General features: G+C 72.8%; 49 protein-coding genes and 2 tRNA genes (2 of these 51 cut by a window edge). 16 read left to right on the forward strand and 35 right to left on the reverse strand.

The window, feature by feature from the left end:
• Window positions 1-301: the beginning of an NAD(P)/FAD-dependent oxidoreductase gene (locus tag LXM90_RS14300; protein ID WP_042669638.1), read on the reverse strand. 971 nt of this gene lie to the left of the window's left edge; the window shows 301 of its 1,272 coding nt (coding positions 1-301); it begins with the start codon at window positions 299-301; its stop codon lies beyond the left edge, outside the window.
• A complete protein-coding gene (locus tag LXM90_RS14305) occupies window positions 301-546 on the reverse strand; it encodes a ferredoxin (protein WP_020095273.1) in 246 nt (81 codons plus the stop codon). Before LXM90_RS14305 ends, LXM90_RS14300 begins: the two co-directional genes overlap by 1 nt.
• 282 nt (window positions 547-828) lie before the next feature.
• On the opposite strand from LXM90_RS14305, the gene LXM90_RS14310 reads away from it, so the two are divergent.
• A complete protein-coding gene (locus LXM90_RS14310; RefSeq protein WP_091926024.1) occupies window positions 829-1,443 on the forward strand; it encodes a hypothetical protein in 615 nt (204 codons plus the stop codon).
• On the opposite strand, the gene LXM90_RS14315 is transcribed toward LXM90_RS14310, so the two are convergent.
• From LXM90_RS14315 to LXM90_RS14355, 9 genes are all read right to left on the reverse strand, one after another.
• Window positions 1,410-3,182 carry a class I adenylate-forming enzyme family protein gene (locus tag LXM90_RS14315; RefSeq protein ID WP_234082910.1) on the reverse strand — a complete coding sequence of 591 codons (1,773 nt, stop codon included), beginning with the start codon at window positions 3,180-3,182 and terminating at the stop codon, window positions 1,410-1,412. The genes LXM90_RS14310 and LXM90_RS14315 overlap by 34 nt on opposite strands.
• Window positions 3,179-3,949, reverse strand: a complete 771-nt coding sequence (locus LXM90_RS14320; protein ID WP_234082911.1) for an SDR family NAD(P)-dependent oxidoreductase — start codon at window positions 3,947-3,949, stop codon at window positions 3,179-3,181. Before LXM90_RS14320 ends, LXM90_RS14315 begins: the two co-directional genes overlap by 4 nt.
• Window positions 3,950-4,097: 148 nt before the next feature.
• Complete coding sequence (locus tag LXM90_RS14325) at window positions 4,098-4,874, reverse strand: SDR family NAD(P)-dependent oxidoreductase (protein ID WP_234082914.1); 777 nt, start codon at window positions 4,872-4,874, stop codon at window positions 4,098-4,100.
• A gap of 2 nt (window positions 4,875-4,876) precedes the next feature.
• Complete coding sequence (locus LXM90_RS14330) at window positions 4,877-5,935, reverse strand: phosphotransferase family protein (protein ID WP_234082915.1); 1,059 nt, start codon at window positions 5,933-5,935, stop codon at window positions 4,877-4,879.
• The gene (locus tag LXM90_RS14335; protein ID WP_234082916.1) at window positions 5,932-7,173 is read right to left on the reverse strand and encodes an acyl-CoA dehydrogenase family protein; all 1,242 of its coding nucleotides are present in this window, start codon (window positions 7,171-7,173) and stop codon (window positions 5,932-5,934) included. The genes LXM90_RS14330 and LXM90_RS14335 overlap by 4 nt, the downstream gene beginning before the upstream one ends.
• A 297-nt stretch (window positions 7,174-7,470) precedes the next feature.
• Window positions 7,471-8,976: an ATP-binding cassette domain-containing protein gene (locus LXM90_RS14340; RefSeq protein ID WP_103985872.1), complete on the reverse strand. Its 1,506-nt coding sequence runs from the start codon at window positions 8,974-8,976 to the stop codon at window positions 7,471-7,473.
• The gene (locus LXM90_RS14345) at window positions 8,973-9,893 is read right to left on the reverse strand and encodes a branched-chain amino acid ABC transporter permease (RefSeq protein WP_020095280.1); all 921 of its coding nucleotides are present in this window, start codon (window positions 9,891-9,893) and stop codon (window positions 8,973-8,975) included. The genes LXM90_RS14340 and LXM90_RS14345 overlap by 4 nt, the downstream gene beginning before the upstream one ends.
• Before the next feature lie 205 nt (window positions 9,894-10,098).
• Window positions 10,099-10,974, reverse strand: coding sequence for a branched-chain amino acid ABC transporter permease (locus tag LXM90_RS14350; RefSeq protein WP_020095281.1), 876 nt, complete (start codon window positions 10,972-10,974; stop codon window positions 10,099-10,101).
• Window positions 10,975-10,992: 18 nt separating this feature from the next.
• Window positions 10,993-12,252, reverse strand: coding sequence for an ABC transporter substrate-binding protein (locus LXM90_RS14355; protein ID WP_042674494.1), 1,260 nt, complete (start codon window positions 12,250-12,252; stop codon window positions 10,993-10,995).
• 325 nt (window positions 12,253-12,577) lie between these two features.
• Between LXM90_RS14355 and LXM90_RS14360 the strand changes: the two genes are divergently transcribed.
• Window positions 12,578-13,603, forward strand: a complete 1,026-nt coding sequence (locus tag LXM90_RS14360; protein WP_042674492.1) for a cyclase family protein — start codon at window positions 12,578-12,580, stop codon at window positions 13,601-13,603.
• A 43-nt stretch (window positions 13,604-13,646) separates the two neighbouring features.
• Here LXM90_RS14360 and LXM90_RS14365 read toward each other — a convergent pair whose 3' ends face one another.
• The 6 genes from LXM90_RS14365 to LXM90_RS14390 all read right to left on the reverse strand — a co-directional run bounded on the left by LXM90_RS14365 (window position 13,647) and on the right by LXM90_RS14390 (window position 19,657).
• On the reverse strand, window positions 13,647-15,632 hold the full coding sequence (locus LXM90_RS14365; RefSeq protein ID WP_020096436.1) for an SDR family NAD(P)-dependent oxidoreductase: 1,986 nt from the start codon (window positions 15,630-15,632) through the stop codon (window positions 13,647-13,649).
• Between the two features lie 141 nt (window positions 15,633-15,773).
• Window positions 15,774-16,625, reverse strand: a complete 852-nt coding sequence (locus LXM90_RS14370; RefSeq protein ID WP_103985871.1) for a DUF1206 domain-containing protein — start codon at window positions 16,623-16,625, stop codon at window positions 15,774-15,776.
• Between the two features lie 120 nt (window positions 16,626-16,745).
• Window positions 16,746-17,087, reverse strand: a complete 342-nt coding sequence (locus LXM90_RS14375; RefSeq protein WP_020096438.1) for a hypothetical protein — start codon at window positions 17,085-17,087, stop codon at window positions 16,746-16,748.
• A gap of 47 nt (window positions 17,088-17,134) precedes the next feature.
• Window positions 17,135-17,698, reverse strand: a complete 564-nt coding sequence (locus tag LXM90_RS14380; RefSeq protein ID WP_103985870.1) for a Uma2 family endonuclease — start codon at window positions 17,696-17,698, stop codon at window positions 17,135-17,137.
• Window positions 17,699-17,870: 172 nt separating this feature from the next.
• Entirely contained in the window at window positions 17,871-19,100 is a 1,230-nt protein-coding gene (locus LXM90_RS14385) for a M23 family metallopeptidase (protein ID WP_042674489.1), read from the reverse strand.
• Between the two features lie 89 nt (window positions 19,101-19,189).
• Entirely contained in the window at window positions 19,190-19,657 is a 468-nt protein-coding gene (locus LXM90_RS14390; protein ID WP_012318789.1) for a peroxiredoxin, read from the reverse strand.
• 183 nt (window positions 19,658-19,840) lie between these two features.
• Here LXM90_RS14390 and LXM90_RS14395 point away from each other — a divergent pair, with 183 nt between their 5' ends.
• Entirely contained in the window at window positions 19,841-23,290 is a 3,450-nt protein-coding gene (locus LXM90_RS14395; protein WP_419149835.1) for a DUF3971 domain-containing protein, read from the forward strand.
• A gap of 34 nt (window positions 23,291-23,324) precedes the next feature.
• Here LXM90_RS14395 and LXM90_RS14400 read toward each other — a convergent pair whose 3' ends face one another.
• From LXM90_RS14400 to LXM90_RS14410, 3 genes are all read right to left on the reverse strand, one after another.
• Window positions 23,325-24,929: a TROVE domain-containing protein gene (locus LXM90_RS14400; protein ID WP_234080745.1), complete on the reverse strand. Its 1,605-nt coding sequence runs from the start codon at window positions 24,927-24,929 to the stop codon at window positions 23,325-23,327.
• A gap of 224 nt (window positions 24,930-25,153) precedes the next feature.
• Window positions 25,154-25,285, reverse strand: a tRNA-OTHER gene (locus LXM90_RS14405).
• A tRNA-OTHER gene (locus tag LXM90_RS14410) sits at window positions 25,286-25,352 on the reverse strand.
• A gap of 603 nt (window positions 25,353-25,955) precedes the next feature.
• On the opposite strand from LXM90_RS14410, the gene LXM90_RS14415 reads away from it, so the two are divergent.
• A complete protein-coding gene (locus tag LXM90_RS14415; RefSeq protein ID WP_020096444.1) occupies window positions 25,956-26,249 on the forward strand; it encodes a helix-turn-helix domain-containing protein in 294 nt (97 codons plus the stop codon).
• Window positions 26,250-26,274: 25 nt separating this feature from the next.
• Here the strand turns inward: LXM90_RS14415 and LXM90_RS14420 are convergent, their stop codons facing one another.
• The 7 genes from LXM90_RS14420 to ileS form a co-directional block, all read right to left on the reverse strand.
• Window positions 26,275-27,048 carry a ferredoxin--NADP reductase gene (locus tag LXM90_RS14420; protein ID WP_042670077.1) on the reverse strand — a complete coding sequence of 258 codons (774 nt, stop codon included), beginning with the start codon at window positions 27,046-27,048 and terminating at the stop codon, window positions 26,275-26,277.
• Window positions 27,049-27,364: 316 nt separating this feature from the next.
• Entirely contained in the window at window positions 27,365-28,315 is a 951-nt protein-coding gene (locus LXM90_RS14425) for a ring-cleaving dioxygenase (protein WP_020093172.1), read from the reverse strand.
• 232 nt (window positions 28,316-28,547) lie between these two features.
• On the reverse strand, window positions 28,548-29,843 hold the full coding sequence (locus tag LXM90_RS14430; protein WP_020093173.1) for a M16 family metallopeptidase: 1,296 nt from the start codon (window positions 29,841-29,843) through the stop codon (window positions 28,548-28,550).
• Between the two features lie 107 nt (window positions 29,844-29,950).
• Window positions 29,951-31,360: a M16 family metallopeptidase gene (locus LXM90_RS14435; protein WP_020093174.1), complete on the reverse strand. Its 1,410-nt coding sequence runs from the start codon at window positions 31,358-31,360 to the stop codon at window positions 29,951-29,953.
• Between the two features lie 159 nt (window positions 31,361-31,519).
• The gene (locus LXM90_RS14440) at window positions 31,520-32,185 is read right to left on the reverse strand and encodes a hypothetical protein (RefSeq protein WP_020093175.1); all 666 of its coding nucleotides are present in this window, start codon (window positions 32,183-32,185) and stop codon (window positions 31,520-31,522) included.
• A gap of 160 nt (window positions 32,186-32,345) precedes the next feature.
• A complete protein-coding gene (gene lspA, locus LXM90_RS14445; RefSeq protein ID WP_020093176.1) occupies window positions 32,346-32,861 on the reverse strand; it encodes a signal peptidase II in 516 nt (171 codons plus the stop codon).
• Window positions 32,862-32,946: 85 nt separating this feature from the next.
• Window positions 32,947-35,913, reverse strand: a complete 2,967-nt coding sequence (ileS, locus tag LXM90_RS14450; RefSeq protein ID WP_020093177.1) for an isoleucine--tRNA ligase — start codon at window positions 35,911-35,913, stop codon at window positions 32,947-32,949.
• A gap of 336 nt (window positions 35,914-36,249) precedes the next feature.
• Here ileS and LXM90_RS14455 point away from each other — a divergent pair, with 336 nt between their 5' ends.
• A complete protein-coding gene (locus LXM90_RS14455) occupies window positions 36,250-36,519 on the forward strand; it encodes a hypothetical protein (RefSeq protein WP_012318778.1) in 270 nt (89 codons plus the stop codon).
• 32 nt (window positions 36,520-36,551) lie between these two features.
• On the opposite strand, the gene LXM90_RS14460 is transcribed toward LXM90_RS14455, so the two are convergent.
• From LXM90_RS14460 to LXM90_RS14475, 4 genes are all read right to left on the reverse strand, one after another.
• Complete coding sequence (locus tag LXM90_RS14460) at window positions 36,552-37,505, reverse strand: DMT family transporter (protein WP_020093178.1); 954 nt, start codon at window positions 37,503-37,505, stop codon at window positions 36,552-36,554.
• Between the two features lie 114 nt (window positions 37,506-37,619).
• Window positions 37,620-38,000 (reverse strand): hypothetical protein, encoded by a 381-nt coding sequence (locus tag LXM90_RS14465; RefSeq protein ID WP_020093179.1) that lies wholly within the window; start codon window positions 37,998-38,000, stop codon window positions 37,620-37,622.
• A gap of 427 nt (window positions 38,001-38,427) precedes the next feature.
• Entirely contained in the window at window positions 38,428-39,270 is an 843-nt protein-coding gene (locus LXM90_RS14470) for an NAD(P)-dependent oxidoreductase (RefSeq protein ID WP_020093180.1), read from the reverse strand.
• 26 nt (window positions 39,271-39,296) lie between these two features.
• Window positions 39,297-40,499 (reverse strand): pyridoxal phosphate-dependent aminotransferase, encoded by a 1,203-nt coding sequence (locus LXM90_RS14475; protein WP_020093181.1) that lies wholly within the window; start codon window positions 40,497-40,499, stop codon window positions 39,297-39,299.
• Between the two features lie 166 nt (window positions 40,500-40,665).
• Between LXM90_RS14475 and LXM90_RS14480 the strand changes: the two genes are divergently transcribed.
• The 5 genes from LXM90_RS14480 to LXM90_RS32030 all read left to right on the forward strand — a co-directional run bounded on the left by LXM90_RS14480 (window position 40,666) and on the right by LXM90_RS32030 (window position 43,484).
• Window positions 40,666-40,944: a ribbon-helix-helix domain-containing protein gene (locus tag LXM90_RS14480; RefSeq protein WP_326491885.1), complete on the forward strand. Its 279-nt coding sequence runs from the start codon at window positions 40,666-40,668 to the stop codon at window positions 40,942-40,944.
• Window positions 40,937-41,278, forward strand: coding sequence for a type II toxin-antitoxin system RelE/ParE family toxin (locus LXM90_RS14485; protein WP_234080746.1), 342 nt, complete (start codon window positions 40,937-40,939; stop codon window positions 41,276-41,278). The genes LXM90_RS14480 and LXM90_RS14485 overlap by 8 nt, the downstream gene beginning before the upstream one ends.
• 46 nt (window positions 41,279-41,324) lie before the next feature.
• Window positions 41,325-42,347 carry an LLM class flavin-dependent oxidoreductase gene (locus LXM90_RS14490; protein WP_020093183.1) on the forward strand — a complete coding sequence of 341 codons (1,023 nt, stop codon included), beginning with the start codon at window positions 41,325-41,327 and terminating at the stop codon, window positions 42,345-42,347.
• Window positions 42,348-42,453: 106 nt separating this feature from the next.
• Complete coding sequence (locus tag LXM90_RS32025) at window positions 42,454-43,194, forward strand: fumarylacetoacetate hydrolase family protein (RefSeq protein ID WP_326491886.1); 741 nt, start codon at window positions 42,454-42,456, stop codon at window positions 43,192-43,194.
• Window positions 43,191-43,484 carry a fumarylacetoacetate hydrolase family protein gene (locus LXM90_RS32030; RefSeq protein WP_326491887.1) on the forward strand — a complete coding sequence of 98 codons (294 nt, stop codon included), beginning with the start codon at window positions 43,191-43,193 and terminating at the stop codon, window positions 43,482-43,484. The genes LXM90_RS32025 and LXM90_RS32030 overlap by 4 nt, the downstream gene beginning before the upstream one ends.
• A 168-nt stretch (window positions 43,485-43,652) precedes the next feature.
• On the opposite strand, the gene cysN is transcribed toward LXM90_RS32030, so the two are convergent.
• The 3 genes from cysN to LXM90_RS14510 are packed head-to-tail and all read right to left on the reverse strand — an operon-like array spanning window position 43,653 to window position 46,842.
• A complete protein-coding gene (gene cysN / locus LXM90_RS14500; protein ID WP_020093184.1) occupies window positions 43,653-45,059 on the reverse strand; it encodes a sulfate adenylyltransferase subunit CysN in 1,407 nt (468 codons plus the stop codon).
• Window positions 45,059-46,018 (reverse strand): sulfate adenylyltransferase subunit CysD, encoded by a 960-nt coding sequence (gene cysD, locus LXM90_RS14505; protein ID WP_020093185.1) that lies wholly within the window; start codon window positions 46,016-46,018, stop codon window positions 45,059-45,061. The genes cysN and cysD overlap by 1 nt, the downstream gene beginning before the upstream one ends.
• Complete coding sequence (locus LXM90_RS14510; RefSeq protein WP_020093186.1) at window positions 46,015-46,842, reverse strand: phosphoadenylyl-sulfate reductase; 828 nt, start codon at window positions 46,840-46,842, stop codon at window positions 46,015-46,017. The genes cysD and LXM90_RS14510 overlap by 4 nt, the downstream gene beginning before the upstream one ends.
• Window positions 46,843-47,107: 265 nt before the next feature.
• Between LXM90_RS14510 and LXM90_RS14515 the strand changes: the two genes are divergently transcribed.
• The 6 genes from LXM90_RS14515 (at window position 47,108) to LXM90_RS14540 (ending at window position 55,572) form a co-directional block, all read left to right on the forward strand.
• Window positions 47,108-47,623 carry an Lrp/AsnC family transcriptional regulator gene (locus LXM90_RS14515; protein ID WP_010686224.1) on the forward strand — a complete coding sequence of 172 codons (516 nt, stop codon included), beginning with the start codon at window positions 47,108-47,110 and terminating at the stop codon, window positions 47,621-47,623.
• Between the two features lie 111 nt (window positions 47,624-47,734).
• Window positions 47,735-49,504 (forward strand): diflavin oxidoreductase, encoded by a 1,770-nt coding sequence (locus LXM90_RS14520; RefSeq protein ID WP_020093187.1) that lies wholly within the window; start codon window positions 47,735-47,737, stop codon window positions 49,502-49,504.
• A 262-nt stretch (window positions 49,505-49,766) separates the two neighbouring features.
• The gene (locus tag LXM90_RS14525; protein ID WP_020093188.1) at window positions 49,767-51,617 is read left to right on the forward strand and encodes an NADPH-dependent assimilatory sulfite reductase hemoprotein subunit; all 1,851 of its coding nucleotides are present in this window, start codon (window positions 49,767-49,769) and stop codon (window positions 51,615-51,617) included.
• Window positions 51,618-52,020: 403 nt separating this feature from the next.
• On the forward strand, window positions 52,021-52,320 hold the full coding sequence (locus tag LXM90_RS14530) for a hypothetical protein (RefSeq protein WP_020093189.1): 300 nt from the start codon (window positions 52,021-52,023) through the stop codon (window positions 52,318-52,320).
• Window positions 52,317-52,955: a TetR/AcrR family transcriptional regulator gene (locus LXM90_RS14535; RefSeq protein WP_020093190.1), complete on the forward strand. Its 639-nt coding sequence runs from the start codon at window positions 52,317-52,319 to the stop codon at window positions 52,953-52,955. The genes LXM90_RS14530 and LXM90_RS14535 overlap by 4 nt, the downstream gene beginning before the upstream one ends.
• 436 nt (window positions 52,956-53,391) lie before the next feature.
• Window positions 53,392-55,572, forward strand: coding sequence for a TonB-dependent siderophore receptor (locus LXM90_RS14540; protein ID WP_020093191.1), 2,181 nt, complete (start codon window positions 53,392-53,394; stop codon window positions 55,570-55,572).
• Window positions 55,573-55,685: 113 nt separating this feature from the next.
• Here LXM90_RS14540 and LXM90_RS14545 read toward each other — a convergent pair whose 3' ends face one another.
• Window positions 55,686-56,650, reverse strand: partial view of a PepSY-associated TM helix domain-containing protein gene (locus LXM90_RS14545; RefSeq protein ID WP_020093192.1) — the 3' portion only. It continues 232 nt past the right edge of the window; only the last 965 of its 1,197 coding nucleotides appear in the window; its start codon lies off the right edge, out of view; its stop codon occupies window positions 55,686-55,688.

Raw genomic sequence — 56,650 nt, forward strand, 5'->3', positions numbered from 1 at the left:
AGGGGAGGATCCGCCCGTCCGCGAGGCCGACCGTGCGCGCCTGCCGGTCGAGGCGCCGCGCCGCGCTGCCGAGCTGCCACTCCGCCGCGAGGGCGCCGACCCCCGGCAGGGTCGTGGCATCCGCGGGGATCGCGCCGGTGAGGACGTGCTTCGAGAGCGGCGGCCGGTCGTAGGGCCGGTGCGGCTCGTCGCCGACGATCGTCAGCGGGCCGGAGAAGCCCGCTTCGCGCAGGGCCTCGGCCCCGCGCAGGGCCGCGAGGCCGGCGCCGACGATCAGGACGCGCTCGGAATCGCGCGCCATCAGGCGCCCCGCTCCGGATCCTCGACCCGGATCGCCTGGACCGGGCAGGCGACGCGCGCCCGCTCGATGTCGTCCCTGTCCCGCGCGGCGGGGGCGGGATCGTAGAACAGGGCCTCGTGCCCCTCGATGCGGAAGTGCCGCGGCGCCGCGTAGCAGCACTGGGCATAGGCCTGGCACAGGTTGAGATCGACGCTCACCCGCAGGCCGGGCGGGGGGCCGGAGGACGCATCGGCAGGGGCGGACATGGCGGGGCAACCGCGCGCGGCGCCGCGGGTTCCGCGGGCTCTCGTCGCGGGGCACGTCGCGGGGGACGTCGCGGGGGACGGCGCTGGGCACGTCGCGCGCCGTACCCCGCGACCGGTCGTCGGACGGCTCGGCCGCGTCCGGCGCCGAGCGTCATCCGTATTAAACGTGTTTCGGCGATCCTGGTGGAAATGCAGCGACGCGATTCCCCTGCGCAGCGGTTCGATCTATTGTCGCGCCGCTCCGCGGATCTGTCCGAAACCCCGCGATGACAGGAGGGCGCCATGCCGCACGGTGCGCGAACGAGCCTCGCCGCCCTCATGCTGGTCCTCGGGATCGGCGGCGCCTCCGCCGAATCCGTCGCCACGACATGGACGGATCCGCCGGCCCACAAGGCCGGGTCCCCGAAGGCGCCGGCCACGGACACGAAGGCCGCCCCGCCGGCACCGTCCGCCGCGACTCCAACCGGGACGCCGGCCGCCGCGACCGAGACACGGCCGGCCACCGCCCGGCGGAAGGCCGTGGCGGTGCGGCGCGCGCCGGAGCGGAAGGCCGCGCGCGCGGCGGTGGCGCCCAAGCGGATCGCCGCCGCGCCGCGCCGGGCCCGCGTCGCCGCCGCGCCGGCCCGGTCTGTCCGGGCCGCCCCGCAGGCCGTCGCCGCCGCGCCGCCGCCCCCGGAGGGCTACGCCCGCTACCGGGCCTACAATTACGGGCCGGGCTACGGCTACGAGCCGGGTTACGCCCAGGGCTACACCCAGGGCTACACCGACGACCGCCTCGACCGCCTGAGCAGCGCCCAGGCCGCCGGCTACGTCGTGGTCCACCGCCGGACGGTGCAGTTCCCCGACGGCCGGACCCTGCGGGTCTATCGCCCGGACGACGAGGGCGAGCCGTTCTGAGCTGAGCCCGCCGCGAACACCGCCCGCAGGGGCGCCCGCAGGATCTTCCCGGCGGGATTGCGGGGCAGGAGCCCGTCCCAGATCTCGATCCGCACCGGCACCTTGAACGCCGCGAGCCGCTCGGCCGCGAAGGCGCGGATCGCCTCCGGGTCGGTCTCGGCGCCCTCGGCCAGCACCACGATGGCGCCGGGCTCCTCGCCCAGCGTCGGGTGGGGCACCGGCAGCACCACGGCGTCGATCACGTCCGGGTGCGCGTAAAGGGCGTTCTCGACCTCGCAGCAGTAGATGTTCTCGCCGCCGCGGATCAGCATGTCCTTGATCCGGTCGACGATGGTCAGGAAGCCCTCCTCGTCGGCGCGGGCGAGGTCGCCGGTGCGCAGCCAGCCCTCGGAGAGGACCTCCGCGGTGGCGGCCGGGTCGTCCCAGTAGCCGCGGACCACGTTCGGGCCCTTCACGCACAGCTCGCCGACGCTGCCCGGCGGCAGATCCTGCCCGAGGGGATCGAGGATCCGCACCTCGCAGACCGGCAGGGGCGGTCCGCAGGATTCCGGGTGGGCGAGGTAATCCTCGCCCTGGTGGTGGGTGAAGGTCGCCGAGGTCTCGGTCATGCCCCAGCCGGTGCCCGGGACGACCCGCGGCAGGGCCTCGCCCAGCGCCCGCACGAGGTCGCCGGCGGCCGGGGCGCCGCCGTAGGTGACGCCCTCGAGGGTCGGCAGCGGCCGGCCGGCCTCCCGGGCCGCGCTGGCGAGCTGCCACGCGATGGTCGGCACGCCGCCCGCGCTGGTGCAGCCCTCCCGCTCGATCAGGTCGAGGGCCGCGGCGGCGTCCCAGCGGTGCATCATCACCAGCCGGTGGCCGCCGTAGAGGGCCGCCCCCAGGCTCGCGTGGCAGCCGGTGACGTGGAACAGCGGGATTACCAGCAGCGCCGCCCGCTGCGGCGCGGCCGGGTCGGGCTTCGGCGGCGCCTCGCCCCGGCGCAGGGCGCTGCGCGCCGCCGAGTAGGGGTAGGCCATCACCGTGGTAGCGGCCGCCCGGTGGGTGCCGACCGCGCCCTTCGGCTTGCCGGTGGTGCCGGAGGTGTAGAACAGGGTCGCGTCGTCCTCCGGGTCGAGGGCGACGTCCGGCGTGGGCAGGTCGGGGAGGGCGCCCCAGTCGTGGACCCGGCCGACGATGTCGGTGAGCGGCGTCGCCCGGAGGTCCGGCGCGGTCCGGGTGGTGAGGACCCGCTCCAGGGCCGGGCATTCGCGCAGGTGCGGGGCGAGCCGGTCGAAGCGCTCGCCGTCGGCGATCAGCACCCGCGCCCCGGAATGCTGCAGGCCGTAGGCGAGTTCGGGCCCGGTCCACCACGCGTTGAGCGGCGTGGCGATGGCGCCGGCGAGCAGCGCGCCGAAATAGCTCACCGGCCATTCGGGCAGGTTGCGCTGCGCGATGGCGACCCGGTCGCCCTTGCGCACGCCGGCCTCGACCAGAGCCCGCGCCAGGGCGGTGGCGGCGCGGGCGAAGCCCGTGAAGGTCACGCGCTCGTCCTGGTAGACCACGAAGGTCTTGTCCCCGTGCCCCCGGGCGATCCGGAACAGGTCGCCCAGCGTCGGCGGGGCCTTCTCCCAGATCCGGGTCGGCACACCCCGGATCGGCACCGTGGCGATGGCGAAGGGCCCACCTGACGCGGTGAGCCGCGCCTCGGCCTCGCGGAAGGGCAGGGCCGGCCAGCCGGCGGGGATGCGGGGATCGGGGCTCATCGCGCGATCGTCACGCCGCCGTCGATCACGAGCGCCTGGCCGGTCACGAACCGGCCGGCCGCCGAGGCCAGGAACACGGCCGCGCCCGCGATCTCGTCGGGCTCGCCGATCCGGCGCAAGGGGGCGGCGTCCGTGGTGGCGGCCAGCATCTCGGGATCCTCCCACAGCGCCCGGGCGAAGTCGGTGCGGATCAGCCCCGGGCACAGGCAGTTCACCCGCACGTTGGCGGGCCCGTACTCCACCGCGTAGTTGCGGGCGAGCTGGAGGTCGGCGGCCTTCGAGACGTTGTAGGCGCCGATCACCGGCGAGCCCTTGAGCGCCCCGATCGACGAGACGATGACGATCGCGCCGTCCCGCCGCGCCACCATGCCGGGGGCGACCATCTGGATCAGCCAGTGGTTCGACAGGACGTTGTTCTCGAGGATTTTTCGGAACTGCGCGTCGGAGATGCCGGCCAGCGGCCCGTAATAGGGATTGCTGGCGGCGTTGCAGACCAGCACGTCGACCGGGCCGAGCCGGCTCTCGGTCTCGGCCACGAGGGATTCCAGCTCCGCCTTCACCGAGATGCTGGCCGGAATCGCCACCGCCCGGCCGGCGCCGTGCGCGGCCTCGATCTCGGCCACGACCGCCTCGCAGCCCTCGCGCCTGCGCGACGAGATCACCACCCGGGCGCCGTGCTCGGCCATCCGCAGGGCGATCGCCCGTCCGATGCCCCGCGACGAGCCGGTGATGAGAGCGGTCTTGCCGGTCAGGTCGAACAGCGACATGGCTCGCCTCCGCGCTGGATGAAGCGGCGAACGGCTTCGATCCTCGTTCCACAGGATAGGAAGGTCGCGACGCGCCCCCTCTCCCGCACAGGAGAGGGCACCCGCGCCGCATCCGGCCGCGGACGCTGTCGCCGGACGCCGCCCATCCTCACGCCCCCACCCGCATCGAGCGGCGCAGTCGCGCCATGCCGGTGAGCCAGCGCTCGGGGTCCTCGGCCCGGCGGCGGGCGTACTCGGCCACCTGCGGATGCGGTAGGATCAGGAAACGCCCCAAAGCCAGCCCGTCGAACGCGGCCTCGGCCACGGCCTCCGGCGCCAGCACGCCGTCGCGCGACGCGGCGCTGGCTTCCCCCAGCATGGCGGTGTCGACGCCCTGCGGGCACAGGGCCGCGACCCGGATCCCGTCCTCGGCGTGGGCGATCGCGAGATGCTCCAGGAAGGCGAGTGCCGCGTGCTTGGTCGCCCCGTAGGTGGCGCTGCCGATCTGGCTCAAGAGCCCGGCCGCCGAGACCGTTCCGAGGAACGCGCCGCCGCCGCGGGCGCGCCAGAGCGGGACCAGCACCCGCGCGGCGTGGACGTGACCCATCACGTTCACCGCGAAGGCGCGCGCCCAGCTCTCCGGGTCGGCGGAGGTGGCCAGATCCGGATCGGGGTCGCGCTCCAGGATGCCCGCGTTGGAACAGTAGAGCGCGATCGGCCCGGTCCCGGCCTCGATGCGCGCCAGGATCGCACTGACCGCTTCGGCGTCGCCGACGTCGAGCGCGAAGGCCCGTCCGCCGAGTTCCGCCGCCACGGCCTCCGCCCCTTCCCCGTCCCGGTCGAGGGCCACGACCGTCGCGCCCCGGGCCCTGGCCGCGACCGCGAGCGCCCGGCCGATGCCCCTCGCGGCCCCGGTGACGGCGACGACGCGGCCGGACAGCTCCATCTTCAGGCCCCCGCCCGCTCGGCGAAGCGCCAGGCCGCTTCGGCGAGCTTCGGCACGCGCGCCGCCATGGCGGCGGCGTGCTCGCTCGCGGCATTGCCGGCCTTGGCGCGGGCCGCCACGCCCTGGAGGATGCCGACCAGCCGGAACAGGTTGTAGGCGAAGTACCAGTCGAGGTCGGGCAGGTTTTCCCGGTTCGCAGCCCGGCAGTAGAGCGCCACCGCCTCGTCCCGGGTGGGGATGCCCAGAGCCGTCAGGTCGAGGCCGCCGAGCCCGCTGCGCCCGTCGGCGGGCAATTCCCACTGCATCAGCAGGTAGCTGAAATCCGCCAGTGGATCGCCGAGGGTCGACAGCTCCCAGTCGAGCACCGCGCTGACGCCGCCGTCGCGGGAGAAGATCAGGTTGTCGAGACGGTAATCGCCGTGGACCACGCAGGCGCCCTGCTGCTCCGGCACCGTCCGGGGCAGCCACGCGATCAGTCGCTCGACATCCTCCAGGCGCCCGTCCTCGGCGGCGCGGTACTGGCGGGTCCAGCGGTCGACCTGCCGGGCGAAGTAGTTGCCGGGCCGGCCGTAATCGGAGAGCTCCGCCGCCTCCGGGTCGATGGCGTGGAGCCGGGCGAGCGTCGCGATCATGCCGGCATAGTGCCGGTGGCGGGCGTGGGGATCGAGGCCGGGCAACGCCCCGTCCCAGTGCACGGCGCCGTCCACCGCCTCCATCACGTAGAAGGCCGCGCCGATGATGTCGGGATCCTCGCACAGCGCGAAGGGGCGCGGCACCGGGAACCCCTCGCCGTAGAGGGCGCCGATCACCCGGAACTCGCGCTCCACCGCGTGGGCCGAGGGCAGGAGCGGGCCGAAGGGCTTGCGCCGCACCACGTAGGCCTGGCCCGGCGTGTCGAGCCGGTAGGTCGGGTTCGACTGGCCACCGCGGAACTGCTGCACGGTGAGCGGTCCGGCGTAGCCGCGCACATGCGCTTCCATCCAGGCGGCGAGCCGCGCCTCGTCGATCCGGTGGCGCGGCTCGATCGGCTTCACGCCGGAGAAGATGTCGGCGTCGCTCATGCGCGCTCCGCCTCGCTTCTGTTGGTGTAGCGCCCGAATTCCAGCCGGGCGATCGACCGGTTGTGGACCTCGTCGGGCCCGTCGGCGAGCCGCAGGGTGCGGATATGGGCGTACATCTTGGCGAGCCCGAAATCCTCCGAGACGCCGGCCCCGCCATGGGCCTGGATGGCGTCGTCGATCACCTTGAGCGCCACCCGCGGCGCCGCGACCTTGATCATGGCGATCTCGAGCTTGGCGCCCTTGTTGCCGACCTTGTCCATCATATCGGCCGCCTTCAGGCAGAGGAGGCGGGTCATCTCGATGTCGATCCGCGCCTCCGCGACCCGCTGCTCCCAGACCGACTGCTCGCTGATCCGCTTGCCGAAGGCGACCCGGGAGACGAGACGGCGCGCCATGGCCTCCAGCGCGACCTCGGCGGCCCCGATGGTGCGCATGCAGTGGTGGATGCGGCCCGGACCCAGGCGCCCCTGAGCGATCTCGAAGCCGCGCCCCTCGCCGAGGATCAGGTTCCCGGCCGGCACGCGGACATTCTCCAGCACCACCTCGCCGTGTCCCTTGGGCGCGTCCTCGTAGCCGAAGACCGGGAGCAGGCGCTCCACCCGGACCCCGGGCGTGTCCATGGGAACGAGGATCTGCGATTGCTGCCGGTGGCGGGGGGCCTCCGGGTCGGTCTTGCCCATCAGGATCGCGATCTTGCAGCGCGGGTCGCCGACGCCGGTCGACCACCATTTGCGGCCGTCGACGACGTAGTGGTCACCGTCGCGGCGGATCGACGTGCTGATGTTGGTGGCGTCCGAGGAGGCGACCTCCGGCTCGGTCATCAGGAAGGCCGAGCGGATCTCACCCGCCATCAGGGGCTTCAGCCACCGGTCCTTCTGGGCCGCGGTGCCGTAGCGGTGCAGCACCTCCATGTTGCCGGTGTCGGGCGCCGCGCAGTTGAACACCTCCGAGGCGATCCCGACCCGGCCCATCTCTTCGGCGCACAGCGCGTAGTCGAGGTTGGTCAGGCCGGCGCCGCGATAGGCGTCGGTGTCGTGCTCGGGGGAGGGCGGCAGGAACAGGTTCCACAGGCCCTCGGCACGGGCCTTCTCCTTCAGCCGCTCCATCGTGGGGGAGGGTTCGCGGCTCTGCGCGCGCTCGGCCGACACCGCGGCGACGGCCGGAAGGATCGCGTCGGCGATGAAGGCGCGGACGCGGGTCAGCCAGTGCGTCTGGGACTGGGAGAGGGTGAAGTCCACGGTGTCCGCTCCCTAGGGTTTCTCTGCCGGGCGAGCGCACCGAGCTTGCGTGCGCGGGCTGCCCGCCTTCCCATTGCCTTCACCCACGGCGCGACGCGCCCCCTCTCCCGTGCGGGAGAGGGTTGGGGTGAGGGACGAGAAGCCACAGGATCGAGCCCGCCCTTGTCGCGCAGTCAGGTCGAGCCCTCTCTGGACAGACCTGATCCCTCACCCTGTCCCTCTCCCGCACGGGAGAGGGGACCCGCGCTCCGACCCGAATCGAACGTGGCGCTCGATCGACCCACATCACGCCGCCGCTCACAGATAGGCCGATCCCATCTCGCTGGCGAAACGCTGCGGCGGTCCCTCCCAGACGATCCGCGCCTGCTCCAGCACGTAGACCCGGTCGGCGTGCGGGAGCGCGAAGGTGACGTTCTGCTCGCCGAGCAGGACCGTGATCGGCGTGGTCTGCCGCAGCTTCTCCAGCGCCTTCGACAGCAGCTCCAGGATCACCGGGGCGAGGCCGAGCGTCGGCTCGTCGAGGATCAGGAGGCGCGGGCGCATCATCAGCGCCCGGGCGATGGTCAGCATCTGCTGCTCGCCGCCCGACAGGGTGCGGGCGCTCTGCGACTCGCGGTCCTTGAGGATCGGGAACAGCTCGTAGAGCCAGTCGCGCTGCCTGGCGCTCTCGGCCTTCGGGAAATGCTGGCCGCCGAGGTCGAGATTCTCGCGCACGCTGAGGTCGCCGAACAGCTCCCGGGTCTCGGGCACCTGGACGATGCCGGCCCGGGCGATGGCGGCGGGCTTCATCCGGGAGAGGTCCCGGCCGTCGAACCGGATCGTGCCCGTGTGCGGCACGAGGCCCGAGATGGCGTTGAACAGCGTGGTCTTGCCGGCGCCGTTCAGGCCGACCACCGAGACGAACTCACCCTCGTGTACGTGGATCGAGGCGGCGCGCAGGGCCTGCGCCTTGCCGTAGAGCACGTCGACGCCCTCGACGGTGAGCAGCGAGTCGGGCTTGAACGCCGCCTCGGGCCGGGCCGCCGTCTCGATGCTGCCGCCGAGATAGACCCGGCGCACGGTCGGGTCGGCCATCACGGACTCGGCAGAGCCCTCGGCGATGCGCTCGCCGAGATACATGGCGAAGACCCGGTCGACGATGGCCGCGACGCTCTTCACGTTGTGGTCGACAAGGAGCACGGCCTTGCCCTCGTCGCGGAAGCCGCGGATCAGCTCGGAGAAGGCCGCGACCTCGCCGCCGGTCAGGCCCGCGAAGGGCTCGTCGACCAGCACCACTCGGGGGTCGCGGGCGATGGCCTTGGCGAGCTCCAGCCGGCGGAGATCCGCGAAGGGCAGGGTGCCGGGGCGCCGGTCAACGACCGCGCCGAGGCCGACGCGCTCGGCGATCTCCCGCGCCCGCCGCGCCACGTGGGGATCGGCCGCCAGCCGGATCAGGCTGTCGGGCAGGAGCGCTAGGCTGATGTTCTCCAGCACGGTCTGCCGCTGCAGCGGCCGCGCGTGCTGGAACACGAGGCCGATCCCGGAGCGGGCGACCCGGTGGGCCGGCATGCCGCCGATCTCCGTGCCGTCGAGGCGGATCGAGCCGGCGCTCGGCCGCTCCAGCCCCATGATCAGCTTCATCACGGTGGACTTGCCCGAGCCGTTGGGGCCGATCAGCCCGAGGATCTCGCCCGGGCGCAGGTCGAGGTCGATGTTCTTGACAGCGACGAGGCCGCCGTAGCGCTTGGTCAGGCCGCGCACGGAGAGGCAGGGCTCGGCCAGGACGGGGGACACGGTCGGCGGGGGCGCGACGGCGACGGTCATCGGGCTCTCCGGAGCGATCCGAGGCCGAGCAGCCCCGAGGGCACGAACAGGATCACGAGGAGCGCCACCGCCGAGACCACGAAGGTCGAGAGGCCGCCGAGCGGCCGCAGCAGCTCGCCCGCCGCGATCAGGAACACGGCACCGAGCGCCGCGCCCACGATGGTGCGGCGGCCGCCGAGCACCGCCGCGATGATCACCTGCACGCCCACCGACGTGTTGATCAGCGTGCCGACCGAGGCGGTGCCCATGTAGAAGACCACCAGCCCGCCCGCGAGGCCCGAGAAGGCGGCGCTGACCGCGAAGGCCGCGAGCTTGTGCTTGGCGACGTTGAAGCCGAGCGCCCCGGTCACCACCGGGTCCTGGCCGGCGGCCTGAAGGATCAGCCCGGCGGGCGAGCGGGCGATGGCCGTGAGGATCAGGCCCGAGACCGCCATGAAGCCCAGCGCCAACCAGTAATTGGTGTCGGCGTCGATGGAGATGACATCCGGCACGGTCAGGCCGATCTCGCCGCCGGTGAGGCCGGAGAAGACCACGATCATGTTCTGCAGGAGCAGGACCGCCACCAGGGTGATCAGCCCGAAATAGGGACCGCGGACCTTCAGCGCCGGCAGCGCCAGGGCGAGGCCGCCGACCACGGCCAGCACGGTCCCGGCCGCGAGGCAGTAGGGGATCGGCAATTCGTAGCGGTTGTTGAGGATGCCGGCGCCGTAGGCCCCGAGGCCGATCAGGAAGGTCGGGCCGAAATTCACCTCGCCGGCGAAGCCGAAGAGCAGGTCCCAGGCCATGGAGAACACGCCGAAATAATAGGCGATGGTCAGGAGGCCGAGGATGTAGCCGGAGACCCACCAGGGCAGGGTGGCGGCGGCCAGGACGGCGAGGATCGCGATCCAGAAGCCGGGGGTGGTGAGGAGCTTCATGGGGTGGCCTCGCACACGGCAGCGATCCGGCTCGTTCGGCGCAGAGGCCTTTCCCACTCACGCCCCTCATCCTGAGGTGCCGCGCCAGCGGCCTCGAAGGAGGCCTCCAGGGATCGCGCGGCCGGCTGGAGGGCCCCTTCGAGGCGGCTTCGCCGCACCTCAGGATGAGGGCGCGGGCTGGACACCCGGGGTGCAAAAAGAACCATCACCGCCGCCCCAGCAGACCTTGCGGGCGCAGGTACATGACGGCGACCAGCAGGAGCAGCGCCGGGATCACCCGGTAGGCCGGCGAGATCAGGTAGGCGGTGGCGGTCTCGAGGTAGCCCACCACGTAGGCGGCGATCAGCGAGCCGGTGACGCTCCCTAAGCCCCCCAGCACCACGATCGAGAAGGCGCTCGCGGTGAGCGGCCCCACCGAGTACGACGACACCCCGAGGAACATCCCGAGCAGCACCCCGGCGGTGCCGGCGAGCAGGCCGTAGATCGCCCAGACCGCCACGTAGATCTTGCCCATGTCGTGGCCGAGCAGCGTGACGCCCCGCGGGTTCATGGAGGCGGCGAGCAGGACCTTGCCGGCCCGCGCCCGGTTCACGAACAGCCAGAGCAGGCCGATCACCACCCAGCAGATCACCGCGGTGAAGACCTGGTTCCTCGGCGTCCGCACCCCGGCGATCTCGAAGACGCCCTCGACGATCGGCAGCACGGTCTTCGGGTTGTCGGTGAAGAAGTAGGCCACCAGCTCCTGGATCATGATGCCCCAGAGCAGCGTCCCGGTGAGCACGAAGATCTCCTTCTCCTCCCGCGGGATGGCCCGGCTGCGCTCGATCGGCGCGACCACCGCGAAGTAGGTGACCAGCGCGCCCGCGAGCCCGCACAGGATGCCGATCACAGCGCCCGCGTAGGAGCCGAGCCCGAACAGCGCCGAGGCCGCCCAGGCCGCCACCGCGGCCATGACCATCAGGGCGCCGTGGGTCAGGTTGAGGACGCCCGAGACCCCGAAGATCAGGGTGAAGCCCATCGCGCCGAGCGCGTAGAGGGACGAGATCGCGAAACCGTCGACGAGGATCTGGAGGCCGATCATCGCGCTCTCCCCGCCCGGTTACCGTCCCGCCGCCTTCACCGCAGGGGGCAGGATCATGGTCCCGTTGGCGGTGGTGGCCGGCCAGATCGCCACCTGCTTGCCGTTCTGCCACTGCCCGAGGACGCTGGTCATCAGGCCGGGCCCGTACTGGATCGAGTGCGTGAACGGCTCGTCCTTGCCGTAGAATTTCAGGCGCCCGACGGTGCCGACGTAGTCGGTCTTCTCCAGGGCGTCGACGAGCTTGTCGGCCTCCGTGGAGCCCGCCCGCTTGACCGCCTCCGCCGCGTAGTGCGTGGCGTCGTACGCCATGTAGCCCGCGTAGGACGGCGCGCCGCCGAAGCGCTTGGTGAAGGCCTCGGCGAACGGGATCGTCTTCTCGGTGAGCGCCACGCCCGGCACCGCCACGCTGTCGAACAGCACGCCCTGCGTGCCGCCGTTGGTGTTGGCCCAGAAGGTCGAGGAGGTCGCCTGGCCGCTGATCCCCGTCATGGCGATCGGCACCTGCTGGTTCTGCCACTGCACGGTCGGCTGCACGCCGACATGGGCGATGCCGGTGACGATCAGGTCGGGCTTGGCCGCCTCGATCTTGTTGTAGATCGGCGTGAAGTCGCCTGTGTCCGGCGAGAAGCGGACGTGCTCGACCACCTTGAGCCCGGATTTCGGCAGGCATTCCTGGTAGGCGGCGTCCAGCGGCCGGGTCCAGGCCGCGTCCTCGCTCATGATCGCGGCGGTCTTGGCCTTGAGCTTCTCGACCAGCACCTCCTTGGCCGAGTCGCACACCGCCTGCGCCAGGGCGTGCGAGGTCAGGTAGCCGTGGAAGGTGTACTTGTTGCGCGCGTAGTCCTTGTGGACCGCGACGCTGATCTCGTTCGAGGCCGCGCCGGGCGTGATCATCGGCGTCTTGAGCCGGGCCGCCCAGGGCATCAGCGCCAGCACGACCTCCGAGATGTAGCTGGCGATGACGAGGTTGACCTTGTCCTCGGAGACCGCCCGCTGGAAGGCGCGGACCGCGTCGGAGGCCGAGGACTTGTCGTCGTAGGTGACGACCTGGATCTGGCGGCCATCGACGCCGCCCTGGGCGTTGATCTCGTCGGCGGCGAGCTGGACCGCCTGCGGGATCGAGGCCCCGGCCACCGACTGCGCCTCGGCGATCACCCCGATCTTGATCGGGTCCGCGGCCCGGACGGGCCCGGCGGCGACCAGCCCCGCGGCGATCAGGGCGGGCAGCGTGCGCCGAATCGGGGCAACCCGGGCGGCGGCGCGCACGGTCTCGGACATCGGCGTTCCCTCATCCCAGTGCCCGAATTTTATATTCGCGGGCTTGGCCCGGACTGTACCCGGGCTCCGACGGATCACAAGGGGCCGGTCGGGACCGGCCGGTGACGTTTGCACCGAGTCGTTTTCCGCCCGGGGTATCGCCGCGCGCCGCCGCATCCTAGGCTCGCCGCGGCCCTGCGAAGCGCGGGCCCGGCGGCCTCGAAGAAGGGCACGGTCCGGTGAGGAACGCACGCTCGGCCGCGGCCGGGGTTCGCCCCGGACCGCGGCCCCGGAGCCTCGGGAAGCGGTCCGCTCCGCGGCCGGCACGGGCAGGGGAACCACAGGCATGACCCTGCGCTGGACGCGGCGGCCCGAGGGCTCGACCTGGGGGGATTTCGGCCCCGACGACGAGCTGGGCCGGCTGAACCTGCTCACCCCCGAGAAGGTGCTGCAGGGGGTCGCCGAGGTGCGCGAAGGGCTGACCTTCTGTCTGAGCCTGCCGCTGGACCTGCCGGGCGGCAACGTCCTGAACCCGCGCCGCCACCCGCCGCAGATCACCCCGACGCGGCGCGCCAACGGCCGGCCGAACATGAACTTCCCGGTCTGCGAGGAGGTCGACGGCGCCACCGACGTGATCTGCGACGACCGCGCGCTGATCCACCTGCAATACTCGACGCAGTGGGACTCGCTAGCCCATGTCGGCTCGCTGTTCGACGCGGACGGGGCGGGCGCCGCGCCGACCTTCTACAACGGGTTCCGCGGCGGCCGCGACATCGTCGGGCCGAGCGCGCCGGAGGCGGCGGATGAGCCGTCCCGGGCGAAGCGCCTCGGGATCGAGCGCCTCGCCGAGACCGGCATGCAGGGCCGGGCCGTGATGATCGACCTGCGCGCCCATCTCGGCGACGCCAGGACACGCGTCGGCTACGACCAGCTCGCCCGGATCCTGGAGGCCGACGGCGTCGTGGTGGAGCCGGGCGACATGGTCTGCCTGCACACGGGCTTCGCCGAGCGGCTGATCGCCATGGGCGGCGCGCCGGACCCGAAGCTCGTCCACACCCTCTGCGCCGGCCTCGACGGGCGCGACCCGCGCCTCCTCGACTGGATCACCCGCACCGGGCTCTGCGCGCTGATCGCCGACAACTACGCGGTGGAGGCCTACCCGGCTGGCCCCGGCCCCGCCTGCTGCGCGACGCTGCCGCTCCACGAGCACTGCCTGTTCAAGCTCGGGGTCAATCTCGGCGAGCTGTGGCACCTGACGCCGCTGGCCGACTGGCTGCGGGCCCGCGGCCGCAGCCGCTTCCTGCTCACCGCCCCGCCGCTGCGCCTGCCCGGCGCCGTCGGCTCGCCGACGACGCCGATCGCCACGGTGTGACGATCGGGAACGGCCCCGCGGCGCGCTCCCGGGGTCGCCCGGATCAGCCGAGGGCGGCGGGTGCGGCGGCGCGCGGCGGGTCGCCGACCGGCTCCGCGGCGTCCTGGGGCGGCCCGGGGCGGAGGACGGCGCGCTCCCGGAAATGCGGGATGGCCGCCTCGAACACGGCCTCGGCGGCCGCCCGGTCGCCGGCCGCCACGGCGTCGCGCAGCCGCGCCACCCAGGCGTCGAGCCGGTCCCGATCGGCGAAGACCGGCCGCGCCGCCATCACCCCGTCGATGCCCGGCAGGGCGATCCGGGGCTCCTCGCGGGCGAACAGGATCTCGTTGAGCCGCTCGCCGGGCCGGGCGCCGGTATAGGCGATCTCGATCTCGGTGCCGGGCTCGAAGCCGGCCAGCCGGATCATCCGCTCGGCGAGGTCGGCGATCCGCACCGGCTGCCCCATCTTGAGCACGTAGACCGCGGCGCGCTCCGCGCCCGCCCGGGCCTCGCCGTCGGCGTGGGAGGCGGCCGTCAGCACGAGGTCGCAGGCCTCGCGCACGGTCATGAAGTAGCGGACCATGTCCGGGTGGGTGACGGTGACCGGGCCGCCCCGGGCGATCTGCGCCTTGAAGACCGGCACGACCGAGCCCACGGAGCCCAGCACGTTGCCGAACCGCACGGCGATCAGCCGGGTCGGGTGGTCCGGCCGCGCCGACTGCGCGGCGTCGAGGGCCTGGGCGACCATCTCGGCGAAGCGCTTCGTGACCCCGAGCTGCGAGACCGGCTCGATCGCCTTGTCGGTGGAGATCATCACGAGCGCCCGCGCGCCCGCCGCCACCGCCGCCTCGGCGACGTTGATCGAGCCGAACACGTTGGTCTTGATGCCCTCCTGCCAGTCCCGCTCCAGGTAGGGCACCTGCTTCAGCGCGGCGGCGTGGAGCACGTAGTCGGGCCGGAACGCCGCGATCACCGCGTGCGTCCGCTCACGGTCGCGGATATCGGCCAGCACCCCCGTCACGGCGGTCTCGGCGGCCAGGATCGCGGGGTGGCTGAGGATGCCGTGGAGCGCCGGCTCGGAGGATTCGAGCACCAGCACGGCGGCGGCCCCGAAGGCCACGGCCCGCAGGCAGATCTCCGAGCCGATCGACCCGCCGCCGCCGGTCACCACGACCCGGCGGCCGGCGAGGAACGCCTCCAGACGCGGCCGGTCGATGGCGACGGTCGGCCGCAGCAGCAGGTCCTCGATCTCCAGCGGCGCCAGTTCCGGACCCTGCACGCCCTCACCGAGGCCGACGACCCGAGCGAGGGGCAGGCCGAGGCGCCGGGCGCGGGCGATCAGGTCGTCCGGCGCCGCCTCCGGCACGAGGGCGCTCGGGGCGGCCACGAGCCGCCGCACCGGCTCGCCGCGGGCGGCGAGGTCGGCGACCACGCGCTCGAGATCCGGGAAGCCGCCGAGCACCGGCACGCCGCGCATGAACTGGCCGCGCTCGTCCGCTCGGGGCGACAGGATGCCCCGCGGCGCGAGCTTCCGCACCGAGCCCGCCTCGATGGCGCGGATCAGCACGTCCATGTCGGCGCCGCGCCCGAGGAGCAGGGTCGGGACGGTGGCGGCCCGCGCGCTCGACTGCCGGGAGCGGGTGTCTTTCAGGTAGCGGAACGCCAGGCGCGTGCCGCCCAGGAAGAAGATCTGCAGCACCCAGTAGAGCAGGATCGCGATCTTGCCGAAGAAGTAGAATCCGTAGAGGTCGGACGAGACCAGCACCCAGTCGATCACCAGGAGCGCCAGGGCCAGGACGCTGGCCGCCCGGACGATGCCGGCGAGGTCCTGCAACGAGGCGAAGCGCCACTTGGTCCGGTAGAGCCGGAAGCGGCCGTAGACGAGGCCGGCGAGGACGAGGAACGGCGGCAGCAGCAGGGGCAGGGCGTGCAGACGCTCGGCCAGCATGCCGCCCTGGAAGCGGAACAGGAAGGTGAGCACCACGGCGGCAGCGGTCGCCGCGAGGTCGTGGGTCACCATCACCGCGGTCTTGTAGAGGCGCTGCTGCATCGGGAGCCGGATGGGATGCCGCGGGGTATCCGCCGCGGCACCGGCCCTGTCAACGCGGCCCGCCCAGGGCCGGAGCCGGGGCCGGAGCCGGGGCCGGAGCCGGGGCCGGAGCCGGAGCCGGGGCCGGAGGCGGCGCCGGCCTCAGCCCAGCGCCCGGGCCGCCGCACCGGCCGCGTCGTCCACCCGGTCGATGTCGGGGGCGTCGATGAGCCGGTAGCGGGCCTGGATCAGCCCGAAGGCCCCGAAGGCGGCGTGGCCGGCCGCCACGAGCCCGAGGAGGATCCAGCCGTAGGGTTGTGCGCGCAGCAGCGCGAAGGCCTCGGCCAGACCCTTGGCATCCGAGGAGCGCTGGTGCCACGCGGCGGCCACGAGGAACCCGCCGATGATCAGGAAGGCGAGGCCCCGCGCCGCGTAGCCGAAGCGGCCGATCGGGCCGGCCCAGCGGTCCCGGGCCCGGGCGTCGAGGGCGAGCCGGTCGGTGACGTCCCCGCGCCACGCCTTGCCGAGGAAGCCGAACCCGCCGCCGACGACCGCGAGGCCGACGAGGGCCACGAGCCAGCGGCCGAAGGGCTTGCTCAGGAGCCACGCGGTGCCGTCATGCACGCCGTCGCCGCCGCTCATGCCCAGGCCGAGGCTGAGCGAGGCCGCGCTGGCGGCGAGCCCGAGATAGAGCCCGGCGCTGATCAGGTGGGCACCGCGCACCGCGAGGCCCTTGGCGGAAGTGCCCCGCCGGTCGGCATCGGTGATGCCCTCGACGAGGCGCCAGAGGGCGAAGCCAGCGAGGCCGAGGGCGATCAGGCCGACGACGGCCGCGCCGAACGGCCCGGCCATGACGGCGCGGAGCGCGTCCTTGCTGTCGCCGGCCTGGCCGCCATGCCCCAGGGCCGCCAGCAGGGCCAGGGCGCCGACCACGATGTAGACCACGCCGCGGGCGCCGTAGCCGAAGCGGGCGATGCGCTCGATCGCGTTGCGGCCGCCGGGAAGGGTCCTCATCGGCGGGACCCGGCTTCGGGGAATCGGGTGTCGGGCACGGGCGGCATCCTGTGGAGCGGGAGCGTTCAACGCCCGGCGGCGCGCACCCGATCCGTTGCCGGCACAACCTCCGTGGCCGCCCTACATGGGCGTCCGGTCGGCGCGGCCGGTGAGCGCCACGTAGAAGCCGAGCCCGTCCTGGGCCGGCAGGGTCTGCAGGCGCTCGATCAGGCCGCGGCGCTTCGCGTCGAGGAGCAGGCGCCCGGCCGGCTGGAACAGGGTCTCGCCGCCGCCCTCCGGGGGCGGATCGAGCCGGATCGCCACGGTCTTGCCCTTGGCGAAGCGGCTGCGCTCCAGCATGTCCTTGAGCGAGGCCTCGGCGGTCGCCCGGTTGGTGCCGCGCAGGTCGAGCACCGACTCGGCGTCGGTCACGCCGAGGGAGCCGCGCAGCTTGGCCGCGTAGAAATCTTCGAAATGGGGCAAGTCGGTGCCTTGATGCTTCGCCGTTCGATCAGGTGGGGTGCGGCCGCTCAGAAGGCGAGACCGCGGTAGAGGTCGCGCACCGGCACGGCGCCGTCGAGCTCCGGCAGCGACACGGTGCCGTCGAGACCGAGGGCCGCGACGCTCCAGTCGTCGCCCGCGCGTCGCCAGACCTCGACCCGCGCCTCGTCGGAATAGACGATCAGCAGGACCGCGAGGCTCGGCACGGTCCGGTAGAAGTCGATCTTCCGACCGCGGTCGAGACTCATGGTCGAGGGCGAGAGCACCTCGGCGACGAGGAGCGGGTCGGCGGCGTAGCCCTCCGGCAGCGGCGGCCCGCACCGCACCACCACGTCGGGGATCGGGGCGAAATCGTCCATCGCGGCGCTGAGGATCGCCAGACCCGGCATGGCGCGGCAGCCTCGCGGCTCCGCCAGGGCGTCGAGGCGTCCCGCCAGGTTCATGACGATTCGCTGATGCCGCTCCCGCGGCGGCGCCATGAGCGCGGGCTCGCCGTCGAGCAGCTCCCAGCGCTCGTGCGCGGGCCGGCCCTCCACCCAGAGCCTGAACTCGGACACATCCATCCGCGCGTCGCGCTTCGCGGCCAGAGCCATCGCCGATCCCCACCTCGGCCGGATCGTAGCACCGGGCCGGCCGCCCGCAACAGGTCCGGCCCGGAAGGCCATCCCCGCGCGGGCGTCACGGCCGATGCCAGGCCGGCCTCCCTCGGGGACTCGGAGGCCGGCACAGGGCGACCGGCACAGGGCGACCGGCGCAGCGACGGACTCAGTCGGCGCCGGGTCCGGCCGCCGCGACGGTGGCGCCGGCCTCCAGGAAGCGCTGCGGATCCACCGGCTCGCCGTCGATGCGGGTCTCGTAGTGGAGATGCGCCCCGGTGGAGCGCCCCGTCGAGCCGACGGCGCCGACCGCGTCGCCCGCGGCCACGCGCTGCCCGGGGCGGACCGCGATGCGGGCGAGGTGGCCGAACCGCGTGGTGACGCCGTGGCCGTGGTCGATCTCGACCATGTTGCCGTAGCCGCCCGCGGCCTCGGCGGCGATCACCCGGCCCGGCGCGGTGGCGCGGGCGGGCTCGCCGTACTCCGCCTTCAGGTCCAGCCCGGTATGGAGGGCGAGGCCGCGGGTGAAGGGGTCGAGGCGCGTGCCGAACGGGCTCGACACGGTCGCGCCTCCCCGGATCGGGCGGGCCAGGGGCAGGGTGGCGGCGAGCCGGCGCAGGCGCTCGCCGTCGTCGAGCGCGCGCCGGGCCAGGGCGAGGCCCTCCGCGAAGCCGGTTCCGTCCAGGGCGCGGCCGTCGAGGGGCACGAACGGTCCGCCCAGCCCGGCGGCCGGCGCGGCCGCGCCGGTGCGGTCGGGATCGAGGCGGTCGGGGTCGAGACCGGTGCGGCCGATCAGCCCGCGCAGCCGCCGCACCGCGTCCCCGGCCCGGGCGGCCAGCCCGGCGAGGCGCTCGCCCTGGGCCGCCTGCAGGCCGTCGAGCCGGGCCTCCAGCCGGATCAGGCCGGTCTCGGCCTCGCGCGCGCCGCGGCGGGGCAGGGGATCGCGGGCGGAGCGCGGCGCCGGAGCCGCACCCTCAGTCGGACGCAGGAAGAGATCGTCGTAGCTCCCACCGGGCGCAGCGCCGGGCCGCCCGGGCAGGGCGCCGGTCGTGGACGGCTCGGGTAGGGCCTGCCGCTCCAGGTCTGCGAGGGCGGCCGTGCGCCGCTCCAGCTCGGCCTGGCGCTCCAGGGCGGCCGCAACCCGGTCGGCCAGACCCGCCTCGCTCCCCGCCCGGTCGCTCCGGTCGCGGTCGAGGCGGTCCTGGAGCTCGCCGATGCGCGCCTCGTAGGCGTCGCGCAGGGCGGCCTGCCTGGCCACGAACCCGGCGAGCACCTCGTCGTGGAACACGATCAGGCAGGAGGCCCCGAGCGCCCAGGCCACCGCCAGGGCGAGGCCGGCGGCGAGCCAGGGAGCTGGCCGGTGCGGCCTGAGACGCGCGGGGAACTTCGGAAGCTGCATCGGGACGGCACCGGAGGAGCCGCCATTCAGGCCTCAGTAGGGTTAAGGATCCGTCGCGCGCCGGGCGTCAGGGGGACGTCAAGGGGACGTCAGGGCAGGGCGCGCGCGGCCGCCAGGACGGCCTCGGCGTGGCCGGGCACCTTCACCTTCGGCCAGATCCTGGCGACGCGCCCTTCCCGGTCGACCAGGACGGTGGTGCGCTCCACGCCCATGTACTTGCGCCCGTACATGCTCTTCTCGACCCAGACGCCGTAGGCCTCGAGCACGGTCTTGTCCTCGTCGGCGGCGAGCGGGAAGGTCAGCCCGTACTTGCCGCAGAACTTGTCGTGGCTCTTCACCGGGTCCGGCGACAGGCCGACGACCTTGGCGTCCGCTTCCGCGAAGGCCGGCAGCAGGCCGTTGAAGTCCTGCGCCTCCAGCGTGCATCCGCTCGTGTCGTCCTTCGGGTAGAAGTAGAGCACGACTTTGTGACCGCGGAGCGCGGACAGTCCGACACGCCCTCCGCCCGAGGCGGGAAGGTCGAAATCGGGGGCGGGATCCCCCTCTGACAGCGGCATCGTGCCTTCCTTTCGGCCGATTGATGATGTGCAACCGATCTCGTGCGCGGGCTCGAGCGATGGCACCGCGCACGTCCGAGCCAAGCCCGGAGTCGCGGCCGCTGTAAAGCGCGGGTGCGCTTCGATCCACCGGCCGCGGAGCCCGAGGGCGCCGCGCGCAGAGACCCCGGAACAAAGGTCCCGATGGCGGACGAGACAACGCCGGCATGCAGGCCTCGGGGGAAGGCGCGACGCGTCGGCGGCGTCTGCCTCGTGAGCGCCCTCGCGCTGGTGCTGCTCGTCGGCGCCGGTGTCGGCCTCGTGGCCCTGCGCCTGTCGAACGGGCCGCTCCAGATCGACGGCCTGTCGCGCCGCGTCGCCGCCGCCGTGGCCGAGAGGATCGGGCCCGGCTGGAGCATCGGGCTGCGCGGCAGCAGCCTCGAGCTCGACCGCGAGAACGCGCTCAGCCTGCGCTTCTCCGGCCTCGACATTCGCAACCCGCAGGGCGACCTCGTGGTGCGCGCCCCCCTGGCGCTCGTCAGCCTCGACCCCTGGGGGCTCCTGCGGCTCAACCTGCAGCCGCGCTCGATCGAGTTCCGCGAGACGCAGACCACCGCGCTGCTGCACCGGGACGGCTCCATCGCCTTCGCGGCCTCGGAGGCCAACCACCCGGTCGACGTCGCGCCGCACACGCCGCCGAGCGTGGACGGGGTGCGCGGCACCGTCTCGCCGCTCTCGGCCGCGATCGCGTCGATCTTCGGGGTCGTCCTCGATCCGGGCGGCGTGGTCGGCGCCCTCGACCGCGCGCGCGTCACCGACGCGCGGCTGCGGCTGATCGACGAGGACGGCCGCGAGCGCGCGGTCTTCGCGCGGGTCAACGGCCTGTTCGGGCGCGACCCGGTCAACGGCACCCGGAACTTCGAATTGCGGCTCGACGGGCCGCACGGCGAGTGGCGCTTCGGCGGCACGCTGCGCGACGGCGCGGACGGGCAGGAGCGCTCGGGCGTCATCACCCTCGACGACCTGCCGGTCACGGATCTCCTGTTGCTCTCGGGCCAGTCCGGCCTGCCGCTGACCACGGACCTGAAGGTCTCGGCCCGCGCCGACGTGAGCCTGACGGCCGGCCGCATCCGGACCATGAACGCCAAGCTCCACACCGGCGACGGCACGTTCCTGATCGAGGAGAAGGACTTCAACCCGGTCACGGTCGAGAGCCTCGACGCCTCCCTGGACTGGGACGAGGCCAACCGCGTGATGTCGCTGACCGGCCTGGACTATCGCGGGGCCGGCAACGCCGTGCACCTCGCGGGGACGTGGACGGGCAGCCCCGCGGGGGCGAGCACGAGCTGGACCGCGACGCTGGCGAGCCGCGACGCCACCTTACGCGGGGCGACCCCGCAGGACGCGCCGGTGAAGATCGACGCCCTGGACGCGCAGCTCTCCGGCCGCGACGGCGGGATCTCCATCGACGCGCTGACCCTGTCGGGGCCCGGCGTGAAGGGCGCCATCACCGGGACGATCGGCACGAGCGCCGACGACGGCGGCCTGACCCTGCACCTCGCCGGCCACGACGGCGAGGTCCGTACCGGGCTGCGGCTCTGGCCGGAGCACATCGCGCCGCCGGCCCGCACCTACCTGGTGGACCAGCTCCAGCGCGGCCGGGTCGATTCCGTCGACATCAAGGTGAAGATGTCCGGGGCGGTCCTGGCGGCCGCCACCCGGGGCGACCCCGCCCCGGACGACGCGGTCCACATCGACTTCCACGTCTCGGACGCTGCCATCGACGTCACCGCCGATTCCCCGCCGGTGACCAAGGGCAACGTCGTCGGCGTGATCACCGGGCGCTCGACCACGGTGCGCAACGTGACCGCCGAGGTCCACGGGCCGGACGGGCGCGGGCTCGCCATCTCGGACGGCAGCTTCGTCATCCCGCAGATCACCCCGGACCGGGTCGTGGCCCAGATCGGGATGCGGCTCTCCGGCGGCGCCGACGGCATGGCCTCCGTGCTCCAGGCCAAGCTGTTCAAGAGCGTGATGAGCGTCGACCTCGACCCCGCCACGATCAAGGGCAGCGCCGACCTGCGCGTCGACTTCCCCCTCGACCTCAAGCACATCCCCGACCTGCCGGACCTGCCGGTGACGCTGACCGGCTCGCTGGCCGACCTCGCGGTCGACAAGGTGATGGGCCGGGACCGGCTCGAGTCGGGCCGGTTCAACCTCGTCTACGACCGGGGCGCCTTCACGCTGAAGGGCGACGGCCGGGTCGCGGGCGCGCCCATGTCGGTCGACCTGCGCCAGCCGAAGGTCGGGCAGCCCGGCGAGGCGGTGGTCAACGTGTCGCTCGACGAGGCGGTCCGCGGCCGCAAGGGCCTGCCGACCGCGCCGCAGCTCACCGGGACGATCCCGGTCCGCGCGGTGGTGCAGATCGGCCGGCCGGGATCCGGCAAGCCGCCGATCCGGGTCGAGGCGGATCTGGCGAAGGCCGGGATCGACGGGCTGATCCCGGGGCTGACCAAGCCGCCGGGCAAGCCCGGGCGGCTGACCTTCACCCTCGTCGACAGCGGCCAGACCTTCGACCTGCGCGACTTCGCCCTCGACGCGGCCCCGGCGAGCGCGCGCGGCACCGTCTCGATCACCCAGGAGGGCGGCCTGGAGCGGGCGGACCTGACCAGCGTCAAGCTCTCCCCCGGCGACGACCTGCGCGTGAGCCTCGACCGGACCGGCGGCGGCTACAAGGTCGTGGTCCGGGGCGCGGTGGCCGACGCCCGGCCGTTCCTGAAATCGCTGGGCGCCCCCGACCCGAAGGGAGGCCGAGAGGCGCGGGACGCGAATCCGAAGGATATCGACGCCGACATCCAGGTGCCCATCGTCACCGGCTTCAACGAGGAGGCGCTGACCGGCGCCAACCTGAAGCTCTCCCTGCACGGGAAGACCCTGCGGGCCGCCAACATCACCGGGCGCTTCCGCGCGGCCCCCTTCGCCGCCACGGTGACCCGCGGCGAGCGCGGCGTGCCGACCCTGTCGGTGGAATCGGCCGATGCCGGCGCGACGCTGCGGTTCGTCGACGTGTACCGGCGGATGTATGGCGGCCGGCTCACGGCCGGGATCGGCCTCAACGACGGCCCGCAATCCGGCGTCGTGCAGATCCGCGACTTCATCCTGCGCAACGAGCCCGCGCTGTCGAGCATCATGGCGCAGGGCCCGGAGCCGTCCGACGCGGAGACGGCCCGCGGCCGACGGGTCGCCCCGGGCCGGGGCGCGGGCGACGTCACCTTCGACCGCATGCGCGCCAATTTCGTGCGCACCGGCACCCGCGTCGACTTCACCGACGCGGCGATCTCGAACGCCGCCATGGGTTTCACCCTGTCGGGCTGGCTCGATACCGGCCGCGAGCGCACCGACATGACCGGCACCTTCGTGCCGCTCTACGGCCTGAACAACGTGGCCTCGCAGCTGCCGCTGCTCGGGCCGCTGCTGGGCGGCGGCCACAACGAGGGCCTGTTCGCGGTCAATTTCCGCGTCTCCGGCAAGCTCGCCTCGCCGGACGTGAGCGTGAACCCGCTCTCGGCGATCGCCCCGGGCTTCCTGCGCAAGCTGTTCAGCGCCGGCGGCGGCCCCTTCGCGGACGGGATGCCGGGCGTCCCGCAGCAATAGGGCGGGCGGCCCGGAAGAGCCGCCCGCCCCTGTCTCACGCGCGGATGAAATCCGCGATCACGGCCGGAGCCGCGGTGTCGAAGCCGACCACGTCGAGCATGCCGGGATCCTCCGGGTCGGCGATGCTGAAGCCGTTGGAGACCAGCCCAACGACCACCAGCTTCGCCGGGATCCCGGTCTTCTCCCGGTACGCCCGCAGCGCCTGGACCGGGTGGACCGGCCCCGCCCAGGTCTCCGAGTCCGTGTAGACCACGAACGCGTCGGCCTTGACGCCCCGCTCCAGCGCCCAGCGCATCGGCAGGGAGCAGTCGGTGGCGCCGAACGGCAGGTCGGCGGTCGCCCGCACCGCCTGATCGAGCCGCGTCGACGGCCCGATCGGCAGCGGCGTCATCGCGGCCCCCTGGCTCCAGGCCCGGCCGGCCTCGGCGGTGAAGCCCAGCACCTGCCAGTGCTCCTCGGTCGCCGCGGTGACGAGCGCCATCGCGGCGGCCGCCTCCCGGGCCGTGAGCGTCGAGCCCGCGACCGTGCTGGCGCCCATCGAGCCCGAGACGTCCAGCGCCAGCACGAGGCGCCGGCCCGTGGGCTCGACCGCGCCGAACGCCGTGTAGAACGCGGCGTTCGGCGCCTCGACGATCGCCGCCACCGGCTCCCAGGCGAGCTTGCCCCGCTGACCGTGCCCGGAGGCGTAGGTCTTGAGGGCCAGCAGCAGCGCCATCGGGTGCAGGCGCGCCCGGAGGATCCGCTCCCGGTCCGACAGGACCGCCCGGACGTGCTCGGTGCCCTCCGAGAAGGGCGCGAGCACCCCCGCGGCCGTCAGGCGGCCGAGCTGGCGCACGAGGGCGCCGACCGGCATCCGCTCGATCAGGGCCTCGTTCACCGCGCGGCTGCCCATCAGCCCGGTCGGCAGCGCCTCCCACGGCAGGCCGTGCGAGCGCACCAGGGCGGCGGCCACCGCCCCGTCGAGGCCCTCCGCCTGCACCCGCGCGAAGGCGTGGACGAGCCCGGGGGCGGCCTCGGTCACGGTGCCGCGGCAGATCCAGTCGAACAGCGCCTTCCGGGCGGGCTCCTCCGTCTCCGGATGGGCCAGCCGCAGGAGGTCGCGGTGCGACCAGCCCTGGCGGGTCCGGTACTTCACCGCCTGGAAGGCCAGGGCCTCCACGGGCTTGGCGCAGTACCAGTCACCGACCGCCCGGCGCAGGCCCCGGCCCCAGCCGCGCATCGCCTCGACGGAGGCGGCGAACTGGAACAGGTGCGTGCCGGTGCGGCAGACCCGCGGCAGGGCCGCGAGCGCCGCGCGCCGGGTCGCGAGGTCCGCCGACGCGGCGGCCAGCGCCAGGGCGAAGATCGCCGGATCCGGCTTCGGAGCCCGGCCGCCCTCGCTCACCGCCACGATGGCGGCGACCGCGCGGGCGCCGTCCTGCGCGATGCACCGCTGCACCGCCGCCGCGTTCTCGGCGGTCAGGGCGCGCGGGCTCGCGTAGTACGAGCCGCCCTCGGAGCCGAGCACCAGGAAGCGGTCGAGCCGCGCCCAGTCGCCGACCGCGAAGGCGTGGCCTCCGGCGGCGTTCGGCACCGTGCCGGGGATCGGCTCCGTCTGCGGGGTGGCGCGGAGCCGGAACATCTGTGCGAGCTTCGTCATGGCGGGCTCCTCTCGGTCTCTCCTCTCTCCATCGCGGCCGATCGCCGGCCGGTGGCGCGTCCCGGCGCGCGCGGTCGGGCGGGGACGCGGCCGCGGCGCGTCGTCCACCGCCGCTCGCGCGCGGCCGGTCTCTCGTATGGTCGGTGGCGGGGTTCCGTCCGGCCGGGCGCGGGCGTGGCGGCGACGAGGGGCTTATCCGATGCTCTGCTTGAGCTACGGGCCTGACGACCCGGCGGGACTCGCACCCGCACCCCTCGGATCCCGATAACCTTCGTCTTCCGGCCCGCGTCCGGGCGATGCGGGCGTGGGGTGAGGAACGGTGTCCGGGCGCTCTATCCGGTCTGAGCTACGGGCCTCGCGGCCCGGCGGGATTCGAACCCGCGACCTCCCTTCGGTGAAGATAACCGTTCCTCTCCGGCCCGCATTGTCGGCCGGGATCCGCGCACGGTCGGCGCCCCGGTCGTCTCGCGGGGCCCTGCGGTCGTGGTGTCGGAGACGGGCATGAGCTCCGGCGACCTCGCGGCCCCCGACGGGGATCGAACCCGCAACCTCCGCGGGACAAGCCCGCGGCGCTCTACCGATGATAACCGTCCCCTGCCGGCCCGCAGGGTCCTCGAGACGCGCTCAGCCTCTCGGGCCGAGAGCCCCGCGATACGACCGTAACGGTCGCATCAGCCCGGAACGGGCGAACGCCGCGACGTCGATGCCGTCGTGCTGTTTCATGCCATGCTCCGTCCGAACGGGGCTTCGGGTGACGCGGGCGTGTCGATGAGGCTCGGGGGGATCCGTGACAGGGATAACCGAGCGTCTCCGGCCCGCGCCGGTGAACTGCGATGGGCTGCCAGCGGCGACCGTTGCGAAGGGAACCGGACTCGTCCGCCGCGGCGCGCGGGCCGCGGATACGAGGAGCGTGCGGTCACTTCAGATCACCGGCCCGGCAGGCCGATGGCGCGGTGGATACGGTCGCGCTCGGCCTGCGTCAACCGAAAACTTGAAAATTCTTTCAGTTCGGGCGATCTCCGGCCCATGATCACTGCCGCTCAGATCCGCGCCGGCCGCGGACTTCTCAAGTGGACGCAAGGGGTTCTCGCGAGCCGCGCCGCGGTCTCCGTCGTCACCCTGAACATGATCGAGAGCGAGCAGGTCCAGCCCCGCAGCCGGACCCTCGCGGCGATCCGCACGGTCCTCGAAGGGGCGGGCATCCGCTTCGTCGGCGACGCGCAGGAGGGCTACGGGGCGATCCTGCGCCCCGCCCCCGCGACCGGGTCCGGAGACGCACCGGCACAGAAAAGCCCGGCACGGCGGACCGCACCGGGCTGAAGCCGAACCGGCCTGCGCGGGTGCGCTATTTCTCGACGAAGGCCTTCTCGATGACGTAGTGGGCGGCCTCGCCGTGGTTGCCCTCCTCGTAGCCGCGGGACGTCAGGAGCTCGCGGGTGTCGCGGATCATGTCGGGGCTGCCGCAGAGCATGAAGCGGTCGTTCTCGATCGCCATCGGCGGCAGGCCGATATCCTCGAACAGCTTGCCCGAGACCATCAGGTCGGTGATCCGGCCGCGGTTGCGGAACGGCTCGCGGGTCACGGTCGGGTAGTAGACCAGCTGGTTCGAGATCATCTCGCCCAGGAACTCGTGGCGCGGCAGCGTCTCGGTGATGGTCTCGCCGTAGGCGAGTTCCTGCACCTGCCGGCAGCCGTGGACCAGCACGACCTTCTCGAACCGGTCGTAGGCCTCGGGATCCTTGATGATCGACAGGAACGGCGCCAGGCCGGTGCCGGTGCCCAGCAGGTACAGGTTGCGGCCCGGCAGCAGGTTGTCGAGCACCAGCGTGCCGGTCGGCTTCTTGCCGACGATGATCGGGTCGCCGACCTTCAGGTGCTGCAGCTTCGAGGTCAGCGGGCCGTCCTGGACCTTGATCGAGAAGAACTCCAGCTCCTCCTCGTAGTTGGCCGAGACCACCGAGTAGGCGCGCAGCAGCGGCCGGCCCTCGACCTCCAGGCCGATCATGGTGAACTCGCCGTTGCGGAACCGGAACGCCGGATCCCGCGTCGTGCGGAACGAGAACAGGTTGTCGGTCCAGTGGTGGACCGACAGAACGCGCTCCTCGTAGAACTTGCTCATCGACGGATCAGTCCTCGAATCCTCTGACGCTCGGCACACGGCCCCGACGATTCGGGGCCCGTGGTGCGGGGGATCCCCGCCGCCCCGCTCGGGCGGGGGTGGATCCTCGGCAGGGAACCCGCCCGGATCCGGTTGCAAACACACGCGCGCCGCTTCTTTCGCAGTTGCAGCACGTCCGTCAAGGCGTGCCGGGATCACACTGGCGAAAGAAGTGAACGGCCTGGAATCGTTCGAAGATTTAGCGTCTTCGCGGACGCTCCGCAGCGCCGTTCCGGACATGGGAGGGTTGCCGCAGAGCGGGCCCCGCGCGCCGCCCTCAGAGGGGGGCGGCGGGCCGGAGCGGCGCGAGCCCGGCCTCGATCTCGGCCCGGCGCGGCTCCAGAAACGGCGGCAGGGCCAGGCGCTCGCCCAGGGTCTCCAGGGGCTCGTCCGCGGTGAAACCCGGCCCGTCGGTGGCGATCTCGAACAGGATGCCGTTGGGCTCGCGGAAATAGAGGCTGCGGAAGTAGTAGCGGTCCACCGGCCCGCTGCTCGGCACCCGCGCCGCCCGGAGCCTGTCGGCCCAGGCCTCGTAATCCCCGTCCGGGATGCGGAAGGCGACGTGGTGGACCGCGCCCGCGCCCTGGCGGGCCGGCGCGGACCGGTCGGCCAGGAGCTGGAGCTCGGCGGCCGGGCCGCCGGGTCCCATCGCGTAGACCTCCACCGGGCCGTCGCCCGTCTCGAAGGCGCGGTCCCGGCGCAGGCCGAGCACCTCGGTCAGCACGGCGGCGGTGCGGGCCGGGTCCGGCACCGACAGCCGGATCGGGCCGAGGCCGCGGATCTGGTAGGCGGCCGGCACGGGCGAGCCGTCCCAGGGATGCTCCGGCCCGGTCCCGCCATCGTCCACCAGGGCGAGGCGCTGGCCCTCCGGATCCTCGAAATCGAGGGTGAGGCGCCCGTCGCGCGCGGCGGGCTCGGCCTCGACGATCCCGGCCTCGCGCAGGCGCGCGTGCCACCACGCGACCGCGCCCTCGCCCGGGACGCGCAGGTGCGTGCGGGTGATGCTGCCGGAGCCCCGCCGCTCCCGGGGCGCCGGCCAGTCGAAGAAGGTGATGTCGGTGCCGGGGCTCGCCAGCCCGTCGGCGTAGAACAGGTGGTAGGCCGAGACATCGTCCTGGTTCACCGTCTTCTTCACGAGCCGCAGGCCGAGCGTGCCCGTGTAGAAGGCGACGTTCTCCGCCGCGCGGGCGGTCACCGCGGTGAGGTGGTGGATGCCGGTGAGCTGCATGTCGGTCCTGGGGTTCGCCGCGTCGCGCCTCAGGTGGGGGGCGGCGGCGGCTTCGCGAGCGGCTCGCGGATCGGGCGGCCGGCACCCGTTCCTCCGGGGCCGCGCCGCGGTCGGCCCGCAGCGATCGCCGCCCGAGAGGCGCCGCGCCCCGGACCGGCGGCGCGGCCGCTACGCGGCGATCGGTACCCGGGCGCGGCGGATTTCGCCGAACCGCGGTCCCGAGACCCGCTTCTCAGAGCCCCACGGGCCGGCCGGCGGCGACCACCAGCATCTTGCCGTCCGCGAAGGTGCGGGCGGCGGCCCGGCGGATATCCGCCTGGGTCACGGCCGAGACCATCGCGTTGCGCCGGGCGATGTAGTCCATGCCCAGCTCCTCGAAGGCGATCTGCACCAGCTGGTGGGCGATCTTGGTCGAGGTGTCGAAGCCGAGGGCGTAGGAGCCGGTCAGGTAATCCTTGGCCTTCTGCAGCTCGTCGTCGTCCGGGCCGTCCGTGATCAGCCGGCCGATCTCGTCGCCGATCACCGACAGGGCCTCGCCGACGCGCTCGTTCTTGGTGGCGGTGTAGCCCCAGGTCATCGCGGCCGACCGGTGGCTGACCAGCGAGGTCCCCACCGAGTAGGCCAGCCCGCGCTTCTCGCGCACCTCCTGGAACAGGCGGGACGTGAAGGCGCCGCCGCCGAGGATGTGGTTCAGCACGTAGGCCGGGATGAAGTCCGGGTCGCGCCACGGCACGCCGGCCATGCCGAACCGGATCACCGACTGGGGCACGTCGAGGTCGACGACGATGCGCTTGCCGAGATCGTGCACTTCGGTGCGCGGCACCGCCTTCAGCGCCCCGGCCTCCGGCAGGGTTCCGAAGGCGCGGTTCAGGCCCTCGGCGAGCTGCTCGGCGCCGATGGCGCCGACCGCCGCCACCTTCACCCGGCCGCGGCCGATGATGCGGGCGTGCATCGCCAGCAGGTCGTCCCGGGTGATCGCCGTCACGCTCTCCACGGTGCCGGAGGACGGGCGGGCGTAGGGATGGCCGGCGAACGCCTCCTTGAAGAAGCGGCGGGAGGCCAGCACGCCCGGATCGTTCTGCTGGTAGCGCAGGCCGGCGATGATCTGGGCGCGGACGCGCTCGATCGCGTCGGGGTCGAGGCGGGGCTTGGCCAGCGCCAGGGCGAGGAGCGCGATGCCCTCGTCGGCGTGCTTGACCAGCATCTTCAGCGAGCCGCCGACCGCGTCGGCCCCCGCGTGGAACGACAGCTCGATTGCCCGGGCGGCGAGCCGCTCCTGGAACAGGTCGGAGGTCAGGTCGCCGGCGCCCTCGTCGAGGAGCCGCGCCAGCATCTGCGCGCAGCCGGCCTTGCCGGCCGGGTCCTGGGCGGCGCCGCCCTCGAAGGTGAAGGCCAGGGCGATCATCGGCACCACCGGCGACTCGACGTGCCACGCCTCGATGCCGGCGGCGGTCGTCACCGGCAGCGCCGTGGTGGGCGAGCTGACGGTTTGGGCGGTGGTCTCGACCAGAGTCTCGGCCAAGCTCATGGGAACCTCGTGTCTCTATCTCGGGCGACGGCGGAGCGGGCCAGGGCTCCCGTTCGGCAGAGCGCCCCGCCCGGACCCGTCACGGGCCCGGCGGGACGCACCCGGGGTTACTCGGCGGCCATCGCGACCGGGGCGTCGGGATCCTGCGCCTTGGTCAGGTAGCCGGTGACCGAGCGGGCCGGCGTCAGCCAGCGCTCGGCGGCGCCCTTGAGACGCGCCTGCGTCACCCCCTCGATGTCGGTCGGCCAGCGGCGGACCTCCTCGATGGTCTCGCCGATCGCCAGCGCCGAGCCGTAGATGCGTGCCAGCGACGACTGGCTGTCAGAGGAGTAGACGGTCTCGGCCACGAGGCGGGTCTTGGCGCGCTCGATCGCCTCGGCGTCCAGGGCCTCCGCGGGGGCGCGGCGCAGCACCCTGTCGACGGCCTCCTCCAGCTTCTCCAGGGGCACGCCCTCGGCGGGCACCGCGTAGACGGAGAAGCGGGTGTCGTCGATCGCCGAGCCCATGTACCAGGCGCCGGCATTCACCGCGAGGCCGGTCTCCATGACCAGCTTGCGGTAGAGGTAGGAGGTCGAGCCGCCGCCCAGCACCTCGGCCAGCAGCTCGAGGTCGTGGCAGCCGCCGTCCCGGGCGGTGATGCAGGAGGGGGTCAGGTAGAGGCGCTGCAGGGTCGGCTGCTCGACCTTCGGGTCGGCGACGGCGACGCGGCGCAGGGCCTTCGGCTCCGGCTCCCGCGCCCGCAGGCGCTCGGGCCGGGCGCCCTGGGGCGTCACGCGGCCGTAGGTGGTCTCGGCGAGGCGCCGGACCTCGTCGGGCGTGACGTCGCCGGCCACCACCAGGATGGCGTTCTCGGGGGTGTAGAAGCGCTTGTAGTAGGCCAGCGCGTGCTCGCGGTTCAGGCCCTCGATCTCGTGCATCCAGCCGATGATCGGGATGCCGTAGGGATGGTGCACGAACAGGCCGGCCGCCATCGCCTCGGAGAGCTGGGCGGAGGGGTCGGTCTCGACCCGCATGCGCCGCTCCTCCAGCACGACGTCGCGCTCGGGGGCGACGACGGCGTCGTCGAGGACGAGGCCGCTCATGCGGTCCGCCTCGAATTCCATCATGGTGCCGAGGTGATCCCGGGCGACCCGCTGGAAGTAGGCGGTGTAGTCGTAGCTGGTGAAGGCGTTCTCCTGGCCGCCCAGGCCCGACACCGCCTTGGAGAAGGCCCCGACCGGGTGCTTCTCGGTGCCCTTGAACATCAGGTGCTCGAGGAAGTGGGCGATGCCCGACTGGCCGAGCGGATCATCGGCCGAACCGTTGCGGTACCAGATCATGTGGGTGGCGACGGGGGCCCGGTGGTCGGGGACGACCACCACGTCGAGGCCGTTGTCGAGGGTGAAGGCCGTCACTTCCGGTCCGCCCGCCTCGGAACGCCCGAACGGCGCGGCCTCGCCCCGGCCGGCGCTGCCGCCGTAGGGCGAGCCCGGACGCAGCGGGAAGAGGGTGGGCGTCGCCTTCCTGAACAGGTGCATTCCGCTTTCCTTCTGCCGGCCCCGGATCGAAGCGTCCCGCGTCGGGATGCGCGCGCGGATCGGGGCCGTCCTGGTCACCGGGGCGCAAGAACCGCACCGGGACGATCATCTCATGTTGCCACGCCGCGGCGCCGTTGCAACGGCGACACGGCGCCCCCGTCACTGCTGCGCGCGCTGACGGAGATACGCGCGGGGATCCGACTCCTCGCGCTCGCGGCTGGCGTTGTTGATCGGGTCGCTCGACGGCGGCCGGGCCAGCTGCTTGGGCGACTGCCGGTACCCGGTCGGCGGGTCCGTGAGCGTGTCGCGGCTCGGCTCGATGTCGGAGGGCTCGGCGTTGGCGCTCTTGCCCTTGAGCAGCTCGAAGGGGCTGAGCAGGCTGTCGTCGCGGTTGTTGTCGCCGGGCTTGCGCTCGGCGGTGGTCGTCAGGCCCGCGCCGGCACGGCGGCCGCCGCGCATCTCCTCCACGGAGAGCGTCGCGTTGTTGTCGTCGTAGCGGCCCTGGGCCTGGGAGCCCTTGGGATTGCGCCGCTCCACGGCGGCGCGCTCGCGCTCCACGATCTCGGGATCCTTCGGCCAGGCGGTGCTGGTGGAGCGCGCCCGCGGCTGCGGCAGGGCCTTGCCGTCGATCTTGGGCGGCATCACCAGTGGCGGCCGCTCGTGATAGTCGATCGGATCCTGGCGCTTCTCCAGGAGGCCGATGCCCGACAGGGCGTCGCGCATGAACTCGCCGCGCTCCTGCGCGTGCGCGGCACCGACGACGCAGAGCGGAGCCAGGGCCACCGCGGCGGAGAGGAGGGGACGAAGCCTGCGATGCCCGGTCATGCTGCCTCACGGGTTCCGGACGGAGCGTCCGGCTCTGGGAAGGCCGCGGCGCGGCCCGATCCGACAGGTCCCGGCCTGAGACCGGTTTCCGGCGATCGTATGGCGCCTTGACTGCGTCGCGCCAGGAGGGGGACGCGGGAGGACCTGTGTGTTGCAGGGATCACAGGCGCGGCGCCGGGTCGCCCTGCGGGGGGGACGCCCGGCCCCTGCGGCCGTCCGGGGACAGGCTGTCGAGGATCAGGCCGATCACGCCGGCCACGATCGCCGCGTCGGCGACGTTGAACACGTACCAGGACCAGCCGCCGGCATGCAGGTGGACGAAGTCGAAGACGGCGCCGTAGGCGGCCCGGTCGATGGCGTTGCCGAGCGCCCCCCCGACGATCAGCCCGAGGGCGATCCCGAGGAGCCGCGACGTGGCCCGGCGCATCCAGATCCCGAGGCCGAGGGCGGCGGCCAGCGACAGGGCTACGAGGAGCCAGCGGCCGATCCCGCCCTCCTGCTGGAACAGCCCGTAGGAGACGCCCCGGTTCCAGACCACGACGAAGTCGGCGAAGGGCGCCAGCCGCCAGGGCTGCGTCAGCACGAGGTCGGTGCCGAAATAGAGGCCGAGCTTGCTGGCCTGATCGAGGACCAGGGTGAGAACGAGGGCCAGGAGGCCGGCGCGGAACGGCGTCACGGGCGGCGCACTCGGCCCGGGCCGGCGTCCCCCTCTCCCCGCGGGCGGGGAGAGGGAGTGGCGCCGCCGACGACGCGGAACGCCCTCACGCCGCGCTCGCCTCCGGATGCGCCGCGTCCCACTCGCGCAGGGCCTGGGCGTCGCGGGGCGTCACGTCCGGGTAGTCCGGGTCGCTGCCCACCTCCGGGCTGACCCGCCAGGAGCGGGCACATTTGCGACCCGCGGCCGGGCTCGGCACCACCGCCACGCCGCGTACCTCGTCGAGGCGGAAGGCCTCGGCCGGGCCCTCGCCCGCCACAACGGCGATGTCCGAGGTGATGCAGGTATCGGCGAAGTCGCAGCCCTCGAGCGCCGCGAGAAGCTCCGGATCCGCCACGTAGACCGTCGGCGCCGCCTCCAGGCTCGCGCCGATGCGCTTGGCCGCGCGCTCGATCTCCAGGGCGCCGGTGACCACCCGCCGCACCCGCCGGATTTTTTGCCAGCGCTCCGCGAGGGGGGCGTCGAGCCAGTCAGCCGGGGTCTCCGGCAGGGTCTGGAGATGCACCGAGCCGTCCTCGGACGGGTAGCGGTCGAGCCACGCCTCCTCGGCGGTGAAGGCGAGCACCGGGGCGAGCCAGATCGTCACCCGGCGGAAGGCCTCGTCGATCACCTGCAGCGCCGACCGCCGGCGGACCGAGGACACGGGATCGCAGTACAGGGCGTCCTTGCGCACGTCGAAGTAGAAGGACGACAGGTCGCCGGTCATGAAGCCGTTGAGCAGCGCCACCACCCGCTTGGTGTCGAACGCCGCGTAGGCCTCGCGGATCTCGCCGTCGAGCTCGGCGAGCCGGTGCAGGATCAGCCGCTCCAGCTCCGGCATGTCGGCGTAGGCCACGTCGTCGCCCTGGACTCGGTGGGCCAGCGAGCCCAGCATCCAGCGCAGGGAATTCCTGAGCTTCCGGTAGGTCTCCGCGAAAGTCTTGATGATCTCCGGGCCGATGCGCAGGTCATCTGTGTAGTCGGAGGCGGCGACCCACAGGCGCAGGATGTCGGCGCCCGAATCCTTGATGACGCTCTGCGGTGCGACGACGTTGCCCTTCGACTTCGACATCTTCAGGCCCTTGCCGTCGAGCACGAAGCCGTGGGTCAGGACGATGTCGTAGGGCGCCCGGCCGCGGGTGCCGGCGGATTCGAGCAGCGAGGACTGGAACCAGCCGCGGTGCTGGTCGGAGCCCTCCAGGTACATGACCCGGTCCTGCCCGCCGTCGCGGACGCGCTTCACCCCAGAAAGCCCCGGGAAGGCCTCCGGATCGTCGAGCACGAAGGCGTGGGTCGAGCCCGAATCGAACCAGACGTCGAGGACGTCGGTGACCTTCTCGTAGGCGGCCGGGTCGTGGTCGGGCGCCAGGAAGCGCTGCGCGGCGTCGTCCCGGAACCACGCGTCGGCGCCCTCGGCCGCGAAGGCGTCGCGGATGCGGGCGTTGACGGCGTCGTCCTTCAGGATCTCGGCGGTGTCGCGGTGGACGAAGACGGTGATCGGAACGCCCCAGGCGCGCTGGCGCGAGACCACCCAGTCCGGCCGGTTGGCGACCATGCCGGTGATGCGGTTCTTGCCTTGCGTCGGCACCCACTGGGTGTCGTCGATGCCCTGGAGCGCTACCTCGCGCAGCGTCCGGTTGCCCAGCGAATCCACCGGCCGGTCCATGGCGATGAACCATTGCGGCGTGTTGCGGAAGATCACCGGCTTCTTGGACCGCCAGGAATGCGGGTACTGGTGGCGCAGCACCCCGCGGGCGATCAGCGCCCCGGCCTCCGTCAGCGCGGCGATGACCGCCTTGTTGGCGTCGCCCTTCTCGCCCTTGGCGGTGAGCACGCGGGTGCCGGTAAAGCCCGGAGCGGCCTCCGTGAGCACGCTGTCGGCGTCGACCGTGTAGGGGATGGTCGCGTCGATGCCGCGCTCGCGCAGCAGCCGGCCGCTCGCCATCCAGAGCTCGAAATCCTCGCGGCCGTGGCTCGGCGCCGTGTGGACGAAGCCCGTGCCGGACTCGTCGGTGACGTGGTCGCCGTCGAGCATCGGCACGGCGAAGCCGTAGCCGAGCTTCGCCAGCGGGTGGTCCAGGGTCAGGCCGGCGAGCGTCGACGGGCTCACGTCGGCGACGCGCGCGAACGCCTCGACCCGGGCGGCTTTGAACACCGTGGCGGCGAGGCTGTCGGCGAGCAGGTAGGTCTGGCCGGGCACCGCCCAGTTGTCGGCCGGCGCCTCCGTGACCCGGTACAGGCCGTAGGCAATTTTTTTGGAGAACGCGACGGCGCGGTTGCCCGGGATCGTCCACGGAGTGGTCGTCCAGATCACCACCCGCGCCTGCGCGAGATCGCCCTCGGCGCCGGACCGGATCGGAAACGCGCAAAAAATCGTGTCGCTGACGTGCTCCTCGTACTCGACCTCGGCTTCGGCCAGCGCGGTCTTCTCGACCACCGACCACATCACCGGCTTGGAGCCGCGATAGAGCTGGCCGCTCATCGAGAACTTCATCAGCTCGTCGGCGATCACGGCCTCGGCGGGGAACGCCATGGTGGCGTAGGGATGGTCCCAGTCGCCGGTGACGCCGAGCCGCTTGAACTCCTCGCGCTGCACGTCGAGCCACTGGGCCGCGAAGGTCCGGCATTCCTGCCGGAACTCGATCACCGGCACGTCGTCCTTGTTGCGGCCCTTGGCGCGGTACTGCTCCTCGATCTTCCACTCGATCGGCAGGCCGTGGCAGTCCCAGCCCGGGACGTAGTTGGCGTCGAAGCCGAGCGCGGTCTGCGAGCGGACCACCACGTCCTTGAGGATCTTGTTGAGCGCCGTGCCGATGTGGATGTTGCCGTTGGCGTAGGGCGGCCCGTCGTGGAGCACGAATTTCGGCCGGCCCTGGCCGCGGGCGCGCAGCTTGCCGTAGAGGTCCATCCGCTTCCAGCGCTCGATGAACAGCGGCTCGCGCACCGGCAGGCCAGCGCGCATCGGGAACTCGGTCTGCGGCAGGAACAGGGTCTTGGAATAGTCGCGGGCGGGCGCGGTCTCGGGGGCGGTCATCGGATCTCGCATCGGCGGTCGGGCCGGCAGCGTCGGGCCGGCGGAATCGGGTCGGGCGGCAGGAGGATCCCGGACCTCCGCGCGGCCGCGCTGGAGCGGGCCCTCAGGCGGAGGCCGGGCCGGTAATTCGGATCGGGCGGCCGGGGCCGCGCAGGGCGCGCGAAGCGTGCATGACGGGTTCTCTACCAGCCGCCCCGGCCGGAGGCCAGCGGCAGCGCGGATCACGCGCCCGTGACCGCGGATGGGACCAATCGGCGTCTGAACCGTTGACCGACACACCCTCCGCCCGCCGCGGCGGCGCGGAGCCGATTCGGACAGACATCCGGGAGTAGCCCCATGAAGAAGCTTCTGATCGCGACCCTCGCCCTCGCGCCGCTGGCCTACGCGGGCGCCGCGGAGGCCCAGGGCACGGCGCGCGGCGCCCAGCGCGGCGTCGAGGACGGCACGGCCGCGGCCGGCCCCGTGGGCGGGGTCGTCGGCGGCGCGGTCGGCGCGGCGACCGGCACCGTCGGCGGCGTGCTCGGCACCGATCCGGACCCGGCCCGCCGGGCGCGCGAGAACCGCCGCGAGGAGCGGATGGAGCGCCAGGAGCGCCTCGGCCGCTGACAGGGTCCCGTAACAGGGTCCGGCCGGTCGCCTCAGGCGGCCGGCCGCGCCTCCCGGCGGATCGTCTCCTGCGCCAGGAGGTACAGGCCGGAGCCGACGACGATCATGGCGCCCGCCACGGTCCAGCGGCTCGGAACGTCGCCGAACAGCAGGAAGCCGAGCGTCACCGACCACAGCAGCTGCGTGTAGATGAACGGCGCCAGCACGTTGGCCGGGGCCCGGGCATGGGCCATCACCAGCAGCCAGTGGCCCAGCGTTCCGAACAGCGCGACCCCGAACAGCAGCGCCCAGTGGGTCAGGCTCGCCGGGCTCGTCCAGATCCACGGTAGGAGCGGGGCCATCAGCGCGAGTCCCGCGAGGCCCGTGTAGAACATGGTCGTGGCGGTCGAGTCGTAGGCCGCGAGCTTGCGCGTGATGATCGCGTAGAAGGCGTAGACCACCACGTTGGCGACGCAGAGCAGCGCGGCCGGATGCATGCCGCCGGCGCCCGGCCGCACGATCACCAGCACGCCCAGGAAGCCGACGCCGATCGCCGCCAGCCGCGCCCGCGACGACCACTCGCCGAGCAGCGGCCCGGCGAGCAGCGCCACGGTGAGCGGCGCGGCGAACTGGATCGAGATCGTCTCGGCGAGCTGCAGGTAGCGCAGGGCCAGGAAGTTGAGCGCCGTGGAGGCGAAGAGCAGCAGGGAGCGCGCGATCTGCAGCGGCAGGCGCCGGCTCTTCACGACGCCCGGCGTGCGTACCGGGTTGATGAACAGCGAGATCATGGCGACGCTCGCCGCGTAGCGCATGAAGGTGGTGACCAGGGGATCGACGCCGGCCCGGGCCAGGGTCTTGCCGCAGGCGTCGAGGCTCGCGAAGAAGGCGACGGCCCCGCACATCAGGGCGATGCCGACGATCCGCCGGCGGCCGGCGAGGTCGGCCTCCGGAGCGGCGCGCGGCGCGGCGCTGTCGTCGGGGACGGAGGTCGCGACCTGCGTGCTCATGCCTGACCAATCTCGGTAGAGGCCGAAATCCCTGCCACGCCCGGTGCCGTGCGGGTACCGGCCGGCGCGCAGGGGAACCATGCAGCCGGCACGGTCGCCCGCGACGGCGGCGGCTCAGCGCTTCGCCGCGACCTTCTCGGCAACGGGGGCCTTCTCGGCGGAGGCCGTCTTGGTGGCGGCCTTGGCGAGCTTCGGCTTGGGCGGCGTCGCGCCGGCGATCAGGGCGGCGAGGTGCGACTGGTCGAGCCCCGCGGCGGCGCGCGCGGGCGCAGCGGGAACAGGCGCCGCCGCGGCGACCGGCGCGGGCGCCAGCGCGGCGGCCCGTTCGACCCGGCGCGGCTCGATGGAGCCGGTCGCGGCGGGCTCGGCGAGGCTCGCCGTCGCGACCGCGGGGGCGGCGGACTCGCGCTGGACCCGGAGGGTCCAGTGCGCGGCGGTGGAGAGCGCGGCGATGCCGAGAATCGCCTTGATGCCGCTGGTGAGCAGGGCTCGCATGGTCGTCAGGCCCGAGAGAACGCGGTTACGCGGAACCGGATCCCCGGCCCGGACGCATCATCGCGCGGGAGCGTGAACGAAGCCGCAACGGCCCCGTGCGCCCCTGTCCCGGAACGGGTCAGGGACCCGCGCCCGCGACCCGTCTCGCGGGCGGAATCGGGTGGGAAATCATGTGGGCCATGCGCCGGACCCGCGGTTCCTGTTCCCCGCGCTCCCGACACTCCTGCAGCGACTCGGCCCACTGAGCCTCACAGGAACGGCCCAGAGAACTGGTCCGGACCGTCCCGTCACTGCCGACCCCGCCGCCATGCAGGCCCGAGCGGGCTCGCGAAACCTTCAGGCGCATCGGCCGCTGGGGACAGCCCGTGTAGAGGGTGACAGCCGAGCCGGCAACAGAGGCGGGGCCGTTTCCGGGACCCCGCGGCGATCAGTGCTCCGCCGCGGGCGCGACGAAGCGCATCAGCGCGGCGATCTCGTCCGCGCCGTCCTCCGCGGCGAGGCGCCGGTAGAGCGCGGCGTAGCCGGAGAAGACCTGCCGCCCGGCCGCGTCGGGCCCGAGGAACCCGGCGATCTCCTCCATCTCGGGCGCCCAGCGATAGGCCTTCGGCACCATGTCGGGCAGCCCCCTGGCGAACCGGGCCAGCAGCGACGGCTCGTTCTCGGCGAGCTCGGCCAGCAGCGCTTCCCCGGCGCCGGCGCGCTCGGCGGCGCCGATCACGAGCGCGGCGAGCGCCGTCAGGCCCTTGTTGAGGCCGGCATAGCTCATCTTGAGGCTGGAGGCGGCGCCGACCGCGCCGGGGCAGACGCGCAGGTCGAGGCCGAGGTCGCGCAGGACCAGGGCCGGGGCCGTCTCGGGACCCGAGACGTAGACGCGCGGCCCCTTGGCGCCGGGCTTCGGCGGCAGGCCCAGGATCGCGCCGTCGAGGAATGGCGCGCCGGTGGCCGCGACGATCCCGGCGACGCGCCCGACCGTCTCCGGGCTGACGGCGTTGGCGTCGATGTAGACCGGCTTGCGCGGGGCCGCCGCCAGGGCGGGCGCGAGCCGGCGGGCCAGCGCCTCCGCGTCGGCGGGCGGCACGATGGAGAGCAGGAGATCGGCGGCGGCGAGCTCGCCGTCCCCGGCATGCGCCATGCCGGCGGCCGCGGCCCGGGCGCGGCTCGCCGCCCCGCGCCCGTCCAGGGAGGTCAGTACCCGGGCGCCGTGCCCGGCGAGCCGGGCCCCGACGGCGCTGCCCATGGCGCCCGGGGCGATCACCGCGATCGTGGGCACGGGACGCCTCCGGGACCTCGGGGCCGCTACCGCAGCGAGCCGCAGAAGCGCTGGATGCGCCGGCAGGCCTCCTCCAGCACCGCGTTCGACGTCGCGTAGGAGATGCGCAGGTTCGGGCCGAGGCCGAAGGCCGAGCCGTGGACCGCCGCCACGCCCTCGGCCTGGAGCAGCTCCATGACGAAGTCCTCGTCGGTCTCGATGGTCTTGCCGGCCTCGGTCCGCTTGCCGATCAGCGCCGCGCAGGACGGGTAGACGTAGAACGCGCCCTCCGGCGTCGGGCAGGTCAGCCCGTTGGTCTGGTTGAGCATCGACACGACGAGGTCGCGCCGGCCCTGGAAGGCGGCCCGGAACGTGGCGAGGTGGTCCTGCGGCCCGTCGAGGGCGGCCACCGCCGCCCACTGCGCGATCGTGCTGGCGCCGGAGGTCTGCTGGCCCTGGACGAAGTCCATCGCCTTAATGAGCGCTTCCGGCCCGGCCGCGTAGCCGATGCGCCAGCCGGTCATGGCGTAGCCCTTCGAGACGCCGTTCATCGTCAGCGTCCGCTCGATCAGCTGCGGCTCGACCTGGGCCGGCGTGACGAACGCGAAGTCGCCGTAGGTGAGGTGCTCGTAGATGTCGTCGGTGAGGATGTGCACGTCCGGGTAGCGGAGCAGCACGTCGGTGAGCGCCTTCATCTCGGCGCGGGAATAGGCGGCGCCCGACGGGTTCGACGGCGAGTTGAGGACGATCCACTTGGTCTTCGGGGTCAGGACCCGGTCGAGCTCCTCGGCCTGGAGCTTGAAGCCGTTGGCCATGTCGGTGTCGGCGAAGACCGGCGTGCCGCCGCACAGCCCGACCATCTCCGGGTAGGACACCCAGTAGGGGCGGGGGATCACCACCTCGTCACCGGGGTTCAGCGTGGCGAGGAACGCGTTGTACAGCACCTGCTTGCCGCCGGTGCCCACGATGGTCTGCGAGACCTTGTAGTCGAGCCCGTTCTCGCGCTTGAACTTCCGCACGATCGCCTCGCGCAGGGGCACGATGCCGGAGACCGGCGGGTAGCGGGTCTCGTTCCGGTGGATCGCCGCGATGGCGGCCTGCTTGATGTGCTCGGGCGTGTCGAAGTCGGGCTCACCCACCGACAGGCTGATGACGTCGACGCCGGAGGCCTTCAGGTCCCTGGCCTTCTGGGTCATCACGATGGTCGCGGACGGCTTCACCCGCGAGAGGACGTCGGCGAGGAGAGCCATGGCGTGCGGTGCTCCGGATTTTTGCGGTCAGGCGCCGCTTCCCCGCGGCGCGGCGGACCCTAGGCCCGGGACGCTGAGCCGGCAAGCGCGAGACGCCGCGGCGGCGCGCGGGAGCGACGTTTCTGCTATGATCCTCGGAATCGGGACGGAACGAGAGGCCCTGCCGATGGGCGAGACGATCAGCATCACCCTGGCACCGGACACGCTCCGCGCCGTGCGGGAGAGCGTCGAGGCCGGTGAGTACGCTTCGGTGGACGCGCTGCTCGACGAGGCCGTGCACGCCCTGCAACGCCAGCGACGCGAGGATGCCGAGCGTCTCGATGACATCCGCGCCCGCATCCGGCGTTCCCTGGACGATCCGCGGCCGGATCTGAGCATCGAAGAGGTTCAAGAGGATCTCGACAGGATGTTCGCTGAAGCGCGGCACGACACCCGCCGTGCGTAGACTGCCTGTCGCGTTTCGCCCTCAAGCGCAGGCCGATCTGGCCGGCATCTTCCGAACGGTCTTGCAGCGGAGTCAGAACGTCGCGACGGCGCAGCGCTTCACGCAGCGGATCAAGGATCGGTGCGACCGAATCGGCCACGCACCGCATGCGGGCCGACCCCGTGACGATCTCTTGGAAGGCTTGCGAACGGTGGCGTTCGAGAGATCGGCTGTGATCGCCTATCGCGTGGAACGTGGATCCGTGAGGATCCTCAATATCTTCTATGGCGGCCGCGATTTCGAGGCGGTCTATCCAGGCGATACCACGGAAAAAGCTCAGGAGCCCCCGTCCTGACGAACTGCCCTCGCACCGGCCGGCCCAGACCCCCATCTCACCCGGCATGACCCCGCTCTCCGTCCTCGACCTCTCCTTCGTCAGCGCCGACTCGACCCCGGCGCGGGCGCTGCACGACACGCTGGCCCTCGCCCGCCACGTCGATAACCTCGGCTACCGGCGCTACTGGCTCGCCGAGCACCACGCCCTGCCCAACGTGGCGAGCCCGGCGCCCGAGATCATGATTGGCCAGATCGCCGCCGCGACCCGCAACATCCGGGTCGGCTCGGGCGGCATCATGCTGCCGAACCACGCGCCGCTGATGGTGGCCGAGCGCTTCCGGGTGCTGGAGGCCCTGTTCCCGGGCCGGATCGACCTGGGTCTCGGGCGCGCGCCCGGCACCGACGGCCTCACCGCGCGGGCGCTGCGCCGCCGGGAAGCGCCGGGGGAGGGCGGGGACGACTTCCTCGACCGCCTGCAGGAGCTGCTGTTCTGGGACGGCGGCTTTCCGGAGGGGCACCCGTTCGCGCGGATCGAGGCGAGCCCCGCGGGGGTGCCGCTGCCGCCGATCTTCCTGCTCGGCTCCTCCGACTACAGCGCCCGCCTCGCTGGCGAGATCGGCTGCGGCTTCGGCTTCGCGCAGCACTTCTCCGGGATGCCCGCGGAGCCGCCGATGCTGGACTACCGGACCCGGTTCCGGCCGACGCGGCTCGGCGCGAAGCCCCACGCGATCCTGGCGGTGGCGGCGATCTGCGCCGCCACGGACGCGGAGGCCGAGCGCCTCGCCTCCAGCGCGCGGCTCGCGACGCTGCGGCGGGAGCGCGGCGAGTACCGGCCTCTGCCGAGCCTCGCCGAGGCGCTGGACTACCCGTATTCCGACGGCGAGCGGGTGCAGATCGAGCGCGGCCGCGACCGCCTGCACGTGGGCGGCCCCGAGACCCTGCGGGCCCGGCTCGCCGACATGGTCGCGCGCACGCAGGCCGACGAGCTGATGATCGTCTCGGCGATCCCCGACCAGGCGGCGCGCCACGACTCCTACGCGCTGCTGGCGCGGGCCTGGGGACTCGGCGCCGCCTCACAGGCGGCCTGAGCCGTCACTCGCCCCCGCCGCGGGCGCTGGCGGCGGCGAGGCCGGCCGTGCAGGCTCCCCCCGGTTCACGCCCGCGACCAGACGGGCCGACCGGAGGAGAGGCAGCATGGGCAACCGACGCGAATTCCTGACCGCCACGGCCGCGGGCCTCGCCGCCGCCGCCGCGGCGCCGGCCCGGGCCGCCGAGGAGCGCACGGCGGCTCCGAAATCCACGCCGGCGGGGGCGCCGCCCTTCGGCATGCCCCGCGACATGGTCCTCCTCAACATGCGCCGCGGCGACGGCTACGCCCTGGGCGTGAAGACGAAGGACGGCGTTCTCGACGTCGAGGCCGCCGGCCGGGCGCTCGGGATGCCGGTCCCCGCCGACATGGACGACCTTCTCCAGAACGGGCGCGGCCCGGCCCTGCGCGCCCTGATCGACGCGGTCGAGGCCGCGCCCGACGGGCGCTTCGTGCTGGCGGAAGCCGACGTCGCCTACGCGCCGGTGGTCACGCGGCCCGAGAAGATCATCATGATGGGCTTCAACTACCGCCACCACGCGGAGGAGACCGGCACGCCGATCCCCAAGGACCCGCCGCTGTTCAACAAGTACAACAACGCCCTGAACCACCACGGCGGCACGATCGCGCTGCCGACTCAGGCGGCGCGGGAATTCGACTACGAGACCGAGCTGGTGATGGTGTTCGGCCGCGAGTGCCGGAACGTGTCCGAGGCGGACGCCCTCGATTATCTCGCCGGCTACTGCACGGGCAACGATTTCAGCGCCCGGGACCTCCAGACGCTGACCTCGCAGTTCATGATCGCAAGACCTCGGACGGGTTCGCGCCGCTCGGCCCCTACCTGGTGACCGCCGACCGGGTGAAGGACCCGAACAACCTCAAGCTCAAGACGCTGGTCAACGGCCGGGTGCGCCAGGACTGGAGCACCGACGACATGATCTTCAACTGCCGCCAGCTGATCAGCTTCGCGTCGAGGGTGATGACCCTGAAGCCGGGGGACATCTTCTACACCGGGACCCCGCAGGGGGTGATCTTCGGCGAGAAGATCCCGCGCAAGGACCGCGCGTGGCTGAAACCCGGCGACGAGGTCGTGTCCGAGCTGGAAGGGCTCGGTGAGCTGCGCTTCAGGCTGGTCTGATCCGTCGTCCGAGCGGTGCGACCCGCACCGTCATCACGAGCGCAGCGACGTGACCCAGGGCAGCGCGACGGCAGGTGTCGTCGCGCCGGCCGGATCGCTTCGCTCCGCTCGCGAGGACGGCACTGTCGCAGCCATCACCCGTGAACGGCCCGGGTGCTGGGACCGTCCTCAGCGCCCGAACAGGCGACCGAGACGGGCGAGGAAGCCGCCCCCGTCCGCGGGCTTCGCACCGGGCGTCGCCGCCTGCGCGGCCCCCGCCTTCGGCGCCAGGACCAGCCCGAGGGCCGCCGTATCGGTGGTCTCGCGGTCGATCAGGATCAGGCTGCCGGTCTCGCGGTTCTCCGCGTACGGGTCCACCGCCACCGGCCGGTCGAAGCGCAGGCTCACGTCGGCGATGTCGTTCGCCGACAGGCGCTCGGCCGGGCCGGGCCTGCCGGTCTCGGGATCGATCCGCGAGGCGATCCGCTCCACGGTCGCGGTGACCGTGGCGGTGCCGATCTTGGCGAGCAGGCTCGCGCCCGGGCTGAGATCGGTCTCGGCCGCCCAGAACAGGCGCGCGTCGAGGGTCTCGGTGACCCGCATCGGCGCGTCGGTGGCCACGATCACCTGCCCGCGGGAGGCGTCGATCTGGTCGGCCAGCACCAGGGTCACCGACTCGTCCTCGCCGGCCTCGGGCAGGTCGCCGTCGGCGGTGTAGATCCGCGCCACCGTGGAGGTCCGGCCGGAGGGCTGGACCGTCACCGAATCGCCCGGCCGCACCCGGCCGCTGGCGATCCGGCCGCTGTAGCCGCGGAACTCGGAATTGGGCCGGTTGACCCACTGCACCGCCATCCGGAACGGCGCGTTCAGTGCCTCCGCGCGGACCGGCACGGTCTCGAGGTAGTGGAGCAGGGTGCCGCCCGTGTACCAGGGCGCCGCGACGCCCGCGTCCACGACGTTGTCGCCGTTCTTGGCCGAGAGCGGGATCGCCTTGACCTCGGAGAAATTCAGCCCGCGGGCGAAGTCCGAGAACCCCGACACGATGCCGTCGAAGGTGCCCTGCGCCCAGCCGGCGAGGTCCATCTTGTTCACCGCCAGCACGACGCGGCGGATCCCGAGATTCGACACGAGCAGCGCGTGGCGCCGCGTCTGCCGGGTCAGGCCCTGGCGGGCGTCGACCAGGATCACCGCCACGTCCGCCGTCGAGGCGCCGGTGGCCATGTTGCGGGTGTACTGCTCGTGGCCGGGGGTGTCGGCCACGATGAAGGAGCGCTTGTCGGTGGAGAAGAACCGGTAGGCGACGTCGATGGTGATGCCCTGCTCGCGCTCGGCCTGAAGGCCGTCGACGAGCAGCGCGAGGTCCATCTCCTGCCCCTGCGTCCCGTGCTTGCGCGAGTCGCGCTGGAGCGCCGAGATCTGGTCGTCGAAGATCTGCTTGGTGTCGTGCAGGAGCCGCCCGATCAGGGTCGACTTGCCGTCATCCACCGAGCCGCAGGCGATGAAGCGCAGCACCGCCTTGTTGCGGTGGGCCGTCAGGAACGCCGCGTAGCCGGAGGCCCGGTCGGTGAAGGCCGTGGGAGCCTGGTGGAGCGTCATCAGAAATAGCCCTCCTGCTTCTTGCGCTCCATGGCGCCGGCCCCGTCCTTGTCGATCACCCGGCCCTGCCGCTCCGAGGTGCGCGCCGCCAGCGTCTCGCCGATGATCTCGGGCAACGAGGCCGCGTCGCTCTCCACCGCGCCGGTGAGCGGGTAGCAGCCGAGCGTCCGGAAGCGCACGAGGCGCTGCTGCGGGGTCTCGCCCGGCGCGAGCGGCAGGCGCTCGTCGTCGACCATGATGAGCTGGCCCTCGCGCTCGACGACCGGCCGCTCCTTAGCGAAGTAGAGCGGCACGATCGGAATGTTTTCCTGCTCGATGTAGAGCCAGATGTCGAGCTCGGTCCAGTTCGACAGCGGGAAGACGCGCAGGGACTCGCCGCGCTTCTTCTTGAGATTGTAGAGGTGCCAGGGCTCGGCGCGCTGGCGCTTCGGGTCCCAGCGGTGCTGCGCGGTGCGCAGGGAGATGATCCGCTCCTTGGCGCGGCTCGCCTCCTCGTCGCGGCGGGCGCCGCCGAAGGCCGCGTCGAACTTGTGCTTGTCTAGCGCCTGCCGCAGGGCCTGCGTCTTCATCACGTCGGTGTGCACCTCGGAGCCGTGGCTCACCGGCCCGACACCGCGGGCGAGCCCGTCCGGGTTGGTGTGGACCAGGAGGTCGAGGCCGAGCTCCTTCGCGCGGGCGTCGCGGAAGGCGATCATCTCGCGGAACTTCCATGTCGTGTCGACGTGGAGCAGCGGGAACGGCAGCCGCCCGGGCGCGAAGGCCTTGAGGGCGAGGTGCAGCAGCACCGAGGAATCCTTGCCGATCGAGTAGAGCATCACCGGGTTCTCGGTCTCGGCGACCGTCTCCCGGAAGATGTGGATGCTCTCGGCCTCCAGCCGCTTGAGATGGCTGAGGCGGTCGGCGGCGGTCGGTGCGGGCGTGGGGGCGCTCGGCTGCACGGCGGCGAGGGCGGCGCTCATCGGGCGAACTCCGGCTGGCGGGCTGTCTGATTCGGGGTGGTCTCGAAGGCGGCGGGCTCGAGGATCGCGGGCTCTTGGCCCGGCTGCACGGCCGCACCGGGGCGTCCGACGTGCAGGCCGCACTCCTTCTTGTCTTCCTGCTCCCACCACCAGCGGCCGGCCCGCTCGGGCTCGCCGAGCTTCACGGCGCGGGTGCAGGGGGCGCAGCCGATCGACGGGAAGCCGCGATCGTGCAGGACGTTGTAGGGCACGAAATTGTCGCGCACGAAGCGGTCGACCTGCTCCCGCGACCAGTCGGCCAGCGGGTTCAGCTTGATCAGGCCGCGCTCCGCGTCGAAGGCGGCGAGCGGCGTCTCGGCGCGGTTGGCCGACTGGCCGGCCCGCAGCCCGGTGAGCCAGCCGCTCGCGCCGGCGAGCGCGCGGCCGAGCGGCTCGACTTTGCGGAAGCCGCAGCAGGCCTGACGGGCCGCCACCGAGCGCCGGAAGCCGTTGATGCCCTCGCTCCGCACGAAATCCTCGGCGGCCGCGCGTTCGGGGGCGTAGGCGGTGATTCGGATGCCGTAGGCCGACTCGGTCTCGGTCCACGTGTCGTAGGTCTCGGCGAAGAGGCGGCCGGTATCGAGGGTGACGATCTCGACGCGACCCTTCGCGAGGCCCGCCATGGCCAGCGCGTGGGTGAGCGCCTGGTCCTCGACGCCGAGGCTCGTCGTGAAGACGAGGCGGCCGGGGATCTCGGCGGCGATCAGGTGGAGGCGGCCTGGAAGGTCGAGCCCGGACAGCCGCTCCGCGAGGGAGTCGGCCGCCTGTCGGTCCGGACGGGTCATCGCGCCATGTCCCGGGGTTCGCGTGGTGGAAAGGCCACGGCCAGCGCCGTGCCTGTTGTCGAACGGTCGAAATGTTCGCTATACCGAACGAAGTCAAGGCGCCCCGGCGCGCTTGGCGGGGTCGGACCGGCGGTTCGGCGTGCGGTTGCGCACAGCTTCCGGCGCGGGCAGCATGGGCCCGAGGTAAAAGATTCTTCTCACTGGTCCCGGTAGACACGTATATGCGCTCGCGCCCCGCGCGCGGCGGAAGCCCACGGAGACAGCTTTGGACGCGATCGATCTGAAGATTCTCGCCCTGCTGCAGACGGACGCCACGCTCTCCATCGCGGCGATCGGCGAGCGCGTGGGCCTGTCCCAGACGCCGTGCTGGAAGCGCATCCAGAAGCTGGAGGCCGACGGGGTCATCGACCGGCGCGTGGCGGTGCTCGATCCGGTGAAGCTCGGCCTCGGGCTGACCGTGTTCGTCTCCATCGAGACCGCGGACCATTCCCAGGAGTGGCTGCAGCGCTTCGCCGCAACCGTCTCGGCCATGCCGGAGGTGCTCGAGTTCTACCGGATGGCCGGCGACGTGGACTACATGCTGCGGGTCGTCGTCGCCGACATGCAGGCCTATGACAGCTTCTACAAGCACCTCATCGCGGTGCTGCCGCTCAAGAACGTCACCTCCCGCTTCGCGATGGAGAAGGTGAAATCCACCACGGCCCTGCCGCTGCCGGCGCCCCCGAAGAACGGGCGGCACCTGCCGGGGACGGCCCCCGTCCTCGCCGTGGTTGGAGAATGATATTCTCTTTTTTCGCAGTGCAGCGAACGTGATGTCCTATACGCCACCCGTTCTGCAAAACGAACGTTTCTCGATTGACACCGGCCGCGCCGGCCCCGACATGGTCCCGTGATGTCCCGCCAGAATCTCCTCCCGCGCACCGCCCCGTTCGGGGACGGCGAGCGCGCCAGCCTCGACGCGGTGCTCGGCACCGCGAGCCCCACGCAGCGCGCCTGGCTCGCCGGCTTCCTGGCGGGCCTCGACGCCGCGGGCGGCCAGCCGGCCGCGGTACCGGCCGCCCCGCCCAAGGCCGCCGCGCCGCTGACGGTGATCTACGCCAGCGAATCGGGGAACTCCGAGGCGCTCGCCGGCAACGTCGCCAAGCTCGCGCGCAAGCAGGGCTTCAAGCCGAAGGTGGTGGACTTCGCCGACCTCGACGTCGCGACCCTGCCCAAGGCCGGCAAGCTGATCGCCATCGCGGCCACCTGGGGCGAGGGCGAGCCGCCGGCCCGGGCCGTGCGGGCCTACGGCGAGCTGATGGGGGAGGGCGCCCCGCGCCTCGACGGCGTCGAGTTCGCGGTCCTGTCGCTCGGCGACACGTCCTACGCGGAGTTCTGCGCCATCGGGAAGGCGCTCGACGCGCGCTTCGAGGCGCTCGGCGCCAAGCGCGCCGCCGAGCGGGCCGACCTCGACCTCGATTTCGAGAAGCCCGCCGCCGACTGGATCAAGGGCGCGCTGAAGGCGCTCGCCCCGGCCGAGCAGCCCGACAACGTCGTGGCGGTGGACTTCGCCCGCGCCGGCGCCGGCGAGGACGACGACGCCGAGCCGAGCCGCGAGCCCGTCGTGGTCGAGGTCGTCGAGCACGTGAACCTCAACTCGTCGCGCTCCGACAAGGAGACGATCCACCTCGCGCTCGCCTTCGAGGACGGCGCGCCGGCCTACGAGCCCGGCGATTCGCTGGAGATCTATCCCGAGAACGACCCGCAGCTCGTGGACGAGATCCTGAACGCCGCCGGGCTCTCCGGCGACGAGGCCCTGCGCACGGCTCTGCTCGCCGAGCGGGACATCACCACGCTCTCGGCCGCCACGATCGAGCGCTTCGTGAAGGCGACCGGCCACGCGGAGGCGCAGACGCTCATCGACAGCGGCGAGGCCAAGGCCTGGATCGAGGGCCGCCACCTGATCGACCTGCTGGAGACCTACCCGGCGAAGCTCACGGCCGATCACATCGGCACCATCACCCGGCCGTTGCCGCCGCGGGCCTACTCGATCGCCTCCTCGCGCAAGGAGGTGGGCGACGAGGTCCACCTCGCGATCGCGGCGGTGCGCTACGAGACCCACGGCCGCGCCCGCTCGGGCGTCGCCTCGGTCCACGTCGCCGACCGCATCCGCGACGGCGCCAAGCTGCGGGTGCGGCTGAAGCCGAACCGCCACTTCCGCCTGCCGCAGGATCCGGCCACCGACATCATCATGGTCGGGCCGGGCACCGGCGTCGCGCCGTTCCGCGCCTTCGTGCAGGAGCGCCGCGCAGTGGAGGCCCCGGGGCGGTCGTGGCTGTTCTTCGGCGACCGGCACTTCACCCACGACTTCCTGTACCAGCTCGAGTGGCAGGACGCCCTGGAGGACGGGTCGCTCACGAAGATCGACGTGGCCTTCTCGCGGGACCAGCCGGAGAAGGTCTACGTGCAGGACCGGATCACCCAGCACGCGCAGGAGTTGGTCTCCTGGCTGGACGGGGGCGCGCATCTCTACGTCTGCGGCGATGCCAAGGCCATGGCCAAGGACGTGCGCGCCGCCGTGGTGGGCGCGTACCAGAGCGCGAAGGGCCTCAGCGCCGCCGAAGCCGAGGCGCAGGTCGCGGCGCTGGAGCGCAGCCACCGCTACCAGCAGGACGTTTACTGAGGACACACCGCTCCCCGCACCGCGGGGGGCCTTCAACGAGATGCGGCAGAGACAGGCGGGACGCAGGTCCCCGCTCCCGGGCGGGAGAGGGACAGGGTGAGGGATCAGGTCTTTCCGGAGAGGGCGCACCCCTCACGCCGACCCGCTCCCGCACGGGAGAGGGGGCGGGTCGCGGATCCGGTTCCAGTCCTGCACCGGCTTCGCTCCGCTCGCCACCTCCCGATCGGGGAGGAAGACGCGTTCAGACAGACGGATTCACCCCATGGACGACCACAGCCCCCGCGACGCCGCCGAGACCCCGGCCCCCGGCCCGATCACCGCCCCGGCCAAGCGCGTCTACGAGACCCCGCCGACCGCGCGCCCGATCACGGACGCCGAGGCCGCGCGCGCGGAGAAACTCGCCGCGAACGAGCACATCAAGATCGCCAGCGGCTACCTCCGCGGCACCCTGGCGGACGGCCTCCTGAAGCACGCCACCGGGGCGATCTCGGAGGATGACGGGCAGCTCGTGAAGTTCCACGGGATGTACCTGCAGGACGACCGCGACCTGCGCCCCGAGCGGACCAAGAAGAAGCTCGACAAGGCCTACAGCTTCATGATCCGCCTGCGCATCGCCGGCGGCGTCATCACCCCGAAGCAGTGGCTGATCCTCGACGACATCGCCCGGACCTACGCGGGCGGGGCGCTGCGCGCGACCACGCGCCAGACCTTCCAGTACCACGGCGTGATCAAGTCGAACCTGAAGCGCACGATGGCCGCCATCGACGGCGCGCTGCTCGACACGATCGCGGCCTGCGGCGACGTCAACCGCAACGTCATGGCGGCGACGAACCCCGCTCAGACCGGCGCCCACAAGGCCGCCTACCAGCTCGCCAAGGACATCTCCGACTCGCTGCTGCCCAAGACCAGCGCGTGGCGGGAGATCTGGCTCGACGGCGAGCGCGTGGTCGGCGGCGAGGAGGAGGCCGAGGTCGAGCCGGTCTACGGCCGGACCTACCTGCCGCGGAAGTTCAAGACCGTCGTGGCGGTGCCGCCCTCCAACGAGGTCGACATCTTCGCCCACGACCTCGGCTTCATCGCGATCCTCGACAAGAAGAACCAGGTCACCGGCTGGAACGTGACGGTGGGCGGCGGCATGGGCATGACCCACGGCGAGCCCGACACCTTCCCGCGCACCGCCGACGTGATGGGCTTCGTGAAGCCCGAGGACGCCCTGAAGGTCGCCGAGGCGGTGATGACCGTCCAGCGCGACTGGGGCAACCGCAAGAACCGCAAGAACGCCCGGCTCAAGTACACGATCGAGCGCTACGGCCTCGACGCCTTCCGGGCCGAGGTCGAGAAGCGCGCCGGCAAGAAGCTCGGCGCGCCCAAGCCCTTCACCTTCACGGGCAACGGCGACCGCTACGGCTGGGTCGAGGGCGACGACGGCCGCCACCACCTGACCCTCTACGTGCCCTCGGGCCGGATCAAGGACATCGCGGGCGGCGCGCAGTTCCTCTCGGGCCTGCGCCGCATCGCCGAGGTGCATCAGGGCGATTTCCGCCTCACCGGCAACCAGAACGTCATCATCGCCAACGTCCCGGCCGAGAAGCGCGCCGAGATCGACGCGCTGGTCGACGAGTACGGCCTGACCCGGGGCGCGAGCGCGCTGCGGCGCAGCTCGATCGCCTGCGTGGCCCTGCCGACCTGCGGCCTCGCGCTCGCCGAGAGCGAGCGCTACCTGCCGGACCTGATGACCGAGCTGGAGGAGAGCCTCGCGTCCCACGGGCTCGCCGAGGAGGAGATCACGATCCGCTCCACCGGCTGCCCGAACGGCTGCGCCCGGCCGTTCATCTCGGAGATCGGCCTCGTCGGCCGCGGCCCCGAGCGCTACCACCTCTACCTGGGCGCCGCCCACGACGGCTCGCGGCTCAGCAAGCTCTACCGGGAGGACGTGGCGGCCTCCGAGATCCGCGACACCCTCGACCCGCTCTTCGCCGACTACGCGAAGGGCCGGCAGCCGGGCGAGCATTTCGGCGACTACCTGATCCGCGCCGGCCACGTGGCGCGGACCACCAACGGCCCGGACTTCCACGAGCGGACCGGCGCCCTCAAGCCGGCCACGCTCGGCTGATGAAAGGCCGCGCGCGTCCGGGACGGCGCTTCCGGACGCGCCGGGACCGCGAGGCCGCGGCGGCAGGGTCGCGGGCAGGGTTGCGGAATGCGGGTCGCGGCCCGGCCCCGCCCTGACCGGAGCCGCGCGCCGATCCCGGGCGGCCGGGCCGCGGCGCGAGGGATCCGAGCCCCGGAGGAACTCCCCGCCCATGCGTGGATCCGGACGGCCGTTCCGAGATAACCGGAACCGCCGCCGGAGACCCGGCCGCGCTCGCGCCGGCACGCCCGGTAGATCCCCGCCCTCGCATATCCCCGTCCCAGCGGTGCGCTGTCGTCGCAACCCATCGCCCCCGATGAGAATGAACGTTCATTGACATGAGAATGAACGTTCATTATAAGGGTGGGGCAAACAGGAGCGCGCGATGGCTCTCACACTCGAAGGCCGCTGGTCCGATCTCGATGCCGAGCGTTTCGGCGCCCGCGGCCCGGGCGCCCTCGCCCTCGTCCGCGCCGTCTGCACCCCCGCCAACCTGACCTTCGGCGCCGTCCTGGCCCTCGCCTGGCTGGCCCTGATCAACTGGACGGGCGCCGGCCCGGACGGCTGGCAGGCCCGGATCTGCGCGGACCTGCATCAGGGACCGCAATCCTGCGCCGTCGCCAGCCTGGGCAAGGACCAGAGCCGCGTCGCCCCGGTCGCCGTCACGGCGCAGCCGGGATCGTGACCGTCGCGGCGGACAGGGCGGCGGAGGCCCGCGGCAACCCGTCCGCCCGGCGCGAGCACATCCTCGACGCCGCCGAGACCTGCTTCGCGCGCAACGGCTTCCATCGCACCACCATGCAGGACCTCGCCCGCGAGGCCGCGATGAGTCCGGGCAACTTCTACCGCTACTTCGAATCCAAGGAGGCCCTGGTCCTCGGGCTGGTGGAGCGCGAGCGCGAGCGCGGCACGCTCCTGGTCGCCGAGATGGAGGGCAGCGGCGATCCGCGCGGGACGTTGCTGGGCATCATCGCCCGCTACTTCGCGTCGATCACCCGCGAGGCCGCGACCCTGCGGGTGGAGATCTGGTCGGAATCGACCCGCAACCCGGACATCGCCGCCATGACGGCGCGGACCGAGGCGGAGAGCCGCGACTGGTTCGTGGCGACCCTGGCGGCGCTCGCCACCGCGCCGGGATGCGATCCGGCCGGGCTCTACGCCCTGCTCGCGCCGCTGATGAAGGGGATCGTCGTCGGCCGGGCCGCGCTGCCCGACTACGACGTCGCCGCGGCGATCGCCCAGCTCCACGCGCTCCTCGACGCCGGGCTCGACGGTCGCCTGCCGGCCCCGCCGCTCGCAGGCCGACACGCCGGCCGCTGATCCCGGCACCGCCGCCGCCGCGCCCTCGGGACGCACCGGCGGCGCGCCGGTCGAACCGCCATCGACGATCGCGCGTCGGACACGGCGCGCGGTACGCCGGCCGGTCCGCGTTTCCCCCCTCGCGCGGGCCGGCCGGCCGTTCTCCCGGGCGATCCCGCGCGATCACGCCCGGTCCCCTGACAGACGCGACGGCGTGAGTCGGCCCGCGGCCCGGGATTCAGCCGGTTGCGAAGGGCACGCATTACACACTCTGTAGTTGGCATCTTTGAATGATTTCAAAGCATTGCCCCTCAAAGCGTGCCTTCCGCGCCACATCCGGGCAGAGGATGCGCGCGTCACCCGCGGCTTTCCCGATCGGCGTTGAGAAACGACGGCGTTTGCACTCTAGAAACACCGCACCGCGTCGATACGTCGCTCTTGAGAACGATTTTAAATCATGCCCGCCGCCCGGATCGACGTCGTCGATCGCATCAAATACTGCCGGTCGCGCCTGAATATCTGCAGCACCGGACTCGCGACGTCGCTCCTCCTGCTCGCGCCGACAGAGATCCGCGCGCAATCCGACCCGGCCGCCGACGAGGTCGTGCTCTCCGAACTCAGCGTTGCGGGCACGGGCCCGGTCAGCGAGCGGGCCGACGGTCCCGTCACCGGCTATCGGGCGACGCGCTCGGCGACCGCCACGCGCACCGACACGCCGGTGCGCGACTCGCCGCAATCGATCAACGTCGTGTCCCGCTCGGTGATCACCGACCAGCAGGATCTGCGGCTCACCGATGCCGTGACCAACGTCAGCAACGTGGTTCTCGGCAGCACGGTGCAGGGACGGTCGCAGAACTACCTGATCCGCGGCTTCTCCACCCAGGTCTTCGCCGTCGACGGCGTGCTGGTCGACCCGGCCATCAACTTCTACCCGGTCACACGGGACCTCGTGGACGCCGAGCGCGTCGAGGTGATCAAGGGCCCGGCCTCCGTGCTGTTCGGCCGGGGCGATCCCGGCGGCGTCATCAACATCGTGACCCGCCGGCCCACCTTCGAGCCCACGGCCGACGCGAGCGTGCAGGGCGGCAGCTTCGGCTTCCGGCGGTTCCAGGGCTCCGTGTCGAGCGCGCTGCCCGCCGTCGAGGGCCTCGCCGCGCGTCTCAGCTTCGCCGCCCAGGAGGATCCGACCTTCCGCAATTACGGTGGCGACACCAACCGGCGCGTCTTCGTGGCGCCGGCCTTCAGCTGGACGCCGAGCGCCGACACCCGGGTCTACGTGAACTCGGAATTCACCAACCAGCACACCCAGTACGACGAGGGGCTGGTGGCCTTCCGCGGCCGCGTCCCGCTCGACAACATCGGCCGGTTCTACGGTGAGCCGTCCTCGCGCTACTTCGGCGCGTTCAACACGATCACCATGCGCGCCGAGCACGACGTCAACGAGAACCTGACGCTCCGGCAGGTCATCGCCGGGCAATGGGGCACGTTCGACGTGTTCGCCGCCCGTGCCCTATCGGTCAACAATGCCGGCACGCTGCTGAGCCGGCGCGAAGCCACGGTCAATTCGCGCTTCGCCGCGGTCGACAGCCAGACCGAGGCCGTGATGAAGTTCGACACCTTCGGCTTCGCCCATACGGCGCTCCTCGGGTTCGAGTACTCGAACGGCTTCCGCCACGCCTTCTCCCAGCAGGGCAACCTCGCCCCGGTCAGCTTCCTCAACCCGATGTTCGGCGCGGCCTTCCAGCCGCTCCAGTTCCAGGCCGACCTGAAGCAGAAGCTGGAAGTGTTCGGGCTCTACGTCCAGGACCAGATCGTGCTGGCGCCGGGCCTGCAGCTCGTCGTCGGCGCCCGGTTCGATCTCGGCAGCCAGTACTATTTCAACCGCCAGCCGGCCTCGCGGACCCAGCCGCCCGAGCAGACCCTGTTCGGCGCCTCGCCGCGGGTCGGGCTGATCTACCGGCCGTTCGAGCCGCTGACCTTCTACGCGAGCTACGCCACGTCGTTCCTGCCGCAGACCGCCAGCGTGCTGAACGTGGCGAGCCCCCCGCCCAGCACGGGCGAGCAGGTCGAGGCCGGCACCCGGGTCGATCTCACGCCCGGCCTGACCCTGAGCGCGGCCGCCTTCCAGATCGTCCGGGACAACGTCGCGGCCACCGACCCGCGCAATCCGACCTTCTCCGTCATCACCGGCCAGCAGCGGTCGCGGGGTGTCGAGGCCGACCTGGCCGGCGAGATCCTGCCCGGCTGGAGCATCATCGGCAGTGTCGGCCTGATCGACGCGCGGATCACCAAGGACACGACCTTCGCGGTCGGCAACCGGCTCACCGGCGTGCCGGTGTTCAGCGGCAGCCTGTGGACGACCTACGCGTTCCAGGACGGCCCGCTGCGCGGGCTCGGGCTCGGCTTCGGCGTCACCCATGTCGGCCGACGCTACGGCGACCTCGACAACAGCTTCACCGTGGGCGCCTACAACCGGCTCGACGCGCTCGTGTACTACGATTTCGACGCCCACTGGCGCCTGTCGGTGAACATGCGCAACCTGACGAACGCGCGCTACATCGAGGCGCCGACCAACGCGACCAACAACACCCCCGGGGCGCCGTTCACGGTGCTGGCGACGATCACCGCCCGGCTCTGACGGGCGGGCCGCATCGCCCGAGCGGCCGGGCCCGTCGGGGCGCGGATCGCCGCCCCGCCGTCCGCGCGACGGGGTGGGTGTCATCGAACGCTGGCGCCGCCGGAGGCCCGCCGTCAGGGGCTCGCCGTGCGGACCGCGCCCGCCGGCGCCCCGGCCGCGACGGTCCTGCGGCGGGCGCCGGCGCGGCGGCGCAGGACGTAGAGCGTCAGGCCGGTCGCCGCGAAGCCCGGCATGGCCAGCGCCGCGAGGCAGAACAGCAGCGCGACGAGGTCGCCGAAGAAGCGGCCGCGATGCACCTCCAGGACGTTGTCCAGGAGGCGCCGGCCCAGCGGCGCGTCGGCGGCCCGCTCGGAGGCCAGCAGCGCGCCCGTGGCGGGATCGTAGCGGATCTCGTTGCGGGCGCTCGGCGCGTCGACGCCCTTCGGCAGCCAGCGGATGCGGATCGCCTTCGTGTCGGCGCCCGGCAAAGTCAGGACCGCCGTCCCGGCCTCCGCGCCGGTCCGCGCGCGGAAATCCGCCCAGGCGCGGTCGACGGCCGCGCCGTCGGCGGCGGGATCGGCCGGTTTTCCGGCGGCCCTGCGGCCGGCCGGCTTCGCGGCGTCGGGGGCGCCCACGAGCAGCCGCGTCGCGCCGTCCTTGAACCACGGGTAGGACCACGTCAGGCCGCTCAGCGCGATGACTAGGTAGACCGGCAGGAGCCAGGTCCCGACCACGGCGTGCAGCGACCACCAGCGCGGCCGGCCGGGCCGCGACAGGGCCGGCTTCAGCCAGATCCGCCAGCGGTGGATCCGGGGCCAGCGCAGGTAGAGGCCGGTCGCCAGGAAGGCCAGCAGCGCCAGGGTGCAGGCGCCCGTCACGGTGCGGCCCCAGCCCTTGGACCCGCCGGGCAGCAGCAGCCAGCGGTGCAGGTCCCGCACCGTCGTGAAGGCGCCCTCCAGCCGCACCGGGCCGAGCAGCGCGCCGTCGTAGGGGTCGGCGTAGGCGGCGGGCGGCCGCGCGCGGGTCTCGGGGTCGCGGGCGAAGCGGACGTGGACGCTCGCGCGCGGGTCGTCCGACAGGGTCAGCACGTTGGCGACGC

Origin of the sequence: Methylobacterium oryzae, from assembly GCF_021398735.1 — a bacterium.
Lineage (GTDB): Bacteria > Pseudomonadota > Alphaproteobacteria > Rhizobiales > Beijerinckiaceae > Methylobacterium.

Coding starts and splice junctions, on each gene's coding strand:
- LXM90_RS14490 (WP_020093183.1), top strand. CDS start 41,325: ATGACCCCGCTCTCCGTCCTCGACCTCTCCTTCGTCAGCGCCGACTCG.
- LXM90_RS14345 (WP_020095280.1), bottom strand. CDS start 9,893: ATGAAGCTCCTCACCACCCCCGGCTTCTGGATCGCGATCCTCGCCGTC.
- LXM90_RS14360 (WP_042674492.1), top strand. CDS start 12,578: ATGACCCTGCGCTGGACGCGGCGGCCCGAGGGCTCGACCTGGGGGGAT.
- LXM90_RS14430 (WP_020093173.1), bottom strand. CDS start 29,843: ATGAGCTTGGCCGAGACTCTGGTCGAGACCACCGCCCAAACCGTCAGC.
- LXM90_RS14525 (WP_020093188.1), top strand. CDS start 49,767: ATGGACGACCACAGCCCCCGCGACGCCGCCGAGACCCCGGCCCCCGGC.
- LXM90_RS14330 (WP_234082915.1), bottom strand. CDS start 5,935: ATGAGCGACGCCGACATCTTCTCCGGCGTGAAGCCGATCGAGCCGCGC.
- LXM90_RS14365 (WP_020096436.1), bottom strand. CDS start 15,632: ATGCAGCAGCGCCTCTACAAGACCGCGGTGATGGTGACCCACGACCTC.
- LXM90_RS14340 (WP_103985872.1), bottom strand. CDS start 8,976: ATGACCGTCGCCGTCGCGCCCCCGCCGACCGTGTCCCCCGTCCTGGCC.
- cysD (WP_020093185.1), bottom strand. CDS start 46,018: ATGAGCGCCGCCCTCGCCGCCGTGCAGCCGAGCGCCCCCACGCCCGCA.
- LXM90_RS14540 (WP_020093191.1), top strand. CDS start 53,392: ATGCCCGCCGCCCGGATCGACGTCGTCGATCGCATCAAATACTGCCGG.
- LXM90_RS14395 (WP_419149835.1), top strand. CDS start 19,841: ATGGCGGACGAGACAACGCCGGCATGCAGGCCTCGGGGGAAGGCGCGA.
- LXM90_RS14435 (WP_020093174.1), bottom strand. CDS start 31,360: ATGCACCTGTTCAGGAAGGCGACGCCCACCCTCTTCCCGCTGCGTCCG.
- LXM90_RS14440 (WP_020093175.1), bottom strand. CDS start 32,185: ATGACCGGGCATCGCAGGCTTCGTCCCCTCCTCTCCGCCGCGGTGGCC.
- LXM90_RS14315 (WP_234082910.1), bottom strand. CDS start 3,182: ATGAGCCCCGATCCCCGCATCCCCGCCGGCTGGCCGGCCCTGCCCTTC.
- LXM90_RS14475 (WP_020093181.1), bottom strand. CDS start 40,499: ATGGCTCTCCTCGCCGACGTCCTCTCGCGGGTGAAGCCGTCCGCGACC.
- LXM90_RS14415 (WP_020096444.1), top strand. CDS start 25,956: ATGATCACTGCCGCTCAGATCCGCGCCGGCCGCGGACTTCTCAAGTGG.
- LXM90_RS14310 (WP_091926024.1), top strand. CDS start 829: ATGCCGCACGGTGCGCGAACGAGCCTCGCCGCCCTCATGCTGGTCCTC.
- LXM90_RS32025 (WP_326491886.1), top strand. CDS start 42,454: ATGGGCAACCGACGCGAATTCCTGACCGCCACGGCCGCGGGCCTCGCC.
- LXM90_RS14400 (WP_234080745.1), bottom strand. CDS start 24,929: ATGACGAAGCTCGCACAGATGTTCCGGCTCCGCGCCACCCCGCAGACG.
- LXM90_RS14520 (WP_020093187.1), top strand. CDS start 47,735: ATGTCCCGCCAGAATCTCCTCCCGCGCACCGCCCCGTTCGGGGACGGC.
- ileS (WP_020093177.1), bottom strand. CDS start 35,913: ATGACCGCCCCCGAGACCGCGCCCGCCCGCGACTATTCCAAGACCCTG.
- LXM90_RS14510 (WP_020093186.1), bottom strand. CDS start 46,842: ATGACCCGTCCGGACCGACAGGCGGCCGACTCCCTCGCGGAGCGGCTG.
- LXM90_RS14455 (WP_012318778.1), top strand. CDS start 36,250: ATGAAGAAGCTTCTGATCGCGACCCTCGCCCTCGCGCCGCTGGCCTAC.
- LXM90_RS14385 (WP_042674489.1), bottom strand. CDS start 19,100: ATGCAGCTTCCGAAGTTCCCCGCGCGTCTCAGGCCGCACCGGCCAGCT.
- LXM90_RS14320 (WP_234082911.1), bottom strand. CDS start 3,949: ATGTCGCTGTTCGACCTGACCGGCAAGACCGCTCTCATCACCGGCTCG.
- LXM90_RS14530 (WP_020093189.1), top strand. CDS start 52,021: ATGGCTCTCACACTCGAAGGCCGCTGGTCCGATCTCGATGCCGAGCGT.
- LXM90_RS14425 (WP_020093172.1), bottom strand. CDS start 28,315: ATGCAGCTCACCGGCATCCACCACCTCACCGCGGTGACCGCCCGCGCG.
- LXM90_RS14390 (WP_012318789.1), bottom strand. CDS start 19,657: ATGCCGCTGTCAGAGGGGGATCCCGCCCCCGATTTCGACCTTCCCGCC.
- LXM90_RS14370 (WP_103985871.1), bottom strand. CDS start 16,625: ATGAGGACCCTTCCCGGCGGCCGCAACGCGATCGAGCGCATCGCCCGC.
- LXM90_RS14350 (WP_020095281.1), bottom strand. CDS start 10,974: ATGATCGGCCTCCAGATCCTCGTCGACGGTTTCGCGATCTCGTCCCTC.
- LXM90_RS14305 (WP_020095273.1), bottom strand. CDS start 546: ATGTCCGCCCCTGCCGATGCGTCCTCCGGCCCCCCGCCCGGCCTGCGG.
- LXM90_RS14480 (WP_326491885.1), top strand. CDS start 40,666: ATGGGCGAGACGATCAGCATCACCCTGGCACCGGACACGCTCCGCGCC.
- LXM90_RS14460 (WP_020093178.1), bottom strand. CDS start 37,505: ATGAGCACGCAGGTCGCGACCTCCGTCCCCGACGACAGCGCCGCGCCG.
- LXM90_RS14465 (WP_020093179.1), bottom strand. CDS start 38,000: ATGCGAGCCCTGCTCACCAGCGGCATCAAGGCGATTCTCGGCATCGCC.
- LXM90_RS14420 (WP_042670077.1), bottom strand. CDS start 27,048: ATGAGCAAGTTCTACGAGGAGCGCGTTCTGTCGGTCCACCACTGGACC.
- cysN (WP_020093184.1), bottom strand. CDS start 45,059: ATGACGCTCCACCAGGCTCCCACGGCCTTCACCGACCGGGCCTCCGGC.
- LXM90_RS14380 (WP_103985870.1), bottom strand. CDS start 17,698: ATGGCTCTGGCCGCGAAGCGCGACGCGCGGATGGATGTGTCCGAGTTC.
- LXM90_RS14325 (WP_234082914.1), bottom strand. CDS start 4,874: ATGGAGCTGTCCGGCCGCGTCGTCGCCGTCACCGGGGCCGCGAGGGGC.
- LXM90_RS14355 (WP_042674494.1), bottom strand. CDS start 12,252: ATGTCCGAGACCGTGCGCGCCGCCGCCCGGGTTGCCCCGATTCGGCGC.